We start from the raw sequence: 57,671 nt of genomic DNA, 5'->3' as shown, positions 1-57,671 counted from the left end.
CTGCATAAAAGGCTGGTATGCCTGATTACGCTCCGCCATCCCCTGCAACTGGTGTTCCCAGTGCGCGGTCATATCCGGATAGGTCGCGTCCTCAGGCAACGCGTGGATCAAGCCCCGCCCGGCCTGGGAACTGAGGATCGATTTGCCCTTCCGGGTCAGAAGCTGCCTCTTGAACAAGGTATCAAGGATCCCGGCACGTGTCGCTTCAGTGCCTAATCCGTCCGTATCACGGAGAATTTTTTTCAATTCTTTATCTGCCACATAACGGGCGATCCCCGTCATGGCCTGCAATAGTGTCGCTTCAGTGAAATGTTTGGGAGGCTCAGTTTTACGGTCTTTAATTTCACCTTCACGACAGGTCAGCACCGTTCCTTTGGCTAACGGTGGCACCGCGTCAATCCCTTCCTCCGGGCTGTCAGTTTTGCCGATTAAGGCTTTCCAACCCGGAGAGACCAGTTGCCGCCCTTTCGCAACGAAGGTTCCCCCGGCAATGCCGAACATCAGTTTAGCTTCCGCGTACACTGCAGCCGGATAAAACTGCATTAAGTACTGGCGTGCGATAAGTTGATACACTTTCATCTCATTGGCGGAAAGCGCATTAACCTTCGCCTGCTTTGGCGTCGGAATGATCGCGTGGTGAGCATCGACCTTTTGGTCGTTCCACGCCTTCGACTTGAGGGCCAGATCAGCACCCTGCACCGCTCCATTCAGTTCGTTGGCATTATTTGCCACCGCCGCTGTCACCGCGTCCGCCTGCGCCAAATGCTCCATCGGCAGGTAACGACAATCAGAACGCGGATAGGTGATCAACTTGTGCTTTTCATACAGAGCCTGACAGGTATCCAGAACCTGCTGAGCACTCATCCCAAAACGTTTCGCCGCATCAATCTGCAGCGTCGATAACGAGTACGGCAACGGTGGTGCCTGTTTGGTCTGCTTCTGCTCCGATTCCGTCACCGTTGCGGGCTGATTGGCTATCCGGCTGGCTACGTTCTCTACCAGTTTGCGGCTGAGTACCCGACCCTCCTCATCCTGCCACGGCTTACAGGCGTCACTGGGCTTCCAGCGGGCACAAATATCAAACGCGCCCTGGCCATCCTGATACGGGATCAGGGCATGCAGGGTGTAGTAATCTTTCGGCACAAAGTTTTCGATTTCTTCGTCGCGCCTTACCACCAGGCCCAACACCGGAGTTTGCACCCGCCCCACCGATAACACCCCCTGATAACCGGCTTTTTGCCCCAGCAGCGTGTAAGCACGGGACATGTTCATGCCATACAGCCAGTCTGCGCGCGAACGAGCCAGTGCAGAAACGGATAAGGGAATGAAATCGCGATTACTGCGCATATTACCGATCGCCCGCTTGACGGCCGGTAAGTTCAGATCGGAAATCAGCAGCCGCTGAGTCGCGGCTTTTTTCGCTTTGGCCAGCTTACAATAATCCAGCACCTCATCGACCAGTAACTGTCCTTCCCGGTCCGGATCTCCGGCGTGAATCACTTCCGCGGCATCTTTGAGCAACTTACGAATCACCGTCAGCTGTTTGCTGGCGGTTTTCCGTGGCCGCAACTGCCACTGCTGCGGCACAATCGGCAGATCAGCCAGGTTCCACTTCTTATAACGTTCATCATAAGCGTCCGGCTCGACCTGTTCTAATAAATGGCCGATACACCAGGTCACCACATCGCCGTTACCACAACGGATAAAACCTTGTTCTTTCTTTTGAGGGTTAGGTAGTGCCGCCGCAATAGCGCGGCCGAGACTGGGTTTTTCAGCGATAAACAGACGAGACATAAGATTCTGGACATTATTAAAATCAGGGCGACATTATCTAATCTCACCCGGACAAATCAAGAAAAACTGTATATATAGACAGTTATAAGTATTCAACAAACTTGGTGAGATCACGCTCCGGCACTTTCATGGGGCTGCAACCCGGGGTGCCGAGGTAAAGGAAACCAACGATCTGATCTTCACCTTCCAGTCCAAACGCCTGACGCACTTCAGGGTGGAACATCCACTTGCCCGAACGCCAGAAACCCTGGAATCCCTGGGCAACGGCAGCCATCTGCATCGCCTGTATAGCGCAACCGGCAGAAAGGTGTTGCTCTAACGCCGGGACTTTCTCATGCTCTGTGACCTTGGCGATCACAGTGATCACCATTGGCGCGCGAAATGGTGCACTCTTTACTTTTTCGATCACTGAGGCATCGCTGTTTTCCACGTGGGCCGCAGCGGCGAGAATGGCCGAGAGCTTTTTCAAACCATCTCCCTGGGCAATCACAAAACGCCACGGGGTCAATCCGGCGTGATCAGGCGCCCGCAAGCCAGCGCGAATGATGTTTTCCAGCACTTGGCCTTCTGGTGCTGGCGCAGATAGTTTGGCGATAGAACGGCGGTTGAGCAGAAGATCTAAAGCATCCATGAGCTAGTCCTTATTAAACTGAAGACATTATTATTCTGCAGCTAATGTAACATATTCTAAACCATGGAATAACACTCGGTTTGGTGTGGATTCTCGACGCAGAACAATCGAGTAGGAGGAGGCTTCACGGCCTCCGTCCTCTCACACCATCGTACAAGCGTGGGTCGCATACGGCGGTTCCGAATATATTTTCAGTGACTCATATCCATCTATCAATGAGTACATGCCCATCTCCTTGAACCGTTTCGTTGACATGGCCTGATTGAGCTGCGGCGATAAAGCCAGATGCCACCATCCTTTCTCTGACATCGCTAGCTTCCAAGCATTGCGCTCGTTTACGCCTTCTTGGCGTAACCATGTCGCTATACTGTGTCTGCGTTTTCGCTGCTTGAGTCGGTAGCACCGTAAGCGCCGTCTTATCCATTCATCCAAGCGCTGCATCGCGCTTTTCCGTATGGCGAGCTTGAAGTAGTGTTGCCAACCTCTTAGATATTGAGTTAGTTCGACTATTACTGTCTTCAACTCTCGTCCCCGATTCCGCTTCGTTATTTGACGCACTCGCTTCTTCATGTGAGTTTGTGCTGTCTTCGAGATATGGATACTTCCATCTCGTTGGAAGCGATGGCCTAGGTAAGTCCGCTCTATCACTCTTGTTGCCGCACTCTTCTCCCGGTTGACCGTGAGTTTCAGTTTCTGCTCCAAGAACTCCGTTATCGAGGCTTTTACTCGATTTGCGGCTTCCTCACTGCGCACGTAGATTTGGCAGTCGTCTGCATATCGGCAGAACTTATGCCCTCTTCGTTCAAGCTCTTTATCCAGCTCATCTAATACGATATTTGATAGCAGCGGAGATAATGGGCCACCCTGTGGTGTCCCTCGTTGCCTCTGCTCGACTAACCCGTTTCGCATTATGCCAGCCTGTAGGTATGACCTGACCAGCTTCAGTACCCGTTTATCTGTGATGTCTTTCGATAGCCTGTGCATCAGTCTATCGTGATTCACGGTATCAAAGTATTTCGCTAGGTCAACATCGACTACATAACACCGCCCCTCTCTGATGTAGTGACTTGCTGCTGCCAGAGCATGGTGGGCACTACGGTTGGGCCTGAACCCGTAACTGCTGTTGGAGAACTTTGGTTCGTAGATATCTGTCAGGACTGATGTGACGGCCTGTTGGACGATCCTATCAAGTACCGTTGGGATACCTAGCTGCCTCATTCCCCCGCTAGGTTTAGGGATTTCTACACCCAAAACGGGTTAGGGTTGATAGCTACCGTCCAGAAGGCTCTGGCGGAGTGCTTGCCCATTGGAAGACTGCCGAAGCATCGAGATAGTGGCTGTTATGTCGAGTTTATCAACGCCAGCACATCCTTTGTTCTTCTTCACTCTTCTCAGGGCTTGGTTCAGATTCGTTGATGAACAGATCTGCTCCATCAACTGAGTTGAGGTCACCAAGACTCGTCCTCCTGTCTACGCCAAACATGCTTGTCATTCTTCGTGGCCATGAGCGTCACTTGCGGTGTTGCCCATTGGTACGTAGAGATATTGTTCATCTTGCTATGACTCCACATGGTTGAGTGTCTAGTGACTGCTTCTTGATATATTCAGTTCCGGCCTTCCCTTAGGTTGTACTTCCCCAAGGTACTATGCCTTCTGCTGACTTCTTATTAACCATCACACAGCATCACTGCTGCATTAGTCTCGTCCGAGACAGCTAATAAGATCTCCCGAGGTAAGACGTTATTCTTTCCCTTGGTTGTGCCTGATTTACCCGTACACACTTCCCGTCGAGGCATTGGGCTATTCTATATATGGCTAGGTTACCCAAGTTGTACTGGCCTACTATCAGATTTCTGTTCGTCACAACCAAGTTTTGCCGTTTGCTTCCTTCAGATCCCACCTCACGGCGGGCACCCTTGCATAGGCTAACGGTTCTCGCTCGACTGAGCCCGTAGAGGACTTTCACCTCCTAGAACAACGCCATGCTCGGCGCACCATACGAAAAAGCCACGCGAGTTTGCGTGGCTTTGGGAAAAACGATGACAAATGCTTTATAGCTTCAAGGCGAGCTTTACCCCCTGACGGATAGCGCGTACCGCATCCAGCTCACCGGCATGGTCCGCCCCGCCGATCACATGCAGCTTGCCTTCAAGTTCATGCCATTTGTCTTCAAATGGCCTTACTGACTCCTGGCCGGCACAGATCACCACTTTGTCTGCATTCAAAACCTGCGCTTTCCCACCAACATGAATGTGTAAACCCTGCTCGTCGATCTTGTCATAACTGACGCCCCCGATTAAATGTACGCCGCGCTTTTCCAGAGTCCGCTTATGGATCCAGCCGGTGGTTTTACCCGGCCCTTTACCGACCCGGCCTTTGCGGCGCTGGAGTACCCATACTTCTTTGTCGCTGACCGCATCCGGGTAGGGGAAAAGTCCGCCCGGATGCGCCATTTCCTTGTCGATGCCCCACTCATGTAACCAGTCATCCAGACTGTGTCCTGCGGGTTCAGTCAACATGGTTGCCACATCTACTCCAATCCCGCCAGCGCCAACAATCGCCACCCGTTCACCTACCGGAGTTTTGTCGCGGATCAGAGCCTGATAATCGACCACTTTGTCAGCGTTGTCGATGCCTTCAATCTTCACCTGGCGCGGCTCGACCCCGGAGGCCATCACGATCTCATCATACTCGGTCAGCAAATCAAGATTAGCTTCGGTCGACAGATGCAGGTTGACCCCGGTTTCATCTATCCGGTTAGCGAAGTAACGGATCGTTTCGCGAAACTCTTCTTTGCCCGGGATTTGCATCGCCAGACGGAACTGGCCGCCAATCCGGTCATTTTTTTCAAACAAGTCAACCTTATGCCCCCGCTCGGCCAGAGTTGTCGCACACGCCAACCCAGCCGGTCCGGCCCCGACGACAGCAATGTTCTTCTTCTCAAACGCCGGCTCAACCACCAGCTCGGTTTCATAACAGGCCAGTGGATTAACCAGACAGCTGGCGCGCTTGCCCCGGAACACATTATCCAGACAGGCCTGGTTGCAGCCGATACAGGTATTGATCAGATGAGACTTCTCTTCTGCCGCTTTAGCGACAAACTGTGGGTCAGCCAAAAATGGCCGGGCCATCGACACCATATCGGCCTGACCGGAAGCCAGAATCCGCTCAGCGTCCTCTGGGGTATTAATCCGGTTACAGGTGACAATCGGTACCGACACATGGGGTTTAACCTTTTCCGTTACCCAAGTGAAGGCTCCGCGGGGTACCTGAGTTGCAATAGTCGGGATCCGTGCTTCATGCCAGCCGATGCCGGTATTGATAATGGTCACCCCTGCACCTTCCAGCGCTTTAGCCAGCTCGATCACATCCTCAAAAGTGCTGCCCTGTTCAACCAAATCGAGCATCGACAAACGGAAAATAATGATGAACTTGTCGCCCACGGCTTTGCGCACCGCTTTAACGATTTCAACCGGGAAACGCATGCGCTTTTTGTAGCTGCCGCCCCACTCGTCGTAACGCATGTTGGTACGTTTACACAAGAACTGGTTGATCAGGTAACCCTCCGATCCCATCAACTCTACCCCATCGTACCCGGCCAGTTGCGCCAGTCCGGCGCTGTTGGCAAACGCGTCAATGGTTTTCTTTATTTGGCGCAGGCTCATTTCACTGGGGGCAAATTTGGCAATCGGCGCTTTGATACCCGACGCACTCTGGGCAAACGGGTGCATCGCGTAGCGACCGGCGTGCAGAATTTGCAACGCAATTTTACCACCGTGTTTGTGTACCGCTTCGGTAACCACCTGATGCGCCTTGGCATGTTTGGGCTTGCTGAACTCAGCACTCAGTGGATGCAGTCGTCCGCGCAGATTCGGGGAAAACCCGCCGGTCACAATCAGGCCGACGCCGCCTTTAGCCCGCTCTTCATAAAAAGCAGCAAGTTTTTGCAGCCCTTCTTTATGCTCTTCAAGACCAGTGTGCATTGATCCCATCAGCACGCGATTTCGTAGTTGGGTAAAACCCAGATCTAACGGTTTTAACAGGTTCGGGTACATGGCAGACATCACTTAACATCCATTTTTATTATCGTGGTCTGACCACAGTACGCTTGAGAACTCAAAAAATCAAACAGTCGTTTACATATTTGCAACAACGATCAATCTGACCTGATACTATGCCATTTGTTGCCTGAGCATGATAAGCTAAAAAATTGTTATCTTTTGAGATCTTAGAGATATGAAGCCATACTTCGTATGATTGTTAAGGACTGACTATCTCACCATGAGGACAAGATGAAAAAACTCTTCAAATTTATCGGTCTGATATTTAAAGGGATATGGAAAACCATTACCTTTATCAGACTCGCTTTATCTAATTTGATCTTCCTGCTGATGATCGCCATTCTCTACTTTATCTTCACCTATCAGGGGGAGGGCCTGCCGAGCGTCGAAAAAAAATCCGCGCTAGTCGTAAACCTTTCCGGCCCGATCGTCGAACAGCGTCGTTACGTCAACCCAATGGACTCGTTTGCCGGTTCACTACTGGGTAACGAACTACCCAAAGAAAATGTGTTGTTTGACGTAGTAGACACCATCCGCTATGCCAAAGACGACCCTAAAGTCTCTGGTATCGTGTTGGCACTGCGAGACTTGCCAGAAACCAACCTCACCAAACTGCGTTACATTGCCAAAGCGCTGAACGAGTTCAAAGCCTCCGGCAAACCTGTTTATGCGGTTGGAGACTTTTATAATCAGAGCCAGTACTACTTAGCCAGCTACGCCGACAAAATTTATTTGGCCCCGGACGGTGGTGTACTGATCAAAGGCTATAGCTCGTACTCGATGTACTACAAGAGCCTGCTGGAAAAGCTGGACGTCACCACCCACGTATTCCGTGTTGGTACTTACAAGTCAGCGATCGAGCCCTTAGTGCGTGACGATATGTCAACCGAAGCTAAGCAATCCGCGACCCGCTGGGTGACACAGCTCTGGAGTGCCTATGTCGATGATGTCGCCACCAACCGCAGTATTGATGCCAAAGTACTCAACCCGAGTATGGATGAGTTACTGGCACACATGCGCTCCGTTGATGGCGATATTGCGCAGTTAGCGGTAAAACTGGGCTTAGTGGATGAACTGGCTACCCGTCAGACGATCCGTTCGCTATTCGCCAAAGAATTTGGCAGCGATGGCAAAGACAGCTATAACGCGATCAGTTATTACGACTACCTTGCGACAATGCGACCCAATCTCGAACTGGCACAAAATGACATCGCCGTAGTGATGGCGAATGGCGCGATTATGGATGGCCAGCAACCTCGCGGTACTGTCGGTGGTGACACCGTTGCCGGTCTGCTGCGTGAAGCGCGCAACGATGACAAAGTTAAAGCGGTAGTATTGCGCGTCAACAGCCCTGGTGGCAGCGCGTTTGCTTCCGAAGTCATCCGCAATGAAATTGAAGCCCTGAAAGCCGCCAATAAACCGGTAGTGGTATCGATGTCCAGCCTTGCCGCTTCAGGCGGGTACTGGATCTCAATGAGCGCCGATAAGATCATTGCCCAACCAACCACCCTGACCGGTTCTATCGGTATCTTTAGTGTGATCACCACCTTTGAAAAAGGCTTTAATAAACTTGGTATTCACACCGACGGCGTCGGCACTTCACCATTTTCTGGTGAAGGTTTCACTACCGGGCTGTCAAAAGGCACATCAGAGGCATTCCAGCTCGGAATCGAGCATGGCTACAAGCGCTTTATTACCCTGGTAGGACAAAACCGCGACATGTCTCTGGAGGAAGTAGACAAGATAGCACAAGGTCGGGTGTGGACCGGCCAGGATGCGCTACAGTTCGGGCTGGTAGACCAAATGGGCGATTTTGACGACGCGATCAAGTTGGCAGCCCAGCTAGCCGAACTGACCGAATACAATATCTTCTGGGTAGAAGAACCGTTGTCGCCTGCCGAGCAGTTCATCCAGGAATTTATGAACCAGGTAAGAGTGTCTTTAGGTATCGACGCGACCAGCCTGTTGCCGAAAAGCTTACAGCCGGTTGCACAGCAGATCGAACAGGATGCCAACCTGCTGCAGAACTTCAACGACCCACGGGGGCAGTACGCATTTTGCCTCAACTGCCAGGTCCAATAAATTAACCACTGCTCTGACAAGGGGCTTCTCTGTGTGAGATGCCCCTTTTTATTGTCTTGTATTCCGCTATAATCGCCGCCACTGTTCCCCTTCATGAAAGTACAAATAGAACGATGACGAGAAAACACATCTACATCGCCTACACCGGTGGCACCATCGGTATGCAGAAATCCGATCACGGCTATGTTCCGGTAGCAGGTTTTATGGAAAAACAGTTGGCGAGCATGCCCGAGTTCCATCGTCCGGAAATGCCTGACTATACCATCCATGAATATGAGCCATTGATTGACTCGTCAGACATGACCCCTGCCGACTGGCAACAAATCGCCGACGACATCCGTGATAATTACGATAAATACGATGGCTTTGTTATCCTGCACGGCACCGACACCATGGCTTACACGGCATCGGCCCTGTCTTTTATGTTGGAAAACCTCGACAAACCCGTGATTGTCACCGGTTCACAGATCCCGTTAGCTGAACTTCGTTCAGATGGTCAGGCGAACCTGTTGAACGCCCTGCATATTGCGGCCAACTACCCGATCAATGAAGTAACCCTGTTCTTCAATAACCAGCTGATGCGTGGTAACCGCAGTACCAAATCACACGCTGACGGCTTCAATGCGTTTACCTCACCGAATCTGCCCCCGCTGCTGGAAGCCGGGATCAACATCCAAATCAGCAACAATGTCACCGTTGGTGCTCAGCCGGAAGGAGAGTTCAAAGTGCACAACATCACACCGCAACCTATCGGTGTGATCACTATGTACCCCGGCATCTCCCACGAGGTGATCCGCAATACGCTGCTTCAGCCGGTAAATGCCATGATCCTGCTGACCTTTGGTGTCGGCAATGCGCCGCAAAACCCGGAGCTACTGGGACACCTAAAAGAGGCCTCAGAACGTGGCGTGATCGTGGTGAACCTGACTCAGTGTCTGGCGGGCAAAGTCAACATGGGTGGCTATGCAACCGGTTGTGCACTTGCGGATGCCGGCGTGATCAGCGGCTATGATATGACACCAGAAGCGGCACTGGCAAAACTCCATTACCTGCTCAGTCAGAGTCTTTCCTACGAAGAAGTGAAAGAAAAAATGCAACAAGTGCTGCGCGGCGAAATGAGTCTGTAATACCTTCGAGGAAAACCCATTTAGCGGTCGGCCGGTTAAGACAAGAGCCCAATTGGTATCCAGTTGGGCTTTTTGCTACAGGGAAAAAACAAAGATTAAGTGTGGTTCGGGTTCACGCGTACGATATCGTCTTCATCCTGACTAAACTGCTTTTTTAGTTCTTGCTTGGACTTAAAGCTGATTTCGCCACCTGCGGCCACTGTCATATGTTGCGCTTCAGAATTATGTTTTGATTGATACAACATCACAGCTTGCATACACGAATCTCGCTGCTGTTGAGAAAGTGGTGTACCCTCAGGCCATCTACCCGTTTCAGCGGCATAAACCAAACGATCGTAAACTTCCGGGGTGATCGCTTTTAATAACTGTTCTGCGTCCATAGCGTACCTTCTAATTACATTCTGTTTACAGAACATAACGCGCTACCCCACAGAGTCAAGGTCGCAGAAACGAATTGGTGTAACGGATCACAAGCAAATCATGAATTATAAATACGGGCTACTGGCCGCTTTCGTCTCCATCACATTAACCGGCTGTTTTGATAGAAATCTCACTACCGAACAGTTGTGTGAAAAGAACCCCGGACTACGCTGTGACAAATTAAACATTGATGACGGCCAGTGCCGGATTCCACGGACCAACTTAATTTGGCACCGGTTTGAAGTACTACAAGATCCCTCTGAATCAAACCAGGTGATCGAGTACCAGAAAGTGGCAGAGTACCGCAAATGTCTTGAACTGGCTTCTCAAATTACCCCGATTGATCAAAGTGCGCTTAAACGCCAGCGTTTCAATGCCTTAGTACACAGTATCGACGAGTTAGATCGCATCACTAATGAGTTGCAACATTCCAACGACCCTGCCACTTTATACTTCCTCTGGTCCCAGACCGGGGACACTCAGGCACGCCGTCGCTTTTTACAGATGGAGGGCTCAGGCAAACTAAATAGCGCTGAGTTACAGTATGCGTTAGCCACATTTTATGCTAACCGTGATGCTAAAAAAACCTTAACCCTGCTCAATAATGCCCTGGCTCTTACCCAGCCTGGGCAACTGAATCCGGAGATCCTCAAGTCGCTGGCCAGCATTAACCAGAGCTTAGGTAACACAAAATCTGCTTATCTGTGGGCGATGGTCGCACAGCATTTCGATATACCGTTAGCTTCGGAGCGCGATCTAAAGTTACTGTTTAACTTTGCAGAACCAAGCACATATACACAGTTAGAAGAACTGGCACAACAGATAGCCACCGCCGTCGAAAAGGGCACCTACTCCGCCAGTTTAATTCCGGCGGCCTTGTAAACACACGCGCAAAAAGCATCCACACCCAGTACATAAAACGCCCAACTCCAGCGGGCGTTTTATGTTGCAAGTAAGTCTTCACTTACTGTTTATCTCCAAAAAAATGAAAAGATAAAACATTCTCAGCGAACGAATTGCGCTTATTGATCTGATTTGTTGAAAATTAACGACACTGAATTTACACAAAAACGCTCACCTGTCGTCTTTGGTCCATCGTCAAAAACGTGGCCTAAATGGCTGTCACACACCGCACAACGGATTTCAGTGCGTACCATTCCGTGACTCAGATCTTGTAAATAACGAATCGCATCAGCATTTACCGGCGCATCAAAACTTGGCCAGCCACAACCGGAGTCGTACTTGTTTTCCGAGACAAACAGTGGCGAGCCGCAGCAAGTGCAGGTGTATACTCCGGTGTCATGGTTGTGTAACAGCTTACCGCTGTATGGCGGCTCGGTACCTTGCTCCCGGCATACCCGGTACTCTTCAGCCGAAAGCTGCTCACGCCACTGTCTATCGGACTTCACGACACGTTTATCATCTTGTTTCACTGTTATTTATTCCTTTTTATCTTTTTTTGGCTGTGACTTTTTTTGTAAAAAACTTGCGTCTCCCGTCACTTGTAGCACATACTTTCTCACCAGGACATCATATGTAATAAATTTGCTTAGAGTTCTAGGCTCTAAAGTTATATTACGCCAACTGGCTTGTAGATAAACCAGTAAAAAGTTTAAAAAACGAGCATTTGCAAAGGATTGTTAAAAAAAGCGTCGCTTTTTTTTGACTTTAAACAAGTTAAGTCGGATTATCTGTTGCAGATGTTTACTGGATTTTGTAATTTTACTACCAGTTATCTTTAATCAGAAATTAAGTTGTGGAGCAACTATAATGACTATCAAAGTAGGTATTAACGGTTTTGGCCGTATCGGTCGTTTCGTATTCCGTGCTTCTGTTGAGCGCGCAGACATCGAAGTTGTAGGTATTAACGACCTTATCGACGTAGAATACATGGCATACATGCTGAAGTACGACTCAACTCACGGCCGTTTCAACGGTACTGTTGAAGTTGAAGGCGGTAACCTAATCGTTAACGGCAAAACTGTACGTGTAACTGCAGAGCGCAACCCAGCTGACCTTAAATGGGACGAAATCGGTGTTGACGTTGTAGCTGAAGCAACTGGTATCTTCCTAACTGACGAAACTGCTCGTCAGCACATCACTGCAGGTGCTAAGAAAGTTGTTCTAACTGGTCCTTCTAAAGACGCAACTCCAATGTTCGTTATGGGTGTTAACCAAGACACTTACGCTGGTCAAGACATCGTTTCTAACGCTTCTTGTACTACTAACTGTCTAGCGCCTATCGCTAAAGTTCTTAACGACAAGTGGGGCATCGAGTCTGGCCTGATGACTACAGTTCACGCAACTACTGCGACTCAAAAAACTGTAGACGGTCCTTCTGCTAAAGACTGGCGCGGTGGCCGTGGTGCTTCTCAGAACATCATCCCATCTTCAACTGGTGCTGCTAAAGCTGTAGGCGTTGTTCTTCCAGAACTAAACGGCAAACTAACTGGTATGGCTTTCCGCGTACCAACTGCTAACGTTTCTGTAGTTGACCTAACAGTTAACCTTAAAGAAGCTGCTTCTTACGAAGCTATCTGTGCAGCAATGAAAGAAGCTTCTGAAGGCGAAATGGCTGGCGTTCTTGGTTACACTGAAGACGCAGTAGTTTCTCAAGACTTCATCGGCGAAGTAAACACTTCAGTATTCGATGCTAAAGCTGGTGTTGCTCTAACTGACAAATTCGTTAAAGTTGTATCTTGGTACGACAACGAAATCGGTTACTCAAACAAAGTTCTAGACCTAATCGCTCACATCTCTAAGTAATTACTACTTAGTTTAAAAGATTCAGCAATTAGCTAAGCTTGTGTTTGAAACATAAGATTTAAACAAAAGGCGACTCTAGAGTCGCCTTTTTTGTATCTGGAATTTGAGAGAAAATTTCCGCGTTTTTGCTTCATCTTTGTGAAGTGCGTCGAGAGACTTACTCTCCCCCAGTTATAGGAAAACAGCATATGGATTTAACAACTCTCCCTGCCCTAACGGTTCTGTCCGATAACGTCACTATCGTAGAAATTGATCAGGTCAAAGTAGTACGCGTTATTCATGAGAAAGCGACAGCGGGCATTGCTCTGCACGGTGGTCATGTCGTGTCATTTACACCAGCAGGTCAAAAAGACCTGATTTGGATGAGCGAGCAAGCAATCTTTGATGGCAAAGCAGCACTTCGCGGCGGCATCCCGGTTTGCTGGCCTTGGTTTGGCCGTATCGCCGCACCAGCTCACGGTTTTGCACGTACTGCCGAATGGGAACTGGTTGAACACCGTGAAAATGACAACGGCGTGATCGTTGAGCTGGCTCTGTTCCCAACCGAAGAAATTCACGATATCTGGCCGCACATGTTTGACGCGCGTCTGTTTGTGGAAGTAACTGATGAGTTAAAAGTGACACTAAAAGTCACCAACATCGACGACCAAGCGTGGACCTTCTCCGGTGCGCTGCACACTTACCTAAATCTGGGTGATATCAGACAAGCGCAAACCACAGGCATGGGTCCAGAGTACATTGATAGCTTGAACGCAGGCGAAATCTGCCAAGGCGGCGATGTACTGCAGCTAACTGATACAATTGACCGTGTTTACACCCAGCCAGAAGCACAAATATTGGTCAAAGACCCAGTATTACAACGCACACTAAGCGTTGAAAACCAAGGCCACAATTCAGCGGTATTGTGGAACCCGTGGGCAGAAGGCGCGCAAGGCATGGGTGACATGGCAGACAATGGTTACGAAACCATGCTGTGTGTTGAGTCCAGCGTTCATGCACCAAGCATTGAGCAAGGCAAAACCCTTGAGCCAGGTGAGAGTCACGAACTTATCACTGTGATTTCAGCACAGTAATCTTTTGTTAAGGCCGGCTTATCCGGCCTTTATTATAATGATTTCCCGCCGCTCCTGATAGTTAGCTAATCAACCAGTTAACTCGCCTCTTTTTTAACTGTTTAATTAATAAGAATCAAAAAACGCAGATTAATAACTAGGTAGCATACCAACCATTTTCATATAAATGTGATTAATATCAGGAACGCTATTTCATGATCGAGAAGTACAAAAACCTCAGTGTAGGATTCCAGTTACGTCTGGTTATTACACTCTGTTTACTGGTCGCCTTTACCAGTATCGCCTCGCTTGTTTACCGCAATGCTTCAGAAGTTCTGTTAGAAAGCACTCTCAAGGAACACCAGTCAAAAGTTGAGTCGATGGCAAAAACCATTGCCGGCCAGTTCGACGCTTACCTGCACACCGCTGAGGTACTCAGCTCAACGTTACAACACGCCTACTTAGCGGATGTTTCCGTTGCACAAAAAACCGTCACTTTCATGGGACGCCAGGTGCAGGACATTACTCTGCACGGCAATAGCCTGATTAATGATACCAAACTGGTTGATGGTTTTACCCGTGATACCGGTGCAATCGTGACGCTTTTTGCCCCGGTGGGTAATGACTTTATCCGCGTCAGTACATCATTGCAAAACCCGCAAGGCCAACGCGTGGTAGGCACCATGCTGGGTCAAAACCATCCGGGTTACCAAAAACTGGTTAGCGGCCAACCATACTTTGCCCAAATCAAACTTTACGACCAGCGTTACATTGCCTACTACTCACCTGTCACTGATGACCAAGGCACAATTAAAGGGGTTACCTTTATCGGCCTCCCGGTTGAGCAAGCAACACAAACACTGTTTGCTGCCCTAAACCATGTGACCTGGGGGGATACGGGGTATACCATTCTCGTTGATAATGAGAAAGATAATCTCGGTCGTTACCTGTTGCACCCTACGCGTAAAGAAACGGATTCCTCGATTATTGAAGTGGCTGACTACAACGGTAACAAACCTTTCTACCAGATATTCGAGCAACACAGCGGTTTGATTCGCTACCCATATGAATACCAAAACGTTGTCGGCGAGAAATATCTGGTCTTTACCGAGGTGCCAGGCTGGAACTGGAAGCTATTAGGCGGCACGTTTATCAGCGAAGTAACCAAAGGCAGTCAGGACTTACTAAAACTGATTGCGGTCATTTCCATCGTGGTCGGCTGTGCTGCATTTGTCGCATTGACTCTGGTGCTTAACCGTACACTTAAACCACTGACGGTACTTAACGGTTATATGAACCGCTTAGCGAAAGGTGAAGTAAGCATTAATATTCCGGCCAGCGGGCATGCCTCCAATAATGAAATCGTCAACCTGAACAACGGTGTGGCAAATATGGCCGGCCAACTGAATAAGTTAGTAGGGGGCATCCGCGCGACCAGCGATCAAGTGGAGAGCAGTTCCACCAGCGTAATGCAGGATGCAAACCACAACCTGACCCAGTCGGATCACCAACAAGAGCAAGTAGAGCAAGTGGTCACCGCAATTGAAGAAATGGCCTCTTCTGCCCAGTCTGTCGCCCAGCAAGTCGAAAATATTGCCGAGAATGTCCGCTCAGCAAACACTGACAGCCAGTCAGGGCTGGAAGTTGTGGAAGGCGTGTGCACCGATGTGGCGCAACTGAATGATCAGCTAGACCAGTCAGCTGCCGCGATTGAACAGGTGAACCATGACAGCGAGAGCATTCAGACCGTCACCCGAATGATCGACGAAATTGCTGAGCAAACCAACCTGCTGGCGCTGAACGCCGCCATCGAAGCCGCGCGCGCCGGTGAGCAAGGCCGCGGTTTTGCCGTGGTGGCGGATGAAGTGCGTACTCTGGCACACCGAACTCAAACTTCGGTGCAAGATGTCGTAGAGATCATCGAGAAGCTAAAAGGTTCCACCAGCAACGCAGTAAGCATGATGAAGCAGAGCCAGCAAAATGCCAATAAGGTTCTTGATAAAGCGCAGGAAGCAGGCACCGCTTTAGAAGCAATTGCCGGACAAGTAGGATCTATCGCTTCACAGGCAGAGGCGATTGCAGCAACGTCAGAAGAACAAGCCCATGTTTCGCAGGAGATTGCCGCCAACGCCCACTCAATCAATGAACTGAACCGCGAAAGCCGTGATACCAGCGCCAAAACCTCACAAAGTGCGACCGAATTGCAACAACAAGCACAAAGCCTGAAACAGCAAGTCGCCTTCTTCCACTGATCCACAAAGAGCCGGGCATCCCGGCTCTTTTTCAACTCACTTAACCCGGTCCTTTCTGATCCAATCAGCCCTCTTTCCGCCAGAAAAAACCACATACTGCCCAACAACAGCTCGGTACAGAGAAAGGCTTAACATGGCGATTGCGGCCTTTTTGTCCCTCTGTCGCTGCACTTTCTCTTGCCACGCCTGCCCCAGTTTGTTCTCTTGCTCCCAAAAATTGACATTTCAGTCAATTAATCCAAAAAAGAGGTCATGGAAATAGTTAACATGCCGATATGAGACCTATAAATTACACAAATATCAGGAAGAAAATTTATGTTTGAAAAATATAAAAACACCGGCGTGGGGTTTCAGCTGAAACTCGTCATCACGTTGTGCTTGCTGGTGGCTTTTACCAGTATTGCGGCACTGGTGTACCGCAATGCCTCCGACGTGCTGTTAGAAAGCACATTGCGCGAGCATCAATCGAAAGTGGAATCGATGGCAAAAACCATTGCCGGCCAGTTTGACGCATACCTGCATACCGCCAAAGCGCTTGAATCGACGTTCCGCAAGAGCTATTTAGCCGGTGCATCGGTCGAAACAGACACGGTGGAGTTCATGGGCCGCCAGGTGCCGGATATTACTCTGCACGGTGAAAGCCTGATCAATGATACTAAGTTAGTCGATAACTTCACTCGTGACACCGGTGCAATTGCAACGATTTTTGCCCCTTTGGGTAATGACTTCATCCGTATCGCCACTTCGATAAAAGATCCTCAAGGCCAACGCGTAGTGGGCACCATGCTGGGTCAAAACCACCCCGGTTATCAGAAGCTCGCTAGCGGCCAATCCTACTTTGCCCAAATTAAACTTTACGGCCAGCGCTATATTACCTATTACTCACCTGTCATTGATACGGTAGGCAAAGTCATCGGGGTTACCGTGGTTGGCCTTCCGGTTGAACGCGCAACACAAGAGCTATTCACATCACTCAAGACGGTTAATTGGGGCGATACGGGTTACACCATTCTCGTTGATAATGAGAAAGGTAATCTCGGTCATTACCTGCTGCACCCCAAGCATAAAGAATCCGATGCATCGATTATTGACGTGGCGGATTACAATGGCAACAAACCGTTTTACCAAATATTCGAGCAAGAGAGCGGGTTGATTCGCTACCCGTATGAATACCAGAACATCATTGGTGAGAAGTACCTGGTCTTTACCGAAGTACCAGGCTGGAACTGGAAACTGCTGGGCGGGACGTTTATCAGCGAAGTGACCAAAGGCAGCCAGGACTTACTTAAACTGATTGCGGTCATTTCCATCGTTGTGGGTTGTGCTGCATTTATTGCATTGACTCTGGTACTTAACCGTACACTCAAGCCACTGACGGTGCTTAACGGTTACATGAGCCGCCTGGCCAAAGGCGAGGTGAGCCTTAACATTCCGACCAGCGGGCAGACCTCCAACAACGAAATCATCAACCTGAACAACGGCGTCGCGAATATGGCCGCCCAACTGAACAAACTGGTTGATAACATCCGCTCAACCAGTGATCAAGTCGAGAGTAATTCGGCCAGTGTTACAAACGACGCGAACCGCAACCTGATCCAATCCGATCGCCAGCAAGAACAAGTTGAGCAAGTAGTTACCGCAATTGAAGAAATGGCTTCCTCAGCACAGTCTGTCGCTCAGCAGGTGGAAAATATCGCTGAGAATGTGCGCTCGGCCAACTCCGACAGCCAGTCAGGCCTGAGCGTGGTTGAAGGCGTTTGTATCGATGTCGCACAATTGAATGATCAACTGGATCATTCAGCGGCAGCGATTGAACAGGTGAACCGTGACAGCGAGAGCATTCAGACCGTCACCCGAATGATCGATGAAATTGCTGAACAAACCAACCTGCTGGCACTGAATGCCGCCATCGAAGCCGCACGTGCCGGTGAACAGGGCCGCGGTTTCGCCGTAGTGGCTGATGAGGTACGTACCCTGGCGCACCGGACCCAGACCTCGGTTAAAGATGTCGTTGAAATCATCGAGAAGCTCAAAGGCTCCACCAGCAACGCGGTCAGCATGATGACGCAAAGCCAGCAAAACGCCAATAAGGTTCTCGACAAAGCCCAGGAAGCAGGCACCGCATTAGAAGCGATTGCCGGACAAGTAGGATCTATCGCTTCACAGGCAGACGCGATCGCTGCAACGTCAGAAGAGCAGGCCCAGGTTTCTCAGGAAATTGCCGCCAACGCCCACTCAATCAGTGAGCTGAACCGCGAAAGCCGTGACACCAGCGCCAAGACCTCACAAAGTGCGACCGAACTACAACAACAGGCACAAAGCCTGAAACAACAGGTAGATTTCTTCCACTAATCCAAAAAGAGCCGGGTATCCCGGCTCTTTTTTGTTTCACTTAACACAATGCTTTTTGATAGAATTTGCCGCCCTACTATCTGCCCAGAGATCGTCATGAACTATCAATGCCCGCTTTGTCACCAACCTCTTACGCTAAGTGCCAAGACGTTTAAGTGTGAAAACAACCATCAATTCGATCTGGCCAAAGAAGGCTATGTCAATCTGATGCCAGCACACCACAAGCGCTCAAAAGATCCGGGTGACAACAAGGAAATGATGCAGGCGCGGCGTCGCTTCCTGGAAGCGAACCATTACGATCCAATGCGTCAGGAAGTCGCACGATTGTGCGCCGAATACACTCAGGGTACAACGCATCAACTGCTGGATATCGGCTGTGGCGAAGGTTACTACACCGATCAGGTACAGCAGGCGCTGTATGCACAAGATACACAGGCAGCAACCTTTGGTTTGGATATCTCAAAAGTTGCGATTCGTTACGCGTCCAAACGCTATCCAAACTGCCATTTCAGTGTCGCTTCCAGCCATCGCCTGCCATTTGCCGATCAGTCAATAGACGCCGTACTGCGTATTTACGCCCCTTGCAAAGCCGAAGAACTGCAACGGGTAATCAAAGACCATGGCGTGGTGATCACGGTGACTCCGGCCGGCCGACATTTATACCAGTTCCGCGAACGCATTTATCAGGAAGTACGCCTCCACAACGAAGAGCCGGAGCGTATCGAAGGCTTCGAACTGGTACATCAACAAAAGCTGAACTACACCATGGATTTACAAGATGGTGTCGCGTTCGATCTTCTGCAAATGACCCCTTTTGCATGGAAAGCGACTGACGAACTTCGCCAACAGCTAAAGTCCGCTACACTGTTCCAGTGTGAGGCTGACTTTATGCTGCGTGTTTATCGCAAAAAGGCAATTGAGTCGGATAATAATCAATAAAACATAACGCTAATTATTCTCATTAGCATTGATTCCTTTATCGGCCTCCATTAATATCGTTCGGACATTTTTGGAGGTTTTTCAATGCGTTTTTCTATTTTAGCTCTTACATTTACCGGCTTGCTTGCCGGTTGTGTGTCTACCACACCACACTCTTCCGCCATTACCAGCTTCTACGATTATCAACTGCATACCCCTTCTGGTGATGCCATTGCCGTTGCAAACCTGACAAACGAGCTGCAACATGCTGATGTTATCCTGGTTGGTGAGTGGCACACTCATGCTGGTATCCACCGTTTTCAGACGGACTTATTGCAGCAGCTGTCAGCCCAACCCCGCCCGCTGGCCCTGTCGATGGAGCAGATCGCCCGTGATAAGCAAACCGTCGTCGATGCCTACCTAAAGGGTAAAATTGGTGAACAGTTTTTCATGCAGCAAAGTGATGCATGGCCTAATTATGCCAGTGATTACCGCCCACTAATTGAATTTGCCAAACAGGCACAAATCCCGGTGATTGCCGCCAATGCACCAAAAAACATCGTACGCTGTATAGGTCGACAGGGAGTGAGTTATCTGGACAAACTGACCGAACAAGAGCGGCACTCTGTTGCCAGCAGCATTGATACCTCTGCCAGCCCGTACAAGAAAAAATTTATGGCCTCCCTTCACCATGGCACCCCCGAACAGACCGAAAAGCAGTTTGCTGCTCAGGTAACTTGGGATGAAACCATGGCAGACTCCATCGTAGAGTACTTAGACCGGCACCCGGGGACCCAAGTCATGCATATTGCCGGTAAATTTCATACCGAAGAAGGACTGGGGACCGCTCAGTCGATTTTAAACCGCAACCCGGCCCTCAAGATCGCCATCATCACCCCAACCACAAACGTAACCTCCGACAGCCACGACTACCAGCTACAGGTACTTGAGCCACCACAGCGCTACGTCCAGCAAAGCAACCGCCTCAAAGCCTATCAGCACTTAGCCAAACGTAATGACGAACTGACTTGTCGTTAAAGCCAGCTCGAAGCGATTAAAAACGGCCTGACTTTTGCAGGACTTAAGCATCTGAGCACAAATGCGGCAATTAAAGATGCTTTTTTGTACTGAACACCTAAAGACCCCGCATAGATTGTCGATATATAAGTAATGCCATCATCTCACCGGGTTACCCTCCGTAACTCAGTGAGATGTAACAAGGAAGAGACCATGAATCCTGTAGCAAATCATCCGGTCACGGCCTATCGTCCGCCACAGCCGGACAGTGCAACAAAGTCAGCACACACTGAACATTCCCAGTCAGTGGGCCCGCTGAAAGCCGAGCAAAATACCGTTACCTTGTCTGCTGAGGGGAAAGCCTTACTGACAGCACTGCAAGAGATTGATCAGCAGGGCCAACAGTCAGAAAAGGAAAACAAAACCGTCGGTGATAAGGTTGAGTCTTTCGCCCATGGCGCGCTGGGTATGGATCATCCGGATAAAATCAAGCAAGAGGAAGACAGTTCCTATTCTGCGGGGCAGTACTTATCCGCTGCCGCCACCATTGGCGGAATTATCCTGGCTCTGGCGTAACTCCATGTAGTGCAAGAATCATCTTTCGTTACGACAGCCATCCACATTTGAACCCTTTATTTACCGCCGTCCATAATGCACATCTGATTAGGTATGGACGATGACTTGTGCAAAACGCATTATTTCTCATCGACAAACCCACCTTTTTGGCCATTTCAATCATGCTGGTGATTTATGCTCTACGCGCCACGACATTGGATATTGGCCATCAATAAGATCACCTTGCAGCAACAATCCGGTAAAATGAAATCCTGATGAAACTTTTATGACCAACACAAAACTGTCATAAATCATTGTTTTAATTCCTGCGCTTTTTATTAATCAGGAACAGGCAATGAAGCACTTAATCTCTCCACTAGTCACGGCCCTGGCGGCCTCTACCTTCTCTTTAAACGCACTCTCAACAGAAGTAAAAAATGTCATCTTAATGATTGGTGACGGTATGGGCCCCCAACAAGTTGGCCTGCTTGAAACTTACGCCAACCAAGCGCCAAATTCGATTTATCAGGGTGAAAAAACCGCGCTCTACAAGCTGGCTCAAGAAGGGGTGATTGGCTCATCGTTGACCCATCCAGAAGACGCGATCGTTGTTGATTCCGCTTGTTCCGCCACCATGCTGGCGACTGGTATCCCAACCGGCTCTGAAGTCATCGGCATTGATGCACAAGGCCACCATGTGGAAACCGTACTGGAAAAAGCCAAACGCATGGGCAAAGCCACCGGCCTGGTATCAGACACGCGCCTCACCCACGCAACACCGGCCGCTTTTGCTGCCCACCAACCGCACCGTTCACTGGAAAATGCGATTGCCGAAAACATGCTGGAAACCGGAGTGGATGTGATGCTGTCGGGAGGCCTGCGCCATTGGATTCCTAAGTCTACCAACGATAAAGGCGAAACATATCAGCAGCTTGAAAAACTGACCCAAGGTAACGTTTACCTAAAATCGAAACGTAAAGATGATCGTAACCTGCTGACTGAAGCGCAGCAGGATGGCTACCAACTTGCGTTTAACAAGCAAATGTTAGAAGCCGCTCAGGGCGATAAACTGCTGGGTCTGTTTGCTTATTCCGGTATGCTTGATGGCGTTGCCTACAGCAATAGCAAAAATGATCCTAAACGCACCCAACCAACCCTGAAAGAGATGACAGTAAAGGCATTAGACGTACTGTCAAAAGACAAAGACGGATTCTTCCTGATGGTTGAAGGCGGGCAGATTGACTGGGCCGGCCACAGTAACGATGCCGGAACCATGTTGCATGAAATGATCAAGTTTGATGAAGCTGTGCAATCGGTTTACGACTGGGCACAGGGCCGTGATGACACCATCATCATTGTCACTGCCGACCACGAAACCGGCTCATTCGGCTTCAGTTACTCGTCTGACAAATTACCGAAACCGCAATCACGTCCCGGCAAAGCATTTGAGAAACGTGACTACGCGCCTAACTTTAACTTCGGTAAATACGACATTCTTGACGGCTTATACAACCAGAAGAAAAGCTATTACGGCATGATCAGTGAGTTCGAAAAGCTCGATAAATCTGAGCAGTCGGCCGCAAAACTGGCTGAAATCGTAAATAACAACAGCGACTTCCCGATTACCGCCGAGCAAGCCGCAAATGTACTGAAAAGTAAGCCAAATCCTTACCGCCTGGCAGGCCATTCATACCTGTCCGTCGACGAGGTTCCGGCGATCAACGACTTTGATGCATTCTTCCCGTACAACGACCGTGGCAACCTGCTCGCTCGTGAACACGCGACCGGGCAAAATACGGTCTGGGGAACCGGAACCCACACCCATACCCCGGTGAACGTTTTTGCCTGGGGCCCGGCAAAAACCATCCTCCCGGTATCTAAGATCATGCACCACTCCGAACTTGGTGAGTTCATCAAAAGCCAGGTGAAATAGACTGGCAACATCCTGAGCACTACTTTAGCGCCCTTAAGGGCGCTTTTTTGCATCACTCACCATTGACGGCCTCAGCAACAGCCACCAAAATTGGGCCGTACCAAACCAAACCAACGATAAGTATGTGCGAAATATTTGCTAAACAGCCTCAGGAAAACTACCAGTTTATTACCCGCTCAATCCGGATAAACGGACACGCCACCAGTGTGAAGCTGGAATCCAGCTTTTGGGCCATTTTGGAACAAATTGCCGACGCACAGGCCATGAGCGTACCGAAGTTTATCAGTACCGTCTATCAAGAAGCCCTGCAACATAATGGTGAAGTGACTAACTTTGCCTCACTGCTCCGCTGCGCCTGCCTTACCTACGCACGCCAACCGCACGCAACCATCCGGCATGCCCTTGCCGAAAACAACCCGCCAGCCAGCTGACATGTCGTACCCGGGTACTACCAGGGCCGTAGCATAACCCGTTAAGCTGGCGGCACGATTAAGGAGTACTCATGACAAAAATGATCCATACCATGATCCGTGTAAGCGATCTGGACCGTTCTGTGCAGTTTTATCGCGATGCACTGGAGTTAGAAATCAAAGACCAGTACCTGTTTGACGGTTTTTCTCTGACTTACCTAGCCAACCAGGAAACCGGCTTTGAACTAGAACTCACTCACAACCATGATCAGAGTGAGCCTTATAGCCACGGTTCAGGCTACGGCCACCTTGCGGTCAGCGTAGAAGATATTGAAGTTGCGCGTCAGCGCATTAGTTCACTTGGTATCGAAGCCAGTGATATTAAAGCGATTGATCACCAACAAACACATTTAGCAACGTTCTTCTTTATTACCGATCCAGATGGCTACAAGATTGAATTTTTACAACGCCAGGGCCGTTACCTGTAACGTCTCGGCATTCAATGATAAGAGCGCCATCAGGCGCTCTTTCGCTCAGGCGTCTTGATGGCCACCTTTCACCATATGCAGATGCACATCCTGCTGTGGGAAAGGAATCGAGATCCCTTCACGATCAAAGCGCAGCTTGACCTCTTTGGTCACGTCCCAGTAGACATCCCAATAATCATCCGTTTTTACCCAGGGGCGAACCACAAAATCGACCGAAGAGGTATTGAGCGTATGGACTTTGATCACCGGCTCCGGGCTTTGTAGCACAGAAGGATGAGAAACGATAATATCCGTCAGGACAGACTCGGCTTTCAGCAAATCATCGCTGTAACCGATGCCAAATACCATATCCACCCGGCGGATGCGTTCGTGAGTGACGTTTTTGATCACATCACCCCAGATTTTGCTGTTCGGCACAATAATGATCTGGTTATCGAAAGTACGAATAGTGGTATTAACCAGGCTCATATGGCTGACCTTGCCATCCACCCCGCCGGCATAGACAAAATCGCCGACATCAAACGGACGATAGATCAGTAGCATCATCCCGGCAGCAAAATTGGATAAGGTATCTTGCAACGCAAAACCGATGATCACCCCGGCGATACCGAAACCGGTCAGTATCGGCGCCAGATTGAGGCCAATCTGCGACAGACCGACCATGATCCCAATCACCCATACGACTTTGCCGGACATGGAGATAAAGAAGTCTTGCATCAAATGGGACAGTTTCAGGTTCTTTGAGCCGACAGCCTTGCCGACCACTTTGCGCGCCAGCTTGGCAAAAGCATTGGCAATCAGCAGAATAAGCGCAAATACCAGCAACTGGAATACGTGCTGCAAAGCGTTCTCAGCCAGCCAGTCTAATGCCCGCTCTGACCAATGGCTGAGGATCGACAGCATGACTTTGGAGTCGAGTAAATCCTGGGTAATACTGCCGGTCACTTCGAATATCTGCCGCTTGTACTCTGAGGTTTCCAGGCCCATTTTATCTGCAATCGCGGTAAATGTACGTAAGCTGTCAGTCGCAATTGCCAGGCGCTGTTTGACTATCATTTGACTGAGCTGCAATGCGGCCTTTTCGGACTCTGGTCTGGATGCCAGCTGGCTGCTGACCAGATTATTTTGTTGCTTAAGGTAGTCGACAGATGCCGACAGCAAGCGCATGCGTTTATCAACCTGTTCACTCAACGCCTGTTCCGCTTTGCTATTGGAAATGCCCAGCTCTTGCATCCAGGACAGGTTCTGCCAGCTGGCGTTATACGCATTATCTAAATATTGCTGCAGTTCCCGGTAATCATTCAGCAGATCAAGTTTCTCTTCATCTTTGGCCTCGTTTAACTGGCTGATCAATGCTTTCACTTTCTCTTCCAGGTACTTCTTCGCATGGTTCGAATAATTAGCTTGAGTAGCAACCAGCTCAATCAAAGTTTCGCGCGGGATTGACTGGCTTCTGATCGCTGAAGCGATCTGTCCTCGCAACTCCTCATTTTTCTGGAAAAGTTGTAATTGCAGCGCATCATGTTCATCGCCATGCGCCAACGCTAAAGAGCCGGATAGCTCGCGAATATCGGTATTAATCTGCTCAATGATGCGCTCGCCCGGAGAAAGCTCGGCAGAACGCTCTTCCTCATTGGCATGAACAGGCAAAAAACATAGCGCGAACAGCATAACAAAGAGCCATACACCGGCAGGCACGCGACGTTCGTTAAGAGCGAAGAGAGACGTCATTACTACCTCACAAGCGATTAAGCTCACCTGCCGACGGTTGGATAAGGCCGACGGTGAGTTCTGGGTCATAGTTAACTCTAATTCTACAACACCATGGTGATTTGCAAGGGCGAAAGCTCGCTCCGGTGAGCAAAGCTGGGACACAAGGCACTGATTTAACGCAAATACTAACAGCATATCAGCCGACACTCACAGAGTCGGCAATGAATCGTTCAGTTATGACTCACCAAAACGCAAATACTCAAAACGGTTAAGCAACCGATGTACCGCATAGGTGACCAACAGGGTGGCCACTATAGCGAAGAGAATGCTGCTAACCCGATACAATGCACTAAAAATTACGTCATTATCCGGTGCCAGATACTGACCAAACAGGATCCCGAGGGTGGTCAAACCACCAAAGCCGGCCCCGGATCCGCTCGACTCTTTGACATGCAGGTAACCAAACAGCATCGCGCCAATCCACATCAGCGGGATAATAAGCACCAGCGAACCGGACCAGTCATAAAGTAGCAGTTGGACACCAATACCAAATGTGACCCCTAGCATGGTCCCCATCGCCCGCTTACGGGCATAACTGAGCGCCCCATTCCAGTGCATCGGAAACAACAGCAGGATCGTAGTCGCCTGGGCAGACAACGAATCGAGCAAATTGGCACTTTGAAACACCACAAAAGAAAACGTCGCGATCGTCGCCCCCATTAACGCTTCATGACGCATCCGGTGCTTTTGCTTCGGTGCCGGGGGCTTAAACGGTAGCTGACGGGGAGCGACATCGGGAATCATCCAGCCAACCAGATAAGCAATCAGGACTGACAGCAGGTTGGCCTGGAAGTTGGTCGCTATCAAATCGTTCAGATCCGTGGTCGGATAACTGGCAAAATGGAGCATAATGCTTAAGCTCAGCACACTATTGGCCCCGAACAAAAACAGACTGCCTTTTGACATACAGGCAAATTTATAAAGAAACAAACCAAATACCAGTATTGTCATGAGGGAAGGGAAATCGCCAAACACCCCACCAATCAGGCCGACTTCCGCCCCGCAGATCACGGCAGAAAACACCAGTTGACGCGCGGCGTGCAGGCTCATCACCGGAATCATGCCAAGCAACAACATCGGCGTAACCGTGAAAAACACCCCGTAGCCCCAACCAAACAGTTTGCACAGCATAAAACCAACCGTGGCGCCTGTCGCAATCCGCAGGCATTGCCTCAAATCATTGTCCGACATGGGGTGATCCCAAAGCTTCATACCCCCTCCCGATCAATAGATGTAATGCAGTGAACTGAGCAACCGGATCTGCAAATGGGCAAACCAAAGTGCCACAGGAGCATCTGGCAGCAGCTGTACGGTAGCCCTGGCACCGGCTGGCAAATTATGCTCGGCCACCTGCTCGACCGCCAGATGGAGCCTCATCCGCTGCGCGTCTCGTACCCAGCGGTTTGAACTGCTCGGGGTTGCCAGTTGCCCGTTTGCGTCAAACTGGCCAGAACTCACCCCGGCATCCAGGCTGGTGATTTGCGCCTCAAACACCTCCCCTGGCCGGCTGTCGAAAGCCACCAGTGCTTTGCTGTCACGCTCAAAATGACGCAGGCTTTTCTCACGGAAATCTGCGATCACATCCACTTGTTCGGACACCAGTGCAATCAACGGGGTTCCGGCGGCAGCATAAGCACCCGGTTTTAACTGCACATTCGTAACCACGCCATCCTGCTCCGCCAGCACCTGGGTATAGGAGAGGTTTAACAGTGCCTGTTGCAACTGGTTTTTCGCCACCCGTATTGCTACATTCTCATCGACATTTTCACCGCGGCTCACCTCTAACTCTTTAACCCGCGCCTGTGCGGCCAGCCAGTTTGCTTTGGCGGCAGTGGCAGCACTTTCCGCATCATCACGGTGCTGTTGAGAGATACCATGACGATGAAACAGAGTGTTCAGACGCAATGCTTCACGCTCACGCTGCTCCAGTACCACTTTACTGGCTTTCAGGTTGGCTTGTGCCGCGGCAATAGTGGCATCAAGTTTCTGGTTATCCTGGCTGACACGCTCTAAGTTAAGCTGAGCTTGTTCTACCGCTAAACGATACGGCTCGGGATCAATCTCAAACAATGGCGCTCCTTTATGAATAAGCTGATTGTTCGCAACATAAAGCTGGGTGATGGGTCCGCTGACCCGCGGTGCGACTTTGGTTACCACCCGGGTAACCATCGCCTGGGGCGTCAACGGCATCACCAAATCCGCAATAAGAAAGTAAGCAAAGACAATGGCAAACCCGCAGCAGGAGTACTTGATCCAGCGGGCAAATTTCTGATCTGGCGTCATAATTATTGATTTCTCTGAAAAAGTGGGGAAATTAATCGTTAAGGGCATCCAGGGCGTTATGGGCCATCTGCCCCAAAGCCGTGCGAATTACCTCCAATTGTGATTCATCAATATCGGCAAGTAAGGTCCGACGCACCTGCAAAATTTTATCTTCCATCTGCTCAAGCAGCGCGTTGCCCGCCGGAGTTAAGCTTACGATTCGAACCCGCTTATCCTCCTCACAACCTTTTCGGGTAATGAGCGACTGCTCTTCAAGCTGTTTCAGAGTGCGCATCAGCGAAGCCAGCTCAATTTCCAGCGCCTCGGCCAGCGTTTTCTGGCTGACGTGATCGCCCAAACGTTGCAGCTTCCACAATGCTGTCCAGCGCGGATGAGTCAGGCCAAGCGGTGCCAGTTCCCGGTCCGCAACCATTTTCCACAAACGGGCAACCCGGGCTAATTGTTCTGCCAGCGAGAGTTCCCTTAACATATCGACACTCTGAATCATTGCTCACTCCTATTACTTAGCGTACTAACCAATTTAAATTAGTTAGCACGCTAAGTAAAGTGTTTTGTGACTAACCTCACTAAATGGAGCACTCAAGCCACGGCCATAAGCACCCAGAGCCTCCCGGCCTGAAGTGGAAATGGATCGGGAATAAAAAAACATCAGGCTTAGGCAAAGCCTTGTTTGTGCTGGCGGAAGGTAAGTGTGCAAAGAATCGCTTGCACTTTGCGCGCTTCATATATATAACGTTGCCTCTTTGGTACACTCGAAAAACTGGGTAGGCATTATGATTCCATTCTGGGAACAAAAAACACTTGAAGAAATGAACGACGAAGAGTGGGAATCTCTTTGCGACCAGTGTGGTAAGTGTTGTTTGCACAAGCTGATGGATGAAGACACTGACGAAATTTACTACACCAACGTTGCCTGCAGCTGGTTAAACAGCAAAACCTGCAGCTGCAAAGATTATCCAAACCGTTTTACCTCCGGTGAAGAGTGCACCAAACTGACTCGTGAAGACATTGAAGACTTTGAATGGCTGCCACACACCTGTGCTTATCGCCTGTTAGCCAACCGTCAACCGCTTCCCGAGTGGCACCCGCTATTGACCGGCTCTAAATCTGCAATGCACGCCGCAGGGGAAAGTGTGCGCAATAAAGTGGTTTACGAAATTGATGTGGTGAACTGGGAAGACCACATTTTAAATCATCCCGATCGTGAACAAGTAGAAATCGCTCGCGACGATCAAAGCCCACAGGAGCGCTGAAGCGCCCTGAACAACTCTACCTTCTCATCATCCCAGTGGTAAAACACTGGGATTTTTATACAGCATTTCCAGTAACGCATTTCCCCCTGATTTCGACACATTCCGATCTAAGGCAACAAGATTAAATACCAGAAACAAACCGCCATGGCTTGAGCAACAGTCACGTTTACCGCAAGCAACTATCGCTGAAGGGTCTATGCTTAAGTGTAATCAAAACTCCGGATAACAAAGTGTAAGGTGCACACATGGGTATTCTTTCCTGGATCATTCTTGGTCTGATTGCGGGCGCACTAGCCAAATGGCTGATGCCCGGCCGCGACGGCGGAGGGTGGATTGCGACGATGCTGCTCGGTATTGTCGGTGCGTTTGTCGGCGGGTTTATCGGCAGCTTTCTTGGCCTCGGCAGTGCTACCGGCATCAATATTGGCAGCATTTTGATTGCCACATTCGGCGCTTTCGTGCTGCTGTTTATCTACAACCGGTTCCTCAGAGGTTAATCAAGCGACTGACTGAAGCAAGCGGCGCTCGCTAACGGAAATAGTTTTTTCTCGGCTTACCCTTCCAATTTGCGGCAAAACATCGATAATGGCCCACTTCTTTTTTTGAGGTTATTGTGATGGATTGTCGTTTAGGCTGTGGTGCATGTTGTATTGCCCCGAGTATCTCCTCTCCTATACCAGGCATGCCGAAAGGCAAACCGGCAGGTGTGCGCTGCGTACAACTCAACGACGATAATTTGTGCCAGTTATTCGGCAAACCAGAAAGACCGAAAGTATGCCATGACTTCAAACCTTGTCCGGTTGTATGCGGCCAAACCAACCAACAGGCGCTGAAGAACATTACCGAACTGGAACAACTGACCTGATCAGGTAAACACTGGCCAAACCCAAAATTAAAAAAAGCCGCTCAACCGAGCGGCTTTTAAATCAGATTTTTTGTCGGCCTAACAAAGAATGTGACAGCGTAGTCCCGTCCACCAACTCTAGTTCACCACCAACCGGCACACCATGAGCGATACGACTGGCTGCTACCTCATGTTGGTGGCATAACTCAGCAATATAATGTGCCGTGGCCTCCCCCTCTACGGTAGGGTTGGTTGCGAGGATAACCTCGGTAACATCACCCTGCCGCAAACGGTAATCGAGCACATCCAAACCGATATCGCTCGGGCCAATACCATCTAAAGGGGATAAATGCCCCATCAACACGAAATATCGGCCGGAATATTGGCCGGTGGCCTCAACGGCAGCAATGTCTGCCGGGCTTTCTACCACACAAATCTGCCCGTTTTCCTGACGCTTCGGATTAGTACAGATATGGCAGATCTCTTCTTCAGTAAAAGTTCGGCACTCGCGACAATGGCCAATTTCGGTCATGGCCTGGCTCAGCGCATCAGCAAGCTGCAGGCCACCTTTTCTATCGCGCTGTAACAAATGAAAGGCCATACGTTGTGCCGACTTGGGACCAACCCCAGGCAGACATCGTAAGGCCTCCATTAACTGTTCCAGCATATGACTGGTTCGCATTGATTATCCGCTATGTTATAAAAATCGACGGATTAGAATGGCATTTTCATGCCTGGTGGTAGTTGCATACCGCCAGTTACAGAAGCCATTTTCTCTTTTTGAGTTTCTTCAACGCGACGAGCTGCATCGTTGAATGCGGCCGCAATCAAATCTTCCAGCATCTCTTTGTCGTCTTCCATCAAGCTTTCATCGATCTCAACACGACGCACGCTATGACTGCCGGTGATCGTCACTTTGACCAGACCCGCGCCTGACTCGCCAGTCACTTCCATATTCGCAATTTCTTCTTGAAGCTTTTGCATACGCTCTTGCATTTGCTGGGCTTGCTTCATTAGATTGCCCATACCGCCTTTACCAAACATGCTTATCTCTCTGGTTTCGTTGGGTGTTGCATCAGTAAATGGGGTTACAGGATAAACTTATCAACCCCATTCGCTTGTTTTTTTAGATAGGGCGAACGCTATCCCTGTCCAGCGTCGCCGCAAAGCGACGCTCGATAAATTGCACCGTTGGGTCGCTTTCGAGGCTGTGCAACGCTTGCTGTAATTTTTCCTGATAGAGCCTGTCTCTTAACTCTAGCGGGGTTTCTCCGCTGTCTCCAATTTCAACACTAAGATGGCACTCCTCACCCAGCACTTCATTCAGTGCTTTATGCAGCTCACTCTGCGCTCTGTCCGTGTTGAGGTGTGCCTGATGAGGACGGAGATGTAAGGACACTGATGTGCCTTGTTTTTGATACGCCGAGTTAAGCGCCAACTGCTCGACCAGCTTAGGCATGGCCATTTGACTAATCAGCAGGGCCCACTCGTTTAGCTCCAGCGACTCTTTCACCAGTTTCTGTACCATTTCTGGTGTCTTCTCATGCTCAAGAGCCTGCTTAAGTTGGGTCGGGGTCAACTCAGTGGTGGCGACTTCTTCAACTTGCTTGCTCGGCCGCCAACGATACGCCTCGTCCTCATCCACACTCACCGGGTCTGGCTGTGAAGTAAACTTCGGCGGCACCTGGTTTGCACTTCCATGCAGCTGCGCAAGGCGATCAATGACCGACTCTTTCTGTTCAGATGCCGCTTTAGGCTTTTTTACACCACCATTGCCTTGTGCGGACTGTTGCTGAAGCCCGCGGCGCTGTGAACGTAGCTGATGACGCAATCCACTTACTCCGCCCTGCGGCGCTGCTTCTTGCGCAGGCAAAGTTTCGGCGGTAGCAGATAGTGACTCGTTCACGGGTGGTTGCGGCGGTCGTTGCGCCGCATCGTTACGATTCGGTGAATGCCCGGCCTGTGAAGGTGAGTCGTTGCCAACGGGCGCCGGACGCACAGGCGCAGAGTTCGGCGAAGGTTGTGAAGTCGCGACGGTGTTTGCTGGCGGTACATTCTGTGACTGCGGTGCCCGCTGAGGTTGGACAACACTCGGCTGATTTGCCGGTGTGGCTGCCGAAATAGTGTTTGCCTGACCAACCGATACCGGACGAAATGCCATCATTCGTAAGACAATCATCTCCATACCGACGCGGCCATTGGGCGACAATGCTAAATCCTCTCGCCCTTTTAATGCGATTTGGTAATAGAGCTGCACCTCTTGCGGTGCTAGGGCTTTCGCCAGCAGCTCAATACGCTCGGCATCCGGCTGAGCCAGATCCAAGCTGGAAGGCAGTGCCTGATACATGGCAATTCGATGCAGTTGACTAGCCAATTGTTGTAACAGGCCATCCCATTCAACACCATTTGCTGCGATTTGCTGTAATTTTTCCATCGCCTGCTGTACTTGCTGACTGCTGATGGACTCCAGAAGATGGATAGCCTGAGCGGTATCAATCGTACCTAGCATATGGCTAACGATATCTGCCTGGACACGCCCATTACCCAGTGCAATCGCTTGGTCGGTTAAGCTCAGGGCATCGCGCATACTGCCATCCGCCGCATGGGCGATCATCCCCAACGCACGCGCTTCAGCCTCCACTTGTTCTTCGGCCAGGATATGATCAAGCTGGCCGTGAATGTCATCGATGCTGATCGGCTTGAGATGAAACTGCAGACAACGTGAAAGAATAGTTACCGGAAGTTTCTGTGGGTCCGTGGTCGCCAACAGAAACTTGACATATTCTGGCGGCTCTTCCAGCGTTTTCAATAAGGCATTAAACGAATGACGAGAAAGCATGTGTACCTCATCAATGAGGTACACTTTAAACCGGCCACGGGCTGGCTTATATTGAACGTTATCTAATAACTCCCGAGTGTCTTCCACTTTAGTGCGAGAGGCGGCGTCAATCTCGAGCAGGTCGACAAAGCGGCCCTCATCGATTTCACGACAGGTACTGCACTCCCCACACGGGGTAGCAGTAATGCCGGTTTCACAGTTAAGGCCTTTAGCAAACAGGCGGCCAATACTCGTTTTTCCCACACCGCGGGTTCCGCTGAACAAATACGCATGGTGGAGGCGGTTTTGCGCCAACGCATTTTCCAGCGCGGTCAGTACATGACGCTGCCCAACCACTTGATTGAATTGGTTAGGACGCCATTTTCGCGCTAAAGCTAAATAACTCATTGAATGTATTAGTGTCCTTCAAACTCACAAACGGTGTATACGTTGAGGCCCAAACCTTCCAGGCGCTTGTCACCACCGATTTCCGGCAGGTTAATTACAAATGCAGCATGTTCTACGATGCCACCCAGTTGACGAATCAACTTTGTGGTTGCTTCAATAGTACCACCGGTAGCCAGCAGATCATCGACAACCAGCACCTTATCGCCTTCCACGATGGCATCGGTGTGGATTTCCAGAGTATCCATACCATATTCAAGCTCGTAAGACTGCGCCAAAGTAGGGCGAGGCAACTTACCCGGTTTGCGTACCGGGACAAAACCGACACCCAGCTCAAGAGCCAAAGGAGCACCAAACAGGAAACCGCGGGCTTCAGTGCCCACTACTTTGGTAAAGCCCATGTCTTTATAACGTTCAACCAGCAGGTTAATCGTCGCTTGATAAGCAGTTGCATCTTCCAGCAAGCTAGTGACATCACGGAAAAGGATGCCTGGTTTTGGGTAGTCTTGGATGCTTTTAATGCTGGATTTGATCAGTGAAATTGTTTCTGTAGTCATAATACCGGTTTACTTAGATTGGCTCACCACCCCCTGTGGTTATCACGCTATTATGAGGGCAACGAACTAAAGGTTCTCAGTGCTTTCCAACTGATGCTAAAAGTCTTGAGCGCTGAAAATACAAACGCCCACTCGAAGAGTGGGCACACTATTCCCTACAATCTTAGTGATTTTCTTCTCTGTCAGCAACCAACTCAGTCACAGGTAAGCGCACAAACCAGCCGAGCAAGCCGATTAGCATAATGAACAGGCCAATTTTCAGCCAATCATGCGGCACAATGGCGATAGAAAAAACAAAACTCAATACGATAAAAATACTGCCGCGCAGCTTGACGGCTCGGGTCACAGCGCGGTGTTGCTGCCAGTTATTCAGGATGGGACCAAACCACTGATGCTGGTGCAGCCAGCGGTGAAAACCGGGGCTACTGCGCATAAAGCAGGCACTGGAAAGAAGTAAAAACGGCGTGGTGGGTAACAAAGGCAATAGTATGCCAATGATACCGAGGATTAAACTGAGTCCACCAACAATATATAAGATCAGGCATTTAATACTGATGGCGAACTCCGCACTGTTCTCAGGTTTAAAGACCCGCGTAACTGTTCATCACACGTAACCAGGTTAACGTTGCAGGTAATGTTGGAACCAAAAGTACCGCAACAAACCCCAAAAAATAAAAAATATTATAAGGCTCTTTAAAATCTTTGTCTGCCATTGTGTCTCTTCTCGCTAGTTGACTTTACTAACCCGAACCGCACCTAAGTTAGATAAAGGTTGCGCAAATGGGTTATTTTTGTTTTTTCGCGCTGACTATACCTTAAACAGCACTATCGAAACACCAACAAAAAGTAAGGGTATAATTCCATCAATAAGCAAAATCCGGCCAGACATAAAAACAAAGCAGCGTAATTTACGCTGCTTTCTCATATACAGGCATCGGCTTAAATCAAACGATCTTTTCGCACGATACTCAGGTTAAAGCTGGATGATCCCAGGCACCCCACCGATAACTCGCCAGTGCTGCTGATTGCCAGTTCCCGGGTGATAAAATTTCTCAGGCTGTTATCCCCTAAGCGATTTCCCGCCGGGATGTGCTGGCTCGAACTGCCATTTGACCAGCGACTCTCGAGACCTGCCGGCAAAATGGACACCGTTGCCGACGCCAAATCAGCAATGCCAAACATCGCCTCCACCGGTCCGGCGCACTCTGAGCATTGAATGCCTTTTTCTACAATCTCTACCATGTCTTTCAGATCAGCACTAAAACTTTTTAAGTTCCGCAGATAGTCGTCAAACAACGCTCTGACCAGCAACGTGGTTGCCACGCCGCCTTCTTCAAGCGAAGCTGAGTCGATCAGATAGAAGGCAAACTGGCCATTCATCAACCACCGGTAATCAAACACCAATGGCATTACGTCTGTGGATTGCAGTAACCGGTACGAGCAGCGCCAATCACCCTGACTGGTATCCTTTTCAGGCAGCAAAGCGTGCAGTAAGTCTCTTGCCGCATTTGGATTCTGTTGCAAATATTGTAAGTGCCAGTGCAATTCCTGATCATCAGGCAATTCTCCGCCATCATCGACCCGAAACCATTGGCTGGAAAAATCACGCTGGTCAGCGAAGTGGCTGTCGGTGTCTTCAAGGGTATTATCTATCGCCTGATAGAGATGATCATAATTTCCTATCGGTTTAGGAAGGAAATCTTTAATCCCAAAGCGCAACGCCTTTGCCACATCCGACATTTCATCGGTCGCAGACACGACAATCAAGGGCAGCGCGGGGTATTCCAGGCTTACCTCTTCAACAAATTCGATGCCATTAAGTACCGGCATCGACAAATCACACAATACTAAGTCTGGCTCAGACTCTCTCAATTTTTGCAGCGCTTGTAAGCCATTTTCGGCTTCGAGTACCCTAAAACCCTGGTTTTGCAAATACGCCCCAGTGATTCTGCGGAAAATCGGGTCATCATCAACTAGCATGATCAGTTTTTGATTTACCATCTCCTGCGCCGAGGCCGCTGCCATATGACTGTGAGTTTTCAACATAGCTTTCTACCTCACAAAGCTCACTCAAAAAAAACTTAATCATTATTATCGTTATATCTCGCGCCTTACAGACGAGGTGCAGCAAGACTTAAGGCCTTATCGCCTTTAATAAAACGTAGCCTCTAAAAGGCATTTATACAACCATGGTCCGCTGTGTAAGTATTTGCTCGGCGACCGCTGCTGTGTTCAAATGATGCAACATATTGACTTAAAGCAAACTTTGATTGCAAAGTTAATTATAAATTAGCCACAAACGGTATTTTAATGTGTCAGGAAATATGAAATTAGATGATCTTAACCTTTTTCGATTGGTTGTCGAAAATGGGAGCTATACCGCAACCTCGCGAAAAACCATGATCCCGGTAGCAACCATCACCCGACGCATTCAAGCGCTAGAGGACGCGGTTAATCTTCGGCTACTCAACCGCCATGCGCGTAAACTATCACTGACCGAAGCCGGAGAACGTTTTTATCATGAATGCTCTCCTCTTCTGCAACGACTCACGTCTACTGCCGAAGAAATTACCGATGAGTGCCGTGGAGCATCAGGAAAAATCAAGATCTCCGCTCCCTACAACCTGACCAAGCGCATGATGATGCCGATGTTTAATGGTTTTATGAGCCAGTATCCGGACATCAATATTGAACTGAATACCGAAAGCAACGCCGATCAACTTGATCCGACCGAGTGGGATGTCATTTTCCGCGTTGGCCCACAAAGAGATTCAAGCTTAATCGCGCGTAAAATTGGTGAAGTGAAAGACATTCTGGTCGCCAGTCCGGCGTACTTAGCTGCCAACCCGGCTCCCACTCATGCCGAAGAGCTGGGCAACCACTCTTTACTAAAGGGCCACCCATTATTGAAGTGGACCCTGATCAACAGTAATGGTGAATCGGTGGTTAATATCGAACGCGGACGTTTTCAGGCCAATGCACTCAACGTGGTACGCAGTGCCTGCTCCGAGGGGCTAGGCATTACGTTAATGCCCGATGCGATGATTAACGAGTTTATTGAGAGCGGTAGCCTGGTGCGTGTACTGCCGGATTGGAGCGCCAACCCTCGTGATATTTATATGCTCTACAACCACAAAGACCACTTACCGGAAAAAGTGCGGTTATTTATCGACTATATCATTGCCTATAACATTCATTGATTGCATCTGCTGCAAGACAAAAAAACCAGAGCCATGCTCTGGTTTTTTTTGTTCTTTTCATTGGCTCAACAAAAGCTTATGCGCCTTCGTTATACAACTCTAAACTGGCTAAGTCCTGCTGGATTTCCGCCTCAGTTTTCGCGTCATCATTACGCAGCTGGTCAAGAAAATCCAGATACTGCTGATCAATATCGCCGGTGACGTATTCGCCGTTAAATACTGAGGTATCGAACTGAACGATATCCTGGTTGCCCAGGCCAACGGCCTCAACCAGATCTTCCAGCCGCTGGTAAATCAGCGCATCCGCACCAATCTGCTGACAAATCGAATCATTGTCCCGGCCATGGGCGATCAACTCATTGGCGCTTGGCATGTCAATACCGTATACGTTCGGGAAACGGACCTCTGGTGCCGCAGATACCATAAACACTTTACTCGCCCCGGAGTCTCGTGCCATTTCAATGATCTGCTCAGAGGTTGTACCGCGGACAATGGAATCATCAACCAGCAACACATTTTTATCTTTGAATTCAGAACGAATGGCATTGAGCTTACGACGTACTGATTTCTTACGTTGCTGCTGACCCGGCATAATGAAGGTTCGGCCTACATAGCGGTTTTTAACGAATCCTTGGCGGTAAGGTTTATCAATAGCCTGAGCGATTTGCAGTGCGATATCACACGAAGTTTCAGGGATCGGGATCACCACGTCGATATCCAGATCGGCGTAATCTTCCCGGATACGTTCACCAAGCTTTTTACCCATCTCTACGCGTGCACTGTAGACGGAGATCTTATCGATAAACGAGTCTGGACGAGCGAAATAAACAAACTCGAAAATACAAGGGTTGAGTTTAGGATTATCAGCACACTGTTTAGTAAACAGTTGACCATCAAAAGTCGCGTAAATCGCTTCGCCAGGCGCGACATCACGGACAAAATCAAAGCCAACCGCATCCAGTGCAACAGATTCCGATGCCACCATATACTCGGTTTTACCATTTTCTTCACGCTTACCCAGACAAAGCGGACGAATACCGTGCGGGTCACGGAACGCAATCATACCATGGCCGATGATCATGGCTGCTACTGCGTAGGCACCGCGGATAGTGCGGTGAACGTTGGTCACGGCCCGGAACACATCTTCTGTGGTGACGTTACCTTTTACCGTGTCAATTTCATGGGCCAGGACATTAAGCAACACTTCAGAGTCTGAAGTGGTATTGATATGACGACGGTCTTTTTCGAACAACTTCTGACGAACTTCGGTCGCATTGGTCAGGTTACCGTTGTGAGCAAGTGTAATACCAAATGGAGAGTTTACATAGAAAGGTTGAGCCTCTGAGGCACTGGAACTACCCGCGGTTGGGTAACGAACATGCCCTATTCCGACTGTCCCCTGCAGGCGTTGCATGTGTCTGGCCTCAAACACATCTTTGACTAAACCGTTCGCTTTGCGCAGACGAAAACGATTGCTTTCTATGGTACAAATACCAGCGGCATCTTGGCCACGATGCTGTAACACCGTTAACGCGTCATAAATAGACTGATTTACAGGCGTTGTGCCCACGATTCCAACAATACCACACATGTCCTAATCCTCGATTTTCGACAGTAGCTGGCACTACTAGGTAGTGCCAGACAGAAAACTTGATGTTGCTTGTAAATGCTCGAAAAACGGAGAGATTATACGGCTGAATTCAGGAACCAGCTGTGATTCTTTCCACCATTCCGAGCTTGGGAATGCGGTAAACGCATCCATAAAAAACAGTACCGCGGACACAATGAGCACTCCACGTAAACCACCAAATACCACACCGAGAATACGATCGGTACCTGACAGTCCTGTTTTTTGTACCAGTTGAGCAATGACATAATTCACCACTGCGCCAACCACTAATGTCGCGACAAACAGTGCCGCAATAGCCGCACCGTTACGAAACATGTCGTCTTTAATGTTGGTAAAGTACACCGCTAATTTCGCGTAGTAATTACTGGCGATAAAAAACGCCCCAAACCAAATCACCAACGACAACGCTTCTTTAACAAAGCCACGAACTAAACTGATCAGAGCTGAAAATCCGATCACACCCAAAATGACAAAATCTAACCAATTCATGTTTTCTTCATCTTAAGTTCGCGCGCATTTTAACAGAAAAAACACCGACGCAAACGTTTTCCTACGGATTTAATGGCTTAAATTTAAGCAACTGGCCTTTTGACCCTGTAATTTTTTGTAATTCCTTGATCTGTCGTTCAAGTTTCGTTTTCGACACATCCGGACCAACAATTACCCGAGTAAAGCCATTTTCTTGCTTGGTATGGGCCTGGTAGCCACGATTCTGCAAATCGGCTACCAGCCTCTCTGCGTTCTCATGGTTTCGCAATGCCATCAGTTGAATAATCCAGGCTGAATCTTCATACTGATTTTTCTCTTTCACTTGTTGTGTCGCCACTTGAACTGAGTCGGTGGCAGCATGAGTTGCCGAAGGTTCGGATGGCTTCTCCTCCGGTTCAGACGGTGTTTGAACCATTTCAACCACCGGTGAGTCAGGCAAGGAAATGTCGTTTTCCACCGGCTCTAAGATCTCAAAATTCTCCACATCGCTATCCAGCTCGGGTTTGATCGGGATGCTGGCGAACTCTTCTTTGTAATGCAGTTTCTTGCCATCAAGAACATCGGGGAGCACGATCACCCCCACCGCAACTAAAATGATGGTGCCGACCAGTCGGCTTTGGAACCTACTTGCCATCGTATAGTTACCTTTTGCTTAGGTGTTTTTTGACTGCCAATGCTCCAATACTTCCCCAACCGTATGGAACGAACCCACGACGAGGATAACATCAGTTGCATCAGCGTTATGCAGGGCGCTTTCAAACGCTTCCTCGGGATTTGTGTACATGGCTTGCCCTTCAGGAAGGTACTGGCATAACTCAGCCGCGGAAGCCGCACGAGGGCCTGTTAATGATGCCGGGTACCATGTTGTCGCGATAGGAGTAAGTGTTGCAAGCGTTGCCTTAACGTCTTTGTCATGCAACATCGCCACCACCACATGAATCACCTGTTCAGGGTAACTTGCCGCCACCTTCTCAACCAGATACTGTGCCGAATGTGGATTGTGGGCCACATCCAGCAACACCACCGGATTCGATTGCAGCAGTTGCATCCGTCCCGCCAGTTTGGCATTACTCAGACCATTGACGATATTGATGTCAGTAATTTGCACTTCTGCCGCGCCCAATGCCATTAACGCTGTTGCCGCGTTGGGTAACGGCAAGGCCGGGATCGGCAGGTCGTCAAGATCAAACGCACCGCTACTCCACTTCCAGCCGTTATCGGTCAGCTGATAGTCGAACTGAATGCCAACCTGGAAAAATTCCGCGCCAATATCGTCAGCATGCGCCGCAACGGTTGCAGGCGGGGTTGGCTGACCACAAATCGCTGGCTTACCTGAGCGGTAGATGCCGGCTTTTTCAAAGCCAATGACGTTAATGTCATCACCTAACCAGTCAACATGGTCAATCGCCAGGCTGGTGATCACTGAGACATCATGGTCCACCACATTGGTGGCATCCAGCCGGCCGCCCAGGCCCACTTCAAGCAGCACCACATCGACCTTTTCCGTCTGGAAAATTCTCAGAGCTGCCAGGGTACCGAATTCAAACAGGCTCAGGCTGATATTGCCACGCTGTTTCTCAACATAGTCGAAAGCTTCACAGTGTTTGCTGTCTTCGACATCAACACCATTGATACGTACCCGCTCGTTGTAGCGAATCAGGTGCGGAGAGCTGTAAACGCCGACAGAATAACCGGCATCAAGTAAAATAGCTTCCATGAGCGCACAGGTCGAGCCTTTGCCATTGGTGCCGGCAACGGTAATCACGGTAGGAGCGGGTTTGGTCAGGTTGGCTTGCTTGGCGACCGCTTGAACACGGTCTAAGCCCAGATCGATTGCAGAGGTGTGAATATTTGATAAATAATCAAGCCACATCGCGAGTGAAGATGTGGCTTGAGGAATTGCGTGTTGGGTCATCTAACTTTAACCATTAATTACTTTGGTTTTATGTTAGTAATACTTTACCCTTTTTCGTCCGCTTCTGGTACAGAATATGGTTCTTCATTGGGAGATTCGTTAACCGAAACCACCAATGGCGACTTGTGGTTAGTCAGCTTAGCGATCAAACCACCCACGCGATGGCGCATTTCACGGCGATCCACGATCATGTCAATCGCACCATGCTCAAGTAAGAACTCACTACGCTGGAATCCCTCTGGAAGGTCTTCACGTACTGTCTGCTCAATCACGCGACGTCCGGCAAAACCGATAAGTGCCTTAGGCTCACCAATATTGATATCACCCAACATCGCCAAGCTTGCCGAAACACCACCCATGGTAGGGTCAGTTAATACCGAAATGAACGGCAGGCCTTTTTCCGATAAGCGTTCTAACGCGGCGCTGGTCTTAGCCATCTGCATCAGAGACATTAGCGCCTCTTGCATACGTGCGCCACCACTTGCTGAGAAGCAAACCAGTGCACAGTTGTTTTCCATTGCCGCTTCCACCGCTTTAACAAAACGGGCACCGACAACTGACCCCATCGATCCTCCCATAAAGGAGAATTCAAACGCACATGCTACAAGCGGCATTCCCAGCAGTTCGCCCTGGATAACAACCAGCGCATCTTTCTCACCGCTGCCCTTCTGTGCAGCCGAGAGACGCTCTCTGTAACGTTTAGAGTCTTTAAACTTCAGTTTATCTTGTGGCTCAAGCTCTGTGCCTAATTCAACACGGTTATTCTCATCCAGGAACGTTTCCAGACGACGACGCGCTTTCATGCGCATGTGATGATTACACTTAGGGCATACTTCCAGGTTACGCTCTAACTCAGCGTGATACAGTACCTGCTCACAAGAGGTACATTTGGTCCACACACCCTCAGGAATGGAAGCTTTGCGTGAACTAACAAGATTGCTTTTCTCTAAAATCTTTTCAAGCCAACTCATGGAGGACCTTTTCTCTCAATTCTTCCGCCTGATTGCGAAAGATAAAAAATTCGAATTTACGCGGAAGGATTAAACCATATCTGACCGCAACTGTAGATAAAAAACTGGTTGTACCTATTTCTGCTATCGTTAATAGCGCACAGTTGCCATCAATTTCTAGTCTAACCCACCGAAATTTTGAAACAAGTTCGCAAATTTAGTTCAAATTATCCGGCAAAAATAGCGGACCGATCGGTTCACGGGGTAAATCAAATTCATGCGGATAATCAACATCAACTAAATATAACCCATCAGCTTTCGCTGTGGCACCGGCTAATTTGCGATCTTTTACTTCCAGCAACCATTGAATCCACTCCGGCTTTTCTTCTCCCCGGCCAACTTTAATTAAGCTGCCGGTAATGTTACGCACCATATGGTGGACGAATGCGTTGGCTTTAATATCGATCACCACATAGTGACCATGGCGGGTCACATTCAGGTGCATAACGTTGCGATACGGACTGCGTGATTGGCAATGGACCGCCCGGAATGAAGTGAAATCGTTTTCACCCAACAGATACTGGCCGGCTTCATGCATTTTCTTCTCGTCAAGTTCACCATGGTAGTGGCTCACTCCTGAACTCAGGATGCCGGGACGCAGGGCGTTATTAAAAATGATGTAGCGATAACGGCGAGCCGTTGCAGTAAATCGTGCGTGAAACTCATCAGGTACTTCTTTTGCCCAGCGGACAGCGATATCACCCGGCATGTTAGCGTTGACCCCCATAGTCCAGGCCACCATTTTCCGCTTCACATTGGTATCAAAGTGGACGACCTGTCCGGTGCCGTGGACACCGGCGTCAGTACGCCCGGCACACTGCACCTCCACCGGGTGGTTAGCGACAACCGACAACGCTTTTTCAAGCGCTTCTTGTACACTTTTTACGTCTCTTTGGCGCTGCCAGCCATAGTAGTTTGTACCATTGTACTCGATACCTAATGCGATTCTCATTTTGACCTTCGAACTCTAAAATGGGGCGGGAAGTATATACTTAAGTCTGGATAGATACAAAAAGGGCAGCCTGTGCTGCCCTTTATATTTAGCCTAACGGCCGTTTATCTCATCAATAAGCGCTTTAGCCTCGCGGCGAATGTCATCATCGCCATCAACAATGGCCTCTTCAAGCAGTTTTACTGCCCCAGAATTATCATTCATTTCCAGGTAAATCTTAGCCAAATCCAGCTTACCGGCCGCTTCTGCATTGTTATCAACATCAACGTCGCCGTTGTCGCCGATCACGTCTGGAAACTCATTCAATCCAACATCGAGCATCAAAGCCTGTTCTTCAAACTCACCACCATCACGATCAACTTGCGCCATCAGTTCATCAATGGTCATAAACTGGCTTTTCTTGGGATCAAAATCCTCCAGCTCTTGTTGATCCGCCCAGTCTTCTGCCGAAATATCCGGCTGAGTCAGCGCTTCCGACGAGCTCCATACTTCTCGCTGATCTTCTGGCACCTCTGCTGAGATCTGTGCCGCCTGCTCCGGCTGGAGTTTAAAGCCATTCCAGTCTTCACCGACATCAAGCATGGCATCAAAATCCAGGCCAGCACTGTCGCTTGCCTCACTGTCTGGTTTCTCATTGATAATATCATTGCCCGTTTCCTCAGACAGCAATGACGCCATGGTCGCTTCATCAATGCCATCCAGCGCCGGTTCAGCAGCGGTTTGAGGCTCTGCCCCTACCTGAAACTCACCTTGCTGGGCAAACATATCAAATAGTGCGTCTTGCTCCGGGTCGGCATGTGGCTCAACCCCTTGTTTGCTGGCCGGCTCTTGAGCGGTGATAGTATCACTATCGGTTTCTCGCCCATCAAAGTCTAAACCTTCCGGAGTTGGTTCGCCGGCCATCGCAGCCGCTGCATCCTGTTCGCCGAACTCCGGCAGTTCCAGCTCGTCGAAACTCAACTCGCTGTCATCGGCTGCCACAGGCTCCGGTGTGATGTCTGCCAGTGCCGGTTCGTCTGCCATCGCAGCCGCCGCATCCTGTTCGCCGAACTCGGGCAGTTCCAGCTCATCGAAACTCAACTCGCTGTCATCTGCTGCCACAGGCGCCGCTGTGATTTCTGCCAGGGCCGGTTCGCCTGCCATCGCAGCCGCCGCATCCTGTTCGCCAAATTCAGGCAGTTCCAGCTCGTCGAAACTCAACTCGCTTGCGTCTGCTGCCACGGGCTCCGGATTAGTGTCCGCCAGTACCGGTTCGTCCGCCATCGCAGCCACCGCATCCTGTTCGCCGAACTCGGGCAGTTCCAGCTCGTCGAAACTCAACTCGCTTGCGTCTGCTGCCACGGGCTCCGGATTAGTGTCCGCCAATGCCGGTTCGCCTGCCATCGCAGCCGCCGCATCCTGTTCGCCGAACTCGGGCAGTTCCAGCTCATCAAAACTCAACTCGCTTGCGTCTGCTGCCACGGGCTCCGGATTAGTGTCCGCCAGTGCCGGTTCGTCCGCCATCGCAGCCGCTGCATCCTGCTCCCCGAACTCGGGCAGTTCCAGCTCATCAAAACTCAACTCGCTGTCATCGGCTGCCACGGGCTCCGGATTAGTGTCCGCCAATGCCGGTTCGTCCGCCATTACAGCCGCTGCATCCTGTTCCCCGAACTCGGGCAGTTCCAGCTCATCAAAACTCAACTCGCTGTCATCGGCTGCCACAGGCTCCAGATCAACCTCCACCTCTGCCAGTGTCAGGTCGTCTGCCACTATGTCCTGATCATCGCCATCCAACAACCAATCTTCTTCCTGAGGCACACCAAACTCATTTGCCAGCGTATTGGGGGTCGGAGTTGCCTTTGGTTGTGGCGTATTCTCTGGTTCAGGGCTTACCTCATCGGGGCTGATGTCCGGAACCTCATCTTGCGTTGATGACAGCTCCTGCCCGGCCAAGGCCTGCAAACCAGCGTCATCATCCACACCCAACTCTGCCTCTCCACCATTCCCATCAGCAGATTCTGATTGGAACTCGGACAAAGTATCCGGCTCATTCAATAACGGGTCGTGTTTCGGAGCCGAATCTTCCAGGTCGCCGATAAAACTGTGGCTATCGAACGCCTTTTCAGGTTCCGCTTGATCGCTATGCGTTGATACCGGCGCTTCAACGGGCGCGTTATCAGCTAATAGAGAATCAATATCAAGCTCACCCGCCAAGGTTTCATCTTCTTCAGCAACCACCCCGGCTGGTTGCTCAACTTCGCTAACCGATTCAGACGCTGATGAGTCAGCAAATCCAAGTGACGCCAGCAAGTTTTCATCACTCGACTGGTTAGTTGTTTCCTCTTCCTGGATCAGGTCATCAAACGGATCCCATTCACCGTCGCTCTCATCACCTGCTGATGTAGCCATTTCAGATTCTGACTCAATCCAGTCATCGAGCAGATCGGTACTGTTTTCATCCAGCTCCACGGCCACATCATCGACACCAGACAACTGTTCCAACTCAGTCAGCGGATCAAAATCTTCAACCTCGGCTTCATCATCAAAGTCCAGAAGTTCATCCAGCAGTTCTGTGCTGTCATCCTCCAGCACCACTTCTTCAGCTAAACCGGATAGTTGCTCTAGCTCGGCCAATGGATCACTTTCGGTATCGGCGACTTGTTCAGCGACAACTGTTGACGTGTCAGATGCATCGCTGTGTGGCTGGATATACGGCACGGGCTCATCTGGAATAACATTGCTACTGTCATCGTCACCATTTTGATCATATTGTGCCAACAGCTTATCAATATCGTCATCTGAGGCGACGCCGGCAGAGAAGGCACTGTCTGATATGGTTTCGTTGTTCGCAGACTCAGTCACATCCAGTTCAAGATCATCTTCGCCCATACCTGAGAGCAACTCATCCAGGATAGATTGATCTAAATCACCACTTGGCAACTCCTCTGTAGGTTCATCGGCTGACAATAACTCAGCAAACTCCTCATCAGACATAGAATGGCCATCCTGAGACGGTTCGTCATCCGACAAGTCAAACCCATCTTCGTCACCCGCCTCGTCGAGCACCTCAAGCTGTGGAGTAACCTCATCAAGAGCACGCTCCATTTCCTCAAGGCCCAGCGCTTTCTCATCGCCATTAACGCTGATACTGCTGGCTGAGGTGTCAAATTCATCGAACCCAACATCCAGATCCCCATCATCACCAATACTGGCAAATGGGTCTTCATCAAGCTCACCTTCCAGGTTAAAGTCCAGATCATCACTGTCCAGATCGGCAAAAATGTCTTCTTCCTGCTCCTCAGCATTCTCTTGTTGCCCATCAGTCTCACTATCGTCGGCAAACAAATCATCATCTAAGCTGAGGTCATCAAGTAACTCATCCGTTGGTGCCGTCAGTTCTGCTGATTCGGCAACAACTGGGGCGACTTGTGCCGCTTCCTCTGCTGCGTCTTCTTTGGCCGAATTTGAACGACGTCCAAGCAGCACCACTATCAATAACGCAATCAACACGCCGGGAATTAATGCCGTCAGAGCGACCAACCAACCGTTCCCCAGGATCTGATCGAGAAGACTCGGCTGCATCCGCTGCTGCTCAGCAAGACGCTGGCGCTCTGCTTCAAGCAATTTTTCAACTTCGCTACGAATGCGATCTTCATCATTTAACTCGGTTTTGAGTGTTTCAACTTCGCTCTGAACCTCCGACAACATTAAGCGCAATCGATGATTTTTCTCTTCCAGTGACTCAAGCTCTCCCTGAGAGATTTGTAGCTTATCTTTAAGTTCACTAACTTGCTTCTGACCTTCAGGCGAAGTATCAAGCGCAGGGACGGGGGCTGGTTTCACCGCATCAACAACCGGCTTGGCTGGTGCAGGTTTCGCTGACTGTAGCGCCGACTCAGGCTTAGCTTTCGATTTTATCTCCGGGGCTGGTACCTTAACTGGCACAGCAGGAGTCAGCTTCGCCTCGTGCGCTTTCATCACGGCGATCGCCTGAGCTGTAGTGGCACTGCGTATTTGTTCGATTGATGGCACACGTAATTGACTACCCGGGATAAGGCCATGAATATTTTGCTGTTCAAACGCTTGAGGGTTAATGCGGTAAATGGCGAAAAGCGTTTGCTGTACCGAGACGGCACGTGAAGGTCGAAGTTGTGATGCTACCGACCACAAGGTCTCATTTGCCTTGGTTGGACCATAGAAACGAGATGGCTGGACACTATCCCTATCGGGTTGTGCTCGCTCAATCGGCTCAGCGTAAATTGGAGAAGATTGCACTTCACCGGAAGGGCCTACAAGTCGAATGCCTTCGGCTTGAGCCAGTGGTGATGTCTGAGTCGCGGTCATTAGTATGAGTGCGGCTAATAAACGCTTAGAATTTTGACGCATAGAAAGCTCAGCTAGGTGCTAGTAATAATTTGAAATCGTGATCGCTAAATATATCGGATATGACACCCAAAACTACAGGGTTGAAGAAAAAAAATGCGTGCCCCACGCGATATTCGTACTAATCTCACATAAAAATGTCGCCAGACCCGCCTTCCGTGATGTTTTTTTACTCATCCAGGGCGGTGACTCAACAGTCTCGTAGCAAACAAAAAGCCCCGCGTAGTGCGAGGCTCAAATAAGTTAAACAAAACTAATCAGTAGTAATCACGGATCAACACTTCCGCAATCTGTACCGCATTAGTGGCCGCACCTTTACGCACGTTATCCGCTACAACCCAAAGGTTAATCCCACTATGATGACTGATGTCGTTGCGGATACGACCAACCATCACATGGTCTTTACCGCCGGCATCGCGCACTTGGGTTGGGAAATCTTCACCGTGGAAGACTTCTACCCCTTCAGTTTGCTCAAGAAGGTTAATCACTTCCTGGGCATCGATTGGGGCGCGGGTTTCTACATGCAGCGCTTCAGCGTGGCCATAGAATACCGGTACACGCACACAGGTCGGGTTTACGGTGATAGATGGATCGTTAAAAATTTTCTGCGTTTCCCACACCATTTTCATCTCTTCTTTGGTGTAGCCGTTTTCCATCATCTGGTCGATTTGAGGAATACAGTTGAATGCGATCTGTTGTGAGAACTGCTTGTTCTCAGCCGGTATCCCGTTAAGCAGTTTAGCGGTTTGCCCCGCCAGTTCATCAATACCGGCTTTACCAGCACCCGATACCGACTGATAAGTGGAAACGTTGATGCGTTCGATACCCACGGCATCATGGATTGGCTTCAGTGCCACCAACATCTGAATGGTCGAGCAGTTTGGGTTCGCGATAATGTTGCGGTTACGGAACTCCGCGATTGCTTCCGGGTTGACTTCCGGCACCACCAGCGGAATATCGTACTCGTAGCGGAAGTGTGACGTGTTATCAATCACGATCACACCTTCGTCTGCCGCAACAGGCGCCCATTTAGCCGACAGTTCACCACCGGCTGAAAACAGAGCGATGTGCGCTTGTGACCAGTCAAACTCTTCCACGTTTTGCACACGGACGGTTTTACCGTTGAAGCGGTAAGTCTTGCCTTCACTGCGCTCACTCGCCAGGAGGAAAATTTCACCTACCGGGAACTTGCGCTCCTGAAGCACTTCCAAAATTGTTTCACCGACCGCACCGGTCGCACCTAATACGGCAACATTGTATTGCTGGCTCATTGACTTACCTCAACCTGAAAACCTAGTTCTGCTAGTGGCGCAAGATTGCATGTTTGATTTCCCACTAGCGTGACAGCACTGTATTCGCGGCGATCCCAGTAATTTTTACGCATCAGGTCGAATGCACCTGGCTGACTGATTTCGCGGCGGAAAAGAGCGTCATCTTTACGCACATCATAGATTAACTGCGTGATAGTATGCAGCGTTGCTTCATCCCACGCTCTGTCTAATACCATAGTAGGGATCGGAGCGGTCGGCAGTAAATCGCTGGCGTGCGCACGTAATTCGTTACTTAAGAACTCACAGTAGCGATTAAAAATCATCGTCGTACCGCGAGCTTTCCCCTCCAGGCCATAACCTGCAACGTGAGGGGTGGCGAATGCTAGCAGAGGCACAAGCTCCATATCAACCTCTGGCTCAAATTCAAATACATCCAGTGCGGCAGTAAAACCATCGTTTTTCATTAAACGTTGCTTTAATGCATGATTATCAACCACAGGACCACGCGCTGCGTTAATAAGGATTTGGTCGCCGCGTAATCCATTTAAAATCCCGGCATCAAACATATGGTGAGTTGGATACGGGCCGTCTGTCGTGATCGGCGTATGTAAAGTAATAATGTCTGACGCTTCAATCAACTCGGCCAGTGGCGTAAAGGTGCGCGGGTCGCCTTCTTGCTGTTTGAATGGGTCGTTAATCAGAACTTTAATCCCCATCCCTTTCAGACATTTCTCCAGATAACTGCCAACCTGGCCTGCGCCAATAATCCCGACGGTTTTGTCCAGCACTGAGAAACCCTGTTGTTGTGCCAGCACCATCATCACGCTGAACACGTATTCGGCAACCCCGACTTTGTTACAACCGGGCGCTGCGGTAAAGAAAATCCCTTTTTGTTGTAACAGCGCCTGGTCGACATGATCCATACCCGCAGTGGCGGTACCAACAAACTTGAGTTTGTTGGCTTTACTGATCAACTCGGCATTCACCTTGGTAACAGAACGAATCATCAGGGCATCGACATCAACCAAATCATCCGCCGTCAGGGTGCGGCCGGGCTTAAGAATCACCTCACCGAGTTGGCTAAAAAGCTCTTCAGCGTACGGCATGTTTTCATCAACAATTATTTTCATAGTGCCAGCGTTTTTAGATCCATTTTTATTAATTGCAGAGATTGTGCCCTTTTCGCGAAAAATCTCAAGAAATACAAAAGAAAAAGCCCGGCATATAGCCGGGCAAAGTTCCAGAACAAAAGGATCCTATCCCGCTCTCCTTGGGATAGAGTCTGCGTCTGTTCGACCACCGAAGCAGTCAGCTCTGGAAACTGGATTGCTGGTTGCTGCCAGCAAATTCAGTTAGCCTTGGTACTTCTTAATTACGAGCGTTGCGTTTGTACCGCCAAAGCCAAAGCTGTTAGACATTACGGTAGTCAGCTCTGCGTCACGGGTATCCGTCACAATATCCAGACCCTGTGCCGCTTCGTCCAGGTTTTCAATGTTGATACTTGGAGCAATAAAGTTGTGCTCCAGCATCAAGGTCGAGTAAATCGCTTCATGCACGCCAGCCGCGCCCAGTGCGTGACCCGTCATGGCTTTGGTTGCTGAGATAGCAGGGCTGTTTTCACCGAACAGCTGCTGGATCGCACCCAGCTCTTTCACGTCACCCACCGGCGTAGACGTGCCGTGCGTATTAACGTAATCAACACCGTCCACATCCTGCATTGCCATCTTCATACAACGCACAGCGCCTTCACCCGATGGTGCAACCATGTCGTAACCATCCGATGTTGCACCGTAACCGACGATTTCACCGTAGATTTTTGCGCCACGTGCCAGAGCGTGTTCCAGCTCTTCGATAACCATCATGCCGCCACCGCCTGAGATAACGAAACCGTCACGGTCAGCATCATAGGTACGAGAGGCTTTTTCCGGCGTGTCATTGTACTTAGTCGACAATGCGCCCATTGCGTCGAACATCATGGTTAGCGTCCAGTCAAGCTCTTCACCACCGCCAGCAAAAACGATGTCTTGTTTACCCAACTGGATAAGCTCCATCGCATGACCGATACAGTGCGCAGACGTTGCACACGCCGAGCTCATCGAGTAGTTCACGCCACGGATTTTAAATGGTGTCGCCAGACAGGCTGAAACCGTAGAAGACATCGTACGCGGTACCATGTAAGGACCAATGCGCTTCACGCCTTTCTCACGCAGAATATCCACGGCGGCCGCCTGGTTCAGCGAAGAGGCGCCGCCTGAGCCGGCAACGATACCAGTACGGTCGTTAGAAACCTGCTCGTCAGACAGACCAGCGTCTTCGATTGCCTGCTGCATTGATAGGTATGCATACGCAGCCGCATCACCCATAAAGCGCATCTGTTTACGGTCAATGTGTTCAGCCGGGTTAATTTTCAAATCACCCCACACCTGCGAACGCAGACCTTTTTCTTTAAACTGCTCAGAGGCAGTAATGCCAGATTTACCTGCTTTTAGAGACGCTAGAACTTCTTCGACGTTGTTACCGATACTGGAAACAATACCCATACCGGTGATTACGACTCGTTTCATTATGACATTCCTATAATTCAAAATACCGCTAGATGATAGCGAAGTTAACCGTAAAAAGTGGTCAGCTTTCCCAGAAATTCGTACAATCCCGCTATCTTAACTGCACCAAATCACAAATTTGCCCTGATATGACTTCGATTAAAAATGCAGAACTCGGTTGGAACGAAGTAGGAACCCCTGTTTCTGACCAGTTCGATGATGTTTACTTTTCAAATGTAAACGGACTGGAAGAAACCCGCTACGTATTCCTCCAGCAAAATCATCTCCCACAAAGATGGCAAGAATTTGACCAACGACGTTTCGTGATTGGTGAAACCGGTTTTGGTACCGGCCTCAATTTCTTAGCCGTATGGCAATGGTTTAGCCAATTTCGGCGTGATAATCCAGAGGCTGCGCTAAAAGAATTGCATTTCATCAGTTTTGAGAAATACCCGCTCAGCCAGGAAGATCTGGAAAAAGCCCACCAGGCCTGGCCTGAACTGGCACCATTCGCTGAAAAGCTCCAGCAACACTATCCGCCGGCAGTACCGGAATGCCATCGCATTGTACTCGAAAATGGGGCGATTACGTTGGATCTGTGGTTTGGTGACATCAAAGATTGCATGCCGCTGGTCCCCTACCCGGAGCAAGGCATTGTCGATGCCTGGTTCCTGGATGGTTTCGCACCGAGTAAAAACCCGGAGATGTGGAATCAGGGCCTGTTTGACGGCATGGCGAAATTAGCCAAACAAGATTGTACGGTTGCCACTTTTACCGCTGCCGGTTTTGTTCGCCGCGGTTTGATTGAGTCCGGCTTTACGATGAAAAAGGTCAAAGGCTTTGGCACCAAGCGCGACATGATTGCCGGCATTATGGAAACGCGCCACGCACAGACCAATCACCTGCCCTGGTTTGCCCGCAACGCCGCGTCTCACCACGATTCCATCGCCATTATTGGCGGGGGAATTGCCAGTGCCGCCCTAGCCAAAGCCCTGGTTCAGCGCGGGCAAAATGTCACCCTGTACTGTCAGGATGCCCAGCCTGCCGAAGGCGCTTCAGGAAATCGCCAGGGGGCGGTTTACCCGCTGCTGAACGGCAGCCACAGCGGAGTTTCACGGGTGTTTGCTCCGGCATTTTTATTTGCCCGTCAGTTTATTCGCCAGGCTGCTGAACGCATCCCGTTTGCCCATGACTGGTGCGGGATTACCCAGTTAATGTGGGACGACAAATCCACCACTAAGTTGGAAAACATGCTGGCTGGCAACTTTGCCCATGACCTGATCCATCCGCTAACGGCAGAGCAAACCGCAGAAACAATCGGCCTGCCGATGGATATCACCTCAGTCCATTACCCTCTCGGGGGATGGCTGTGTCCGGCAGAACTCACCCGCGGACTGCTGGATGACCTTGAACATAATCAACATCTTACTGCCAAATACAATCACCGGGTAGAGGCCCTGCACTGGCATGAAGACCGCCAGTGCTGGTCACTGAGCGTCAATGGCACCACGTTCGAACATTCTGCCGTGGTGGTGGCCAACGGCCATGATTTTGACGCCCTCAGCCAAACCGCCGCGTTACCGCTGGGCAAAGTGAAAGGCCAGGTCAGCCATATTCCGACCACGGAGACACTGTCACAACTGAAAACCGTTCTGTGCTACGACGGCTATATGACACCGGCCAACCCTGCCAACCAGCATCACTGCATTGGTGCCAGCTATGATCGGGACAACCTGGATCGGGAGTTTGATCCGCACGCGCAGCAGGACAACAGTGCTAAACTGGCCAGATGCGTGCCAAACCAAACCTGGGTAACGCAAGTCGATACTTCCGGCAACCAGTCCCGCCAGGGGATCCGCTGTGTCAGCCGGGATCATTTGCCTTTTGTCGGCAATGTTGCCGACCTGGAGACAGTTGCATCACAGTATCATGACCTGCAAGGTAAACAGCCCGACCAGGTTGAGCCGATCGCTCACTACCCCAACCTGTTCTGTTTGCTGGGGCTGGGTTCGCGCGGTTTAAGCTCGGCTCCGCTACTGGCCGAAGTGCTGACCTCGCAAATCTGCGCTGACCCGCTGCCGCTGCCGGTTGATGTCCTGAGTGAGTTGCACCCGAGCCGGATGTGGGTGCGCAAGCTGCGCAAAGGTAAAGCCATTACCGAACTGTAATCCCTTACCTGCAAAAACGCCTCACGATGATCGTGAGGCGTTTAATCGGATATACAATAGCTTAGCGCGTGATTCGAATATTTCGAACGATTGAGGCCTGATCTGGACAGGCATTAAGCCTGAGCCTGCAGCTCCTGCCACAAATCGGTGACAATAACCCGATCCGCCGGAGTCAGCTCCGAGCGGGCAGCTTCCAGGCTGTGTGCAATCCGGGACTTCAGCTCTGCCACATCATTGATGCCATCCTCTTCGCAAGACGCAGCTGACAAAGAAATGTGACCACGTAAATAACCACCAGCAAACAGCTCATCATCCGACGCCGTTTCAATTCGGGCATCAATCAGTTCCAGTAGTTTTTCTTCAAATTCAATAATCATGGCATTTCTCTGAGGTTATTTAACGATAAAGTCAGATGCTTCCAGTGGCTTGGTGTGGTAAAAGGCGCGCAGTGCTTCAGACAACATCTTCACCCGTGGTGGAAGGCTCGATTCAAGAATACCCATTACCTCGTTATGCACCTTGTGCATAAAAGCAAGTCTGTCTGGTTCAAAATCGCCGTGTAGATTGTCACAACTGACATTAAAAGGGAAGCCGGCACTTCGTGCCAGAATCCATTCATACGCCTGGGGGCGGATTTCCACTTTTTCAAACTCAGCCTGCACTTCTGCGGTCCGGCCATCCGGCTCATACCAATAACCAAAATCTTCCAACAAGCGGCGCTCCGGCCCGGCGACGCACCAATGAGCAATTTCGTGCAATGCTGACGCATAAAAACCACGAGCAAAAATAATCCGGTGGTGTGGCTGTTTTTCATCCGCTGGCAGATAAATCGGCTCATCACCACCAAGCTCTAACTTCGTGTTGAAAGACTTAAGGAAGGTGTGATTAAAAAGGCGGATAAGGTCTTGGTATTCGTGGGTCATGAGTCATTCTGTAGTTCTAATTGACATGCACCGTGCATTGTCGCTGTTTTTATAAACAAGGTAAAGGTGTCCCACATTTTTGGTTATTAGCTCTATTAATCTGAAAAGCCTTTTCTCCATACATTTTCTCATTCGTCACAGATCACATTTCCCACTACACTCACGGCTGATTTTTATGCTGTCAAATGGCTGTTTTTCCAGCCATTAAGAGTATGTTGTTTGAGATATTTAGTATTCCCCCTGATACTGAAATCTTGTTGGTGAGTATTACCACTGCTCTCAGGTCTATTAAGCCGTAGCGCAGTGTATTTTGATGTTGAGTGTTGTCCTATGCTGCTAAGTGTGTTGTATATCATTGGTATCACGGCTGAAGCCATGACCGGAGCCTTAAGTGCCGGCCGAAGAAAAATGGACTGGTTTGGTGTAATGCTGGTAGCGAGTGCAACGGCCATCGGTGGCGGTACCGTGCGCGATATCCTGCTGGGTCACTACCCGCTTGGCTGGGTTAAAAACCCCGAATTTCTCGCCATCACATGTGTGGCAGGAGTACTCACCACTGGTTTAGCAAAATGGGTCATCAAGCTTAAAGGGCTGTTCATTCGTCTGGATGCGCTGGGACTGATTGTATTTAGCATCATCGGTACCAAAATTGCGCTGGGTATGGGCTTGCATCCCGGTATCTGCATGGTATCGGCGTTAGTCACAGGCGTCTTCGGCGGCCTGCTGCGTGACCTGATTTGTCGCCAGACACCACTGGTATTGCACGAAGAACTGTACGCTTCGGTTGCCTTGCTGGCGTCTGGATTGTACCTGGCTATGCTGGAGTTGAATGTACCGGACGTGACCGCCACCATCGTCACTCTGATTATCGGTTACATCCTTCGTATGGCGGCCGTGCGCTTTAAATGGCGCTTACCTTCATTCCACCTGGAGACAGAAGGCTCACTCCACTAAGCGCGGCCTGCCACTGCAAAGCTAATAAAAAAGGTTGCTCGAAGAGCAACCTTTTTTATATTCACAACAGAGTTTAAATCTGTGGCGTTTCTGTCGTCACACCATGGTTTTGACCACGATGGCGCAACAGGTGATCCATTACGACAATCGCCAGCATCGCTTCTGCGATAGGCACCGCACGGATCCCGACGCATGGGTCATGACGCCCTTTGGTGATCAATTGAGTGGGTTCACCTTGTTTGGTGATGGTGTCACCCGGAACCGTAATGCTTGACGTTGGTTTTAGGGCAATGTTAGCCACGATATCCTGGCCGGTCGAGATCCCCCCAAGGATACCGCCAGCATGGTTACTACCGAAACCGTCAGGAGAAAGCGTATCACGGTGCTGACTGCCTTTTTGCTTAACCACGTCAAAACCGTCACCAATTTCTACCCCTTTCACCGCATTTATACTCATTAACGCGTGGGCAATATCGGCATCCAGACGGTCAAATACCGGCTCACCAAGGCCAACCGGGACATTGGTCGCGACGACCTGAAGCTTAGCACCAATTGAATCGCCCTGTTTCTTCAGGTCACGAATAAGCTGGTCAAACGCGTCCACTTTGTCTGCATCCGGGCAGAAAAACGCGTTGTTTTCGATTTCACTCCAGTCGACTTTCTCGATCGCCACGTCACCCATTTGTGACAGGTAAGCGCGGATCTCCACACCAAACTCATCTTTGAGATATTTCTTGGCGATGGCACCGGCAGCCACACGCATGGCAGTTTCTCGGGCAGACGAACGGCCGCCGCCGCGATAGTCGCGAATGCCATATTTTTGATGATATGTGTAATCAGCGTGTCCTGGACGGAACTTGTCTTTAATATCCGAATAGTCTTTCGAGCGTTGGTCGGTGTTCTCGATCAACAGACCAATCGACGTGCCCGTCGTTTTGCCTTCAAACACGCCGGAAAGAATTTTTACTTCGTCCGGTTCACGACGCTGGGTGGTGTAACGCGATGTGCCTGGACGGCGACGGTCAAGATCCGTTTGTAGATCTGCTTCGGTGATTGCTAGCCCCGGAGGACATCCGTCTACGATACATCCCAGTGCGATACCGTGACTTTCCCCGAATGTCGTCACCCGGAAATGTTGTCCGATACTGTTTCCTGCCATTACTTCCTCAAGTTGTTGTCGCTACGCCCTCTCGTTGGGAACGCAACTGCTTCCAATTCTTCGTGAATTCATAGTGGCGTTATTACGTTTTGATGTAAAGAGTAAATATGCACTATTTTTGCCCGCTTTAGCACTGCATGCCACGGATAAAAAAACGCCGGGCATTAAGCCCGGCGTTGAGAATTTGCACTTGTGATAGCGTTAGTCTTTGTACAGTTTGAACTCTTCTGCACAAGCCAGTAACTGGTCACGGGTGAGCATGAATACGCCGTGCCCGCCGTTTTCGAACTCGATCCAGGTAAATGGGATCTGTGGGTATTGCTCCATCATGTGGATCATCGAGTTACCTACTTCACAGATCAGGATACCGTTATCGGTCAGATAGTCCGGTGCATTCGCCAAAATACGACGTACCAGCTTGAGACCATCTGAACCGGCCGCTAAACCTAACTCCGGCTCATGAGTAAACTCATCCGGTAAGCTGTTCATATCTTCTTCATCCACATAAGGCGGATTCGACACAATCAGGTTGTACTTCTCTTTTGGCAGATCACGGAACAAATCTGAACGGATTGGGAACACTTGTTGCTCCATGCCGTGATCCTGAATATTTTGTTCTGCTACCTCAAGCGCGTCAGTAGAGATATCGATCGCATCGACCTCGGCATCCGGGAACGCATGCGCGCAGGCAATTGCAATACAGCCACTGCCGGTACACAGATCCATAACCCGAACCGGCTCTTCCACCAACCAAGGTTGGAACTCAGCCTGGATCAGCTCACCGATCGGTGAACGCGGCACCAGTACACGTTCATCAACATAAAACTCAAGGCCACAGAACCACGCTTTGTTGGTCAGGTAAGCGGTAGGCGTGCGATCGTTAATGCGCTTTACCACTCGCTCAACGATCCGCAGCCGTTCACTGCTGGTCAGGCGGGAGTTCAACACATGTGGAGGCACGTCGATCGGCAAATACAGGGTTGGCAGGATCAATTGCACTGCTTCATCCCACGCATTATCTGTGCCATGACCGTAAAACAGGTTGGCAGCATTAAAGCGGCTCACAGTCCAGCGAATCATATCTTGAAGGGTATGCAGTTCTGATACCGCCTCTTCTACAAAAATCTTATCCAAAATTGCCTCCGAAAAGCGCTACAATACTGCCAATAGAGTTGTATAAATGAAATTGTTTTCCCAATGAGCAAAAAAGACACCGATCACGATGACGATTTCGCCTTGTTTCAGGATGCAGTACAGGGCGTAAAAAAGTTGCGACAGGATACCATAATCCAGCAGCCAAAAAA

The 57,671-nt window shown here is 49.8% G+C and carries 50 protein-coding genes and 1 pseudogene (2 of these 51 cut by a window edge); 20 read left to right on the top strand and 31 right to left on the bottom strand.

The window, feature by feature from the left end; genetic code table 11:
• From P2G85_RS08920 to P2G85_RS08905, 4 genes and pseudogenes are all read right to left on the bottom strand, one after another.
• Window positions 1-1,794 carry the 5' portion of a DNA topoisomerase III gene (locus P2G85_RS08920; RefSeq protein ID WP_275863747.1) on the bottom strand. Its footprint begins 162 nt before the window's first position, so only the first 1,794 of its 1,956 coding nucleotides appear in the window; the start codon lies at window positions 1,792-1,794; the stop codon falls past the left edge of the window.
• A gap of 82 nt (window positions 1,795-1,876) precedes the next feature.
• Window positions 1,877-2,425, bottom strand: coding sequence for an NAD(P)H nitroreductase (locus tag P2G85_RS08915; RefSeq protein WP_275863746.1), 549 nt, complete (start codon window positions 2,423-2,425; stop codon window positions 1,877-1,879).
• 141 nt (window positions 2,426-2,566) lie between these two features.
• Window positions 2,567-3,859 (bottom strand): annotated as a pseudogene (ltrA, locus tag P2G85_RS08910) (group II intron reverse transcriptase/maturase).
• Window positions 3,860-4,476: 617 nt separating this feature from the next.
• Entirely contained in the window at window positions 4,477-6,489 is a 2,013-nt protein-coding gene (locus tag P2G85_RS08905) for an NADPH-dependent 2,4-dienoyl-CoA reductase (RefSeq protein ID WP_275863828.1), read from the bottom strand.
• Between the two features lie 228 nt (window positions 6,490-6,717).
• Between P2G85_RS08905 and sppA the strand changes: the two genes are divergently transcribed.
• Together sppA and ansA are read left to right on the top strand one after the other, a co-directional pair.
• A complete protein-coding gene (sppA, locus tag P2G85_RS08900) occupies window positions 6,718-8,568 on the top strand; it encodes a signal peptide peptidase SppA (RefSeq protein ID WP_275863744.1) in 1,851 nt (616 codons plus the stop codon).
• A gap of 113 nt (window positions 8,569-8,681) precedes the next feature.
• Complete coding sequence (gene ansA, locus P2G85_RS08895) at window positions 8,682-9,695, top strand: asparaginase (RefSeq protein ID WP_275863743.1); 1,014 nt, start codon at window positions 8,682-8,684, stop codon at window positions 9,693-9,695.
• A gap of 95 nt (window positions 9,696-9,790) precedes the next feature.
• Here ansA and P2G85_RS08890 read toward each other — a convergent pair whose 3' ends face one another.
• Window positions 9,791-10,075, bottom strand: coding sequence for a DUF1315 family protein (locus P2G85_RS08890; protein WP_275863742.1), 285 nt, complete (start codon window positions 10,073-10,075; stop codon window positions 9,791-9,793).
• A gap of 100 nt (window positions 10,076-10,175) precedes the next feature.
• Here P2G85_RS08890 and P2G85_RS08885 point away from each other — a divergent pair, with 100 nt between their 5' ends.
• On the top strand, window positions 10,176-10,997 hold the full coding sequence (locus tag P2G85_RS08885) for a DUF2989 domain-containing protein (RefSeq protein ID WP_275863741.1): 822 nt from the start codon (window positions 10,176-10,178) through the stop codon (window positions 10,995-10,997).
• 140 nt (window positions 10,998-11,137) lie between these two features.
• Here P2G85_RS08885 and msrB read toward each other — a convergent pair whose 3' ends face one another.
• Window positions 11,138-11,548 carry a peptide-methionine (R)-S-oxide reductase MsrB gene (msrB, locus tag P2G85_RS08880; RefSeq protein WP_275863740.1) on the bottom strand — a complete coding sequence of 137 codons (411 nt, stop codon included), beginning with the start codon at window positions 11,546-11,548 and terminating at the stop codon, window positions 11,138-11,140.
• A gap of 337 nt (window positions 11,549-11,885) precedes the next feature.
• Here msrB and gap point away from each other — a divergent pair, with 337 nt between their 5' ends.
• The 10 genes from gap (at window position 11,886) to P2G85_RS08830 (ending at window position 23,858) form a co-directional block, all read left to right on the top strand.
• Window positions 11,886-12,881 (top strand): type I glyceraldehyde-3-phosphate dehydrogenase, encoded by a 996-nt coding sequence (gene gap / locus P2G85_RS08875; protein WP_275863739.1) that lies wholly within the window; start codon window positions 11,886-11,888, stop codon window positions 12,879-12,881.
• 188 nt (window positions 12,882-13,069) lie between these two features.
• The gene (locus tag P2G85_RS08870) at window positions 13,070-13,954 is read left to right on the top strand and encodes a D-hexose-6-phosphate mutarotase (RefSeq protein ID WP_275863738.1); all 885 of its coding nucleotides are present in this window, start codon (window positions 13,070-13,072) and stop codon (window positions 13,952-13,954) included.
• 194 nt (window positions 13,955-14,148) lie between these two features.
• Window positions 14,149-16,185, top strand: a complete 2,037-nt coding sequence (locus tag P2G85_RS08865) for a methyl-accepting chemotaxis protein (RefSeq protein WP_275863737.1) — start codon at window positions 14,149-14,151, stop codon at window positions 16,183-16,185.
• A gap of 315 nt (window positions 16,186-16,500) precedes the next feature.
• The gene (locus tag P2G85_RS08860) at window positions 16,501-18,537 is read left to right on the top strand and encodes a methyl-accepting chemotaxis protein (protein ID WP_275863736.1); all 2,037 of its coding nucleotides are present in this window, start codon (window positions 16,501-16,503) and stop codon (window positions 18,535-18,537) included.
• A gap of 96 nt (window positions 18,538-18,633) precedes the next feature.
• Entirely contained in the window at window positions 18,634-19,476 is an 843-nt protein-coding gene (rlmA, locus tag P2G85_RS08855) for a 23S rRNA (guanine(745)-N(1))-methyltransferase (protein WP_275863735.1), read from the top strand.
• An 84-nt stretch (window positions 19,477-19,560) separates the two neighbouring features.
• On the top strand, window positions 19,561-20,493 hold the full coding sequence (locus P2G85_RS08850; protein ID WP_275863734.1) for a ChaN family lipoprotein: 933 nt from the start codon (window positions 19,561-19,563) through the stop codon (window positions 20,491-20,493).
• A 192-nt stretch (window positions 20,494-20,685) separates the two neighbouring features.
• Entirely contained in the window at window positions 20,686-21,048 is a 363-nt protein-coding gene (locus tag P2G85_RS08845) for a hypothetical protein (protein WP_275863733.1), read from the top strand.
• A gap of 334 nt (window positions 21,049-21,382) precedes the next feature.
• Window positions 21,383-22,960: an alkaline phosphatase gene (locus tag P2G85_RS08840; RefSeq protein ID WP_275863732.1), complete on the top strand. Its 1,578-nt coding sequence runs from the start codon at window positions 21,383-21,385 to the stop codon at window positions 22,958-22,960.
• Window positions 22,961-23,082: 122 nt separating this feature from the next.
• Complete coding sequence (locus P2G85_RS08835) at window positions 23,083-23,391, top strand: ribbon-helix-helix domain-containing protein (protein ID WP_275863731.1); 309 nt, start codon at window positions 23,083-23,085, stop codon at window positions 23,389-23,391.
• 71 nt (window positions 23,392-23,462) lie between these two features.
• Window positions 23,463-23,858: a VOC family protein gene (locus P2G85_RS08830; RefSeq protein ID WP_275863730.1), complete on the top strand. Its 396-nt coding sequence runs from the start codon at window positions 23,463-23,465 to the stop codon at window positions 23,856-23,858.
• A gap of 45 nt (window positions 23,859-23,903) precedes the next feature.
• On the opposite strand, the gene P2G85_RS08825 is transcribed toward P2G85_RS08830, so the two are convergent.
• The 4 genes from P2G85_RS08825 to P2G85_RS08810 form a co-directional block, all read right to left on the bottom strand.
• Window positions 23,904-25,529: a mechanosensitive ion channel domain-containing protein gene (locus P2G85_RS08825; protein WP_275863827.1), complete on the bottom strand. Its 1,626-nt coding sequence runs from the start codon at window positions 25,527-25,529 to the stop codon at window positions 23,904-23,906.
• 276 nt (window positions 25,530-25,805) lie between these two features.
• The gene (locus P2G85_RS08820; RefSeq protein WP_275863729.1) at window positions 25,806-26,843 is read right to left on the bottom strand and encodes a DUF2955 domain-containing protein; all 1,038 of its coding nucleotides are present in this window, start codon (window positions 26,841-26,843) and stop codon (window positions 25,806-25,808) included.
• 12 nt (window positions 26,844-26,855) lie between these two features.
• Window positions 26,856-27,914: an HlyD family secretion protein gene (locus tag P2G85_RS08815; RefSeq protein WP_275863728.1), complete on the bottom strand. Its 1,059-nt coding sequence runs from the start codon at window positions 27,912-27,914 to the stop codon at window positions 26,856-26,858.
• 31 nt (window positions 27,915-27,945) lie between these two features.
• Window positions 27,946-28,401, bottom strand: a complete 456-nt coding sequence (locus P2G85_RS08810) for a MarR family transcriptional regulator (RefSeq protein WP_275863727.1) — start codon at window positions 28,399-28,401, stop codon at window positions 27,946-27,948.
• Between the two features lie 283 nt (window positions 28,402-28,684).
• Here P2G85_RS08810 and P2G85_RS08805 point away from each other — a divergent pair, with 283 nt between their 5' ends.
• The 3 genes from P2G85_RS08805 to P2G85_RS08795 all read left to right on the top strand — a co-directional run bounded on the left by P2G85_RS08805 (window position 28,685) and on the right by P2G85_RS08795 (window position 30,032).
• On the top strand, window positions 28,685-29,167 hold the full coding sequence (locus tag P2G85_RS08805) for a YcgN family cysteine cluster protein (protein ID WP_275863826.1): 483 nt from the start codon (window positions 28,685-28,687) through the stop codon (window positions 29,165-29,167).
• Window positions 29,168-29,412: 245 nt separating this feature from the next.
• Window positions 29,413-29,664 carry a GlsB/YeaQ/YmgE family stress response membrane protein gene (locus P2G85_RS08800; protein WP_275863726.1) on the top strand — a complete coding sequence of 84 codons (252 nt, stop codon included), beginning with the start codon at window positions 29,413-29,415 and terminating at the stop codon, window positions 29,662-29,664.
• Window positions 29,665-29,783: 119 nt separating this feature from the next.
• The gene (locus P2G85_RS08795) at window positions 29,784-30,032 is read left to right on the top strand and encodes a YkgJ family cysteine cluster protein (protein ID WP_275863725.1); all 249 of its coding nucleotides are present in this window, start codon (window positions 29,784-29,786) and stop codon (window positions 30,030-30,032) included.
• A gap of 61 nt (window positions 30,033-30,093) precedes the next feature.
• Here P2G85_RS08795 and recR read toward each other — a convergent pair whose 3' ends face one another.
• The 7 genes from recR to P2G85_RS08760 all read right to left on the bottom strand — a co-directional run bounded on the left by recR (window position 30,094) and on the right by P2G85_RS08760 (window position 35,837).
• A complete protein-coding gene (gene recR / locus P2G85_RS08790) occupies window positions 30,094-30,693 on the bottom strand; it encodes a recombination mediator RecR (protein WP_275863724.1) in 600 nt (199 codons plus the stop codon).
• A gap of 32 nt (window positions 30,694-30,725) precedes the next feature.
• On the bottom strand, window positions 30,726-31,055 hold the full coding sequence (locus P2G85_RS08785; protein WP_025541076.1) for a YbaB/EbfC family nucleoid-associated protein: 330 nt from the start codon (window positions 31,053-31,055) through the stop codon (window positions 30,726-30,728).
• 82 nt (window positions 31,056-31,137) lie between these two features.
• Entirely contained in the window at window positions 31,138-33,237 is a 2,100-nt protein-coding gene (dnaX, locus tag P2G85_RS08780; RefSeq protein ID WP_275863723.1) for a DNA polymerase III subunit gamma/tau, read from the bottom strand.
• A gap of 8 nt (window positions 33,238-33,245) precedes the next feature.
• On the bottom strand, window positions 33,246-33,791 hold the full coding sequence (gene apt, locus P2G85_RS08775; RefSeq protein ID WP_275863722.1) for an adenine phosphoribosyltransferase: 546 nt from the start codon (window positions 33,789-33,791) through the stop codon (window positions 33,246-33,248).
• A 163-nt stretch (window positions 33,792-33,954) separates the two neighbouring features.
• Entirely contained in the window at window positions 33,955-34,320 is a 366-nt protein-coding gene (locus P2G85_RS08770; RefSeq protein WP_275863825.1) for a YbaN family protein, read from the bottom strand.
• 52 nt (window positions 34,321-34,372) lie between these two features.
• A complete protein-coding gene (locus P2G85_RS08765; protein WP_275863721.1) occupies window positions 34,373-34,504 on the bottom strand; it encodes a hypothetical protein in 132 nt (43 codons plus the stop codon).
• A 226-nt stretch (window positions 34,505-34,730) separates the two neighbouring features.
• Window positions 34,731-35,837, bottom strand: a complete 1,107-nt coding sequence (locus P2G85_RS08760; protein WP_275863720.1) for a response regulator — start codon at window positions 35,835-35,837, stop codon at window positions 34,731-34,733.
• A gap of 278 nt (window positions 35,838-36,115) precedes the next feature.
• On the opposite strand from P2G85_RS08760, the gene P2G85_RS08755 reads away from it, so the two are divergent.
• A complete protein-coding gene (locus P2G85_RS08755) occupies window positions 36,116-36,991 on the top strand; it encodes a LysR family transcriptional regulator (RefSeq protein WP_275863719.1) in 876 nt (291 codons plus the stop codon).
• 76 nt (window positions 36,992-37,067) lie between these two features.
• Here the strand turns inward: P2G85_RS08755 and purF are convergent, their stop codons facing one another.
• The 10 genes from purF to fabB all read right to left on the bottom strand — a co-directional run bounded on the left by purF (window position 37,068) and on the right by fabB (window position 51,184).
• Window positions 37,068-38,582 carry an amidophosphoribosyltransferase gene (purF, locus tag P2G85_RS08750; RefSeq protein ID WP_275863718.1) on the bottom strand — a complete coding sequence of 505 codons (1,515 nt, stop codon included), beginning with the start codon at window positions 38,580-38,582 and terminating at the stop codon, window positions 37,068-37,070.
• Between the two features lie 36 nt (window positions 38,583-38,618).
• Window positions 38,619-39,110 (bottom strand): CvpA family protein, encoded by a 492-nt coding sequence (locus P2G85_RS08745; protein ID WP_275863717.1) that lies wholly within the window; start codon window positions 39,108-39,110, stop codon window positions 38,619-38,621.
• A gap of 61 nt (window positions 39,111-39,171) precedes the next feature.
• A complete protein-coding gene (locus P2G85_RS08740; RefSeq protein ID WP_275863716.1) occupies window positions 39,172-39,744 on the bottom strand; it encodes an SPOR domain-containing protein in 573 nt (190 codons plus the stop codon).
• Between the two features lie 18 nt (window positions 39,745-39,762).
• Entirely contained in the window at window positions 39,763-41,025 is a 1,263-nt protein-coding gene (gene folC / locus P2G85_RS08735) for a bifunctional tetrahydrofolate synthase/dihydrofolate synthase (protein WP_275863715.1), read from the bottom strand.
• Between the two features lie 44 nt (window positions 41,026-41,069).
• Window positions 41,070-41,996 carry an acetyl-CoA carboxylase, carboxyltransferase subunit beta gene (accD, locus tag P2G85_RS08730; RefSeq protein ID WP_275863714.1) on the bottom strand — a complete coding sequence of 309 codons (927 nt, stop codon included), beginning with the start codon at window positions 41,994-41,996 and terminating at the stop codon, window positions 41,070-41,072.
• A gap of 196 nt (window positions 41,997-42,192) precedes the next feature.
• The gene (gene truA / locus P2G85_RS08725; RefSeq protein ID WP_275863713.1) at window positions 42,193-42,987 is read right to left on the bottom strand and encodes a tRNA pseudouridine(38-40) synthase TruA; all 795 of its coding nucleotides are present in this window, start codon (window positions 42,985-42,987) and stop codon (window positions 42,193-42,195) included.
• Between the two features lie 93 nt (window positions 42,988-43,080).
• Window positions 43,081-47,352, bottom strand: coding sequence for a FimV/HubP family polar landmark protein (locus P2G85_RS08720; protein ID WP_275863712.1), 4,272 nt, complete (start codon window positions 47,350-47,352; stop codon window positions 43,081-43,083).
• A gap of 254 nt (window positions 47,353-47,606) precedes the next feature.
• Entirely contained in the window at window positions 47,607-48,620 is a 1,014-nt protein-coding gene (locus P2G85_RS08715; protein ID WP_275863711.1) for an aspartate-semialdehyde dehydrogenase, read from the bottom strand.
• Entirely contained in the window at window positions 48,617-49,750 is a 1,134-nt protein-coding gene (locus P2G85_RS08710) for a 4-phosphoerythronate dehydrogenase (RefSeq protein WP_275863710.1), read from the bottom strand. Before P2G85_RS08710 ends, P2G85_RS08715 begins: the two co-directional genes overlap by 4 nt.
• A gap of 222 nt (window positions 49,751-49,972) precedes the next feature.
• Window positions 49,973-51,184: a beta-ketoacyl-ACP synthase I gene (gene fabB, locus P2G85_RS08705; protein WP_275863709.1), complete on the bottom strand. Its 1,212-nt coding sequence runs from the start codon at window positions 51,182-51,184 to the stop codon at window positions 49,973-49,975.
• Between the two features lie 128 nt (window positions 51,185-51,312).
• Here fabB and mnmC point away from each other — a divergent pair, with 128 nt between their 5' ends.
• Window positions 51,313-53,331 carry a bifunctional tRNA (5-methylaminomethyl-2-thiouridine)(34)-methyltransferase MnmD/FAD-dependent 5-carboxymethylaminomethyl-2-thiouridine(34) oxidoreductase MnmC gene (mnmC, locus tag P2G85_RS08700; RefSeq protein ID WP_275863708.1) on the top strand — a complete coding sequence of 673 codons (2,019 nt, stop codon included), beginning with the start codon at window positions 51,313-51,315 and terminating at the stop codon, window positions 53,329-53,331.
• A gap of 113 nt (window positions 53,332-53,444) precedes the next feature.
• Here the strand turns inward: mnmC and P2G85_RS08695 are convergent, their stop codons facing one another.
• Window positions 53,445-53,708 carry a YfcL family protein gene (locus tag P2G85_RS08695; protein WP_275863707.1) on the bottom strand — a complete coding sequence of 88 codons (264 nt, stop codon included), beginning with the start codon at window positions 53,706-53,708 and terminating at the stop codon, window positions 53,445-53,447.
• A gap of 15 nt (window positions 53,709-53,723) precedes the next feature.
• On the bottom strand, window positions 53,724-54,254 hold the full coding sequence (locus tag P2G85_RS08690) for an elongation factor P hydroxylase (protein WP_275863706.1): 531 nt from the start codon (window positions 54,252-54,254) through the stop codon (window positions 53,724-53,726).
• A gap of 330 nt (window positions 54,255-54,584) precedes the next feature.
• Between P2G85_RS08690 and P2G85_RS08685 the strand changes: the two genes are divergently transcribed.
• Window positions 54,585-55,208: a trimeric intracellular cation channel family protein gene (locus tag P2G85_RS08685; protein WP_275863705.1), complete on the top strand. Its 624-nt coding sequence runs from the start codon at window positions 54,585-54,587 to the stop codon at window positions 55,206-55,208.
• 73 nt (window positions 55,209-55,281) lie between these two features.
• Here the strand turns inward: P2G85_RS08685 and aroC are convergent, their stop codons facing one another.
• Together aroC and prmB are read right to left on the bottom strand one after the other, a co-directional pair.
• Entirely contained in the window at window positions 55,282-56,367 is a 1,086-nt protein-coding gene (aroC, locus tag P2G85_RS08680; RefSeq protein WP_275863704.1) for a chorismate synthase, read from the bottom strand.
• A gap of 201 nt (window positions 56,368-56,568) precedes the next feature.
• Window positions 56,569-57,501 carry a 50S ribosomal protein L3 N(5)-glutamine methyltransferase gene (prmB, locus tag P2G85_RS08675; RefSeq protein ID WP_275863703.1) on the bottom strand — a complete coding sequence of 311 codons (933 nt, stop codon included), beginning with the start codon at window positions 57,499-57,501 and terminating at the stop codon, window positions 56,569-56,571.
• Window positions 57,502-57,564: 63 nt separating this feature from the next.
• Between prmB and smrB the strand changes: the two genes are divergently transcribed.
• Window positions 57,565-57,671: the 5' end (the start) of an endonuclease SmrB gene (smrB, locus tag P2G85_RS08670; protein WP_275863702.1), read on the top strand. 424 nt of this gene lie beyond the right edge of the window; only the first 107 of its 531 coding nucleotides appear in the window; its start codon is at window positions 57,565-57,567; the stop codon falls past the right edge of the window.

Source organism: Vibrio sp. CAU 1672 (assembly GCF_029223195.1).
Lineage (GTDB): Bacteria > Pseudomonadota > Gammaproteobacteria > Enterobacterales > Vibrionaceae > Vibrio.
Note: the sequence above shows the minus strand (reverse complement) of the source record. Positions and strands in the feature narration are given on the sequence as shown.

Bases quoted from the DNA above. Each gene is read 5' to 3' on its own strand.
- P2G85_RS08915 (WP_275863746.1), bottom strand. From the start codon at position 2,425: ATGGATGCTTTAGATCTTCTGCTCAACCGCCGTTCTATCGCCAAACTA.
- P2G85_RS08905 (WP_275863828.1), bottom strand. From the start codon at position 6,489: ATGTCTGCCATGTACCCGAACCTGTTAAAACCGTTAGATCTGGGTTTT.
- sppA (WP_275863744.1), top strand. From the start codon at position 6,718: ATGAAAAAACTCTTCAAATTTATCGGTCTGATATTTAAAGGGATATGG.
- ansA (WP_275863743.1), top strand. From the start codon at position 8,682: ATGACGAGAAAACACATCTACATCGCCTACACCGGTGGCACCATCGGT.
- P2G85_RS08890 (WP_275863742.1), bottom strand. From the start codon at position 10,075: ATGGACGCAGAACAGTTATTAAAAGCGATCACCCCGGAAGTTTACGAT.
- P2G85_RS08885 (WP_275863741.1), top strand. From the start codon at position 10,176: ATGAATTATAAATACGGGCTACTGGCCGCTTTCGTCTCCATCACATTA.
- gap (WP_275863739.1), top strand. From the start codon at position 11,886: ATGACTATCAAAGTAGGTATTAACGGTTTTGGCCGTATCGGTCGTTTC.
- P2G85_RS08870 (WP_275863738.1), top strand. From the start codon at position 13,070: ATGGATTTAACAACTCTCCCTGCCCTAACGGTTCTGTCCGATAACGTC.
- P2G85_RS08865 (WP_275863737.1), top strand. From the start codon at position 14,149: ATGATCGAGAAGTACAAAAACCTCAGTGTAGGATTCCAGTTACGTCTG.
- P2G85_RS08860 (WP_275863736.1), top strand. From the start codon at position 16,501: ATGTTTGAAAAATATAAAAACACCGGCGTGGGGTTTCAGCTGAAACTC.
- rlmA (WP_275863735.1), top strand. From the start codon at position 18,634: ATGAACTATCAATGCCCGCTTTGTCACCAACCTCTTACGCTAAGTGCC.
- P2G85_RS08850 (WP_275863734.1), top strand. From the start codon at position 19,561: ATGCGTTTTTCTATTTTAGCTCTTACATTTACCGGCTTGCTTGCCGGT.
- P2G85_RS08845 (WP_275863733.1), top strand. From the start codon at position 20,686: ATGAATCCTGTAGCAAATCATCCGGTCACGGCCTATCGTCCGCCACAG.
- P2G85_RS08840 (WP_275863732.1), top strand. From the start codon at position 21,383: ATGAAGCACTTAATCTCTCCACTAGTCACGGCCCTGGCGGCCTCTACC.
- P2G85_RS08835 (WP_275863731.1), top strand. From the start codon at position 23,083: ATGTGCGAAATATTTGCTAAACAGCCTCAGGAAAACTACCAGTTTATT.
- P2G85_RS08830 (WP_275863730.1), top strand. From the start codon at position 23,463: ATGACAAAAATGATCCATACCATGATCCGTGTAAGCGATCTGGACCGT.
- P2G85_RS08825 (WP_275863827.1), bottom strand. From the start codon at position 25,529: ATGCTGTTCGCGCTATGTTTTTTGCCTGTTCATGCCAATGAGGAAGAG.
- P2G85_RS08820 (WP_275863729.1), bottom strand. From the start codon at position 26,843: ATGAAGCTTTGGGATCACCCCATGTCGGACAATGATTTGAGGCAATGC.
- P2G85_RS08815 (WP_275863728.1), bottom strand. From the start codon at position 27,914: ATGACGCCAGATCAGAAATTTGCCCGCTGGATCAAGTACTCCTGCTGC.
- P2G85_RS08810 (WP_275863727.1), bottom strand. From the start codon at position 28,401: ATGATTCAGAGTGTCGATATGTTAAGGGAACTCTCGCTGGCAGAACAA.
- P2G85_RS08800 (WP_275863726.1), top strand. From the start codon at position 29,413: ATGGGTATTCTTTCCTGGATCATTCTTGGTCTGATTGCGGGCGCACTA.
- P2G85_RS08795 (WP_275863725.1), top strand. From the start codon at position 29,784: ATGGATTGTCGTTTAGGCTGTGGTGCATGTTGTATTGCCCCGAGTATC.
- recR (WP_275863724.1), bottom strand. From the start codon at position 30,693: ATGCGAACCAGTCATATGCTGGAACAGTTAATGGAGGCCTTACGATGT.
- P2G85_RS08785 (WP_025541076.1), bottom strand. From the start codon at position 31,055: ATGTTTGGTAAAGGCGGTATGGGCAATCTAATGAAGCAAGCCCAGCAA.
- dnaX (WP_275863723.1), bottom strand. From the start codon at position 33,237: ATGAGTTATTTAGCTTTAGCGCGAAAATGGCGTCCTAACCAATTCAAT.
- apt (WP_275863722.1), bottom strand. From the start codon at position 33,791: ATGACTACAGAAACAATTTCACTGATCAAATCCAGCATTAAAAGCATC.
- P2G85_RS08765 (WP_275863721.1), bottom strand. From the start codon at position 34,504: ATGGCAGACAAAGATTTTAAAGAGCCTTATAATATTTTTTATTTTTTG.
- P2G85_RS08760 (WP_275863720.1), bottom strand. From the start codon at position 35,837: ATGTTGAAAACTCACAGTCATATGGCAGCGGCCTCGGCGCAGGAGATG.
- P2G85_RS08755 (WP_275863719.1), top strand. From the start codon at position 36,116: ATGAAATTAGATGATCTTAACCTTTTTCGATTGGTTGTCGAAAATGGG.
- purF (WP_275863718.1), bottom strand. From the start codon at position 38,582: ATGTGTGGTATTGTTGGAATCGTGGGCACAACGCCTGTAAATCAGTCT.
- P2G85_RS08745 (WP_275863717.1), bottom strand. From the start codon at position 39,110: ATGAATTGGTTAGATTTTGTCATTTTGGGTGTGATCGGATTTTCAGCT.
- P2G85_RS08740 (WP_275863716.1), bottom strand. From the start codon at position 39,744: ATGGCAAGTAGGTTCCAAAGCCGACTGGTCGGCACCATCATTTTAGTT.
- folC (WP_275863715.1), bottom strand. From the start codon at position 41,025: ATGACCCAACACGCAATTCCTCAAGCCACATCTTCACTCGCGATGTGG.
- accD (WP_275863714.1), bottom strand. From the start codon at position 41,996: ATGAGTTGGCTTGAAAAGATTTTAGAGAAAAGCAATCTTGTTAGTTCA.
- truA (WP_275863713.1), bottom strand. From the start codon at position 42,987: ATGAGAATCGCATTAGGTATCGAGTACAATGGTACAAACTACTATGGC.
- P2G85_RS08720 (WP_275863712.1), bottom strand. From the start codon at position 47,352: ATGCGTCAAAATTCTAAGCGTTTATTAGCCGCACTCATACTAATGACC.
- P2G85_RS08715 (WP_275863711.1), bottom strand. From the start codon at position 48,620: ATGAGCCAGCAATACAATGTTGCCGTATTAGGTGCGACCGGTGCGGTC.
- P2G85_RS08710 (WP_275863710.1), bottom strand. From the start codon at position 49,750: ATGAAAATAATTGTTGATGAAAACATGCCGTACGCTGAAGAGCTTTTT.
- fabB (WP_275863709.1), bottom strand. From the start codon at position 51,184: ATGAAACGAGTCGTAATCACCGGTATGGGTATTGTTTCCAGTATCGGT.
- mnmC (WP_275863708.1), top strand. From the start codon at position 51,313: ATGACTTCGATTAAAAATGCAGAACTCGGTTGGAACGAAGTAGGAACC.
- P2G85_RS08695 (WP_275863707.1), bottom strand. From the start codon at position 53,708: ATGATTATTGAATTTGAAGAAAAACTACTGGAACTGATTGATGCCCGA.
- P2G85_RS08690 (WP_275863706.1), bottom strand. From the start codon at position 54,254: ATGACCCACGAATACCAAGACCTTATCCGCCTTTTTAATCACACCTTC.
- P2G85_RS08685 (WP_275863705.1), top strand. From the start codon at position 54,585: ATGCTGCTAAGTGTGTTGTATATCATTGGTATCACGGCTGAAGCCATG.
- aroC (WP_275863704.1), bottom strand. From the start codon at position 56,367: ATGGCAGGAAACAGTATCGGACAACATTTCCGGGTGACGACATTCGGG.